Source organism: Pseudomonas sp. 2FE (genome assembly GCF_005503735.1).
Lineage (GTDB): Bacteria > Pseudomonadota > Gammaproteobacteria > Pseudomonadales > Pseudomonadaceae > Aquipseudomonas.
The window spans coordinates 1-57,671 of sequence record NZ_SCMO01000011.1 but is presented as its reverse complement, the minus strand read 5'-3'; the positions used below and the strand labels follow the sequence as shown (position 1 = coordinate 57,671).

The 57,671-nt window shown below is 61.8% G+C and carries 46 protein-coding genes and 2 pseudogenes (1 of these 48 running past the window's edge); 25 read left to right on the top strand and 23 right to left on the bottom strand.

Features of this window, described 5'->3' with window-relative positions; genetic code table 11:
• The 13 genes in view from FFS12_RS15705 to FFS12_RS15645 are tightly spaced (at most 20 nt apart) and all read left to right on the top strand, a layout consistent with a single transcriptional unit that may run on beyond the window.
• Positions 1-666, top strand: the 3' portion of a protein-coding gene (locus FFS12_RS15705; protein ID WP_137888077.1) for a glycosyltransferase. Its footprint begins 900 nt before the window's first position; 666 of the gene's 1,566 nt are visible here — the last part of the coding sequence; its start codon lies beyond the left edge, outside the window; the stop codon is at positions 664-666.
• Positions 663-1,553 carry a bifunctional 2-polyprenyl-6-hydroxyphenol methylase/3-demethylubiquinol 3-O-methyltransferase UbiG gene (locus tag FFS12_RS15700; protein WP_305955924.1) on the top strand — a complete coding sequence of 297 codons (891 nt, stop codon included), beginning with the start codon at positions 663-665 and terminating at the stop codon, positions 1,551-1,553. The genes FFS12_RS15705 and FFS12_RS15700 overlap by 4 nt, the downstream gene beginning before the upstream one ends.
• 1 nt (position 1,554) lies before the next feature.
• Entirely contained in the window at positions 1,555-2,739 is a 1,185-nt protein-coding gene (locus FFS12_RS15695; RefSeq protein ID WP_137888230.1) for an acyltransferase, read from the top strand.
• 9 nt (positions 2,740-2,748) lie between these two features.
• The gene (locus FFS12_RS15690; RefSeq protein ID WP_137888075.1) at positions 2,749-3,585 is read left to right on the top strand and encodes a bifunctional 2-polyprenyl-6-hydroxyphenol methylase/3-demethylubiquinol 3-O-methyltransferase UbiG; all 837 of its coding nucleotides are present in this window, start codon (positions 2,749-2,751) and stop codon (positions 3,583-3,585) included.
• A 20-nt stretch (positions 3,586-3,605) separates the two neighbouring features.
• The gene (locus FFS12_RS15685; protein WP_137888073.1) at positions 3,606-4,793 is read left to right on the top strand and encodes an acyltransferase; all 1,188 of its coding nucleotides are present in this window, start codon (positions 3,606-3,608) and stop codon (positions 4,791-4,793) included.
• Positions 4,790-5,704 (top strand): GDP-mannose 4,6-dehydratase, encoded by a 915-nt coding sequence (locus FFS12_RS15680; protein WP_137888071.1) that lies wholly within the window; start codon positions 4,790-4,792, stop codon positions 5,702-5,704. The genes FFS12_RS15685 and FFS12_RS15680 overlap by 4 nt, the downstream gene beginning before the upstream one ends.
• Before the next feature lie 2 nt (positions 5,705-5,706).
• Positions 5,707-6,678 (top strand): GDP-mannose 4,6-dehydratase, encoded by a 972-nt coding sequence (gmd, locus tag FFS12_RS15675; RefSeq protein ID WP_137888069.1) that lies wholly within the window; start codon positions 5,707-5,709, stop codon positions 6,676-6,678.
• A gap of 7 nt (positions 6,679-6,685) precedes the next feature.
• Entirely contained in the window at positions 6,686-8,125 is a 1,440-nt protein-coding gene (locus FFS12_RS15670; protein ID WP_137888067.1) for a mannose-1-phosphate guanylyltransferase/mannose-6-phosphate isomerase, read from the top strand.
• Positions 8,125-8,922 carry an ABC transporter permease gene (locus tag FFS12_RS15665; protein WP_137888065.1) on the top strand — a complete coding sequence of 266 codons (798 nt, stop codon included), beginning with the start codon at positions 8,125-8,127 and terminating at the stop codon, positions 8,920-8,922. The genes FFS12_RS15670 and FFS12_RS15665 overlap by 1 nt, the downstream gene beginning before the upstream one ends.
• On the top strand, positions 8,922-10,187 hold the full coding sequence (locus FFS12_RS15660; RefSeq protein WP_137888063.1) for an ABC transporter ATP-binding protein: 1,266 nt from the start codon (positions 8,922-8,924) through the stop codon (positions 10,185-10,187). The genes FFS12_RS15665 and FFS12_RS15660 overlap by 1 nt, the downstream gene beginning before the upstream one ends.
• Complete coding sequence (locus FFS12_RS15655) at positions 10,184-11,575, top strand: glycosyltransferase family 1 protein (RefSeq protein WP_137888061.1); 1,392 nt, start codon at positions 10,184-10,186, stop codon at positions 11,573-11,575. Before FFS12_RS15660 ends, FFS12_RS15655 begins: the two co-directional genes overlap by 4 nt.
• Positions 11,559-12,695, top strand: a complete 1,137-nt coding sequence (locus FFS12_RS15650; RefSeq protein ID WP_137888228.1) for a glycosyltransferase family 1 protein — start codon at positions 11,559-11,561, stop codon at positions 12,693-12,695. Before FFS12_RS15655 ends, FFS12_RS15650 begins: the two co-directional genes overlap by 17 nt.
• Positions 12,695-13,807 (top strand): glycosyltransferase family 4 protein, encoded by a 1,113-nt coding sequence (locus FFS12_RS15645; protein WP_137888059.1) that lies wholly within the window; start codon positions 12,695-12,697, stop codon positions 13,805-13,807. Before FFS12_RS15650 ends, FFS12_RS15645 begins: the two co-directional genes overlap by 1 nt.
• Positions 13,808-13,846: 39 nt before the next feature.
• Here the strand turns inward: FFS12_RS15645 and FFS12_RS15640 are convergent, their stop codons facing one another.
• The 6 genes from FFS12_RS15640 to gcl form a co-directional block, all read right to left on the bottom strand.
• Positions 13,847-14,773 (bottom strand): urea transporter, encoded by a 927-nt coding sequence (locus FFS12_RS15640; protein ID WP_137888057.1) that lies wholly within the window; start codon positions 14,771-14,773, stop codon positions 13,847-13,849.
• A gap of 135 nt (positions 14,774-14,908) precedes the next feature.
• Positions 14,909-16,324, bottom strand: a complete 1,416-nt coding sequence (gene pyk, locus FFS12_RS15635; protein ID WP_137817350.1) for a pyruvate kinase — start codon at positions 16,322-16,324, stop codon at positions 14,909-14,911.
• Positions 16,321-17,607, bottom strand: coding sequence for a glycerate kinase (locus tag FFS12_RS15630; protein ID WP_137888055.1), 1,287 nt, complete (start codon positions 17,605-17,607; stop codon positions 16,321-16,323). Before FFS12_RS15630 ends, pyk begins: the two co-directional genes overlap by 4 nt.
• 176 nt (positions 17,608-17,783) lie before the next feature.
• Positions 17,784-18,674 (bottom strand): 2-hydroxy-3-oxopropionate reductase, encoded by an 891-nt coding sequence (locus FFS12_RS15625; protein ID WP_137888053.1) that lies wholly within the window; start codon positions 18,672-18,674, stop codon positions 17,784-17,786.
• Between the two features lie 158 nt (positions 18,675-18,832).
• Entirely contained in the window at positions 18,833-19,609 is a 777-nt protein-coding gene (hyi, locus tag FFS12_RS15620) for a hydroxypyruvate isomerase (protein WP_137888051.1), read from the bottom strand.
• 136 nt (positions 19,610-19,745) lie between these two features.
• Positions 19,746-21,521: a glyoxylate carboligase gene (gene gcl, locus FFS12_RS15615; RefSeq protein WP_137888049.1), complete on the bottom strand. Its 1,776-nt coding sequence runs from the start codon at positions 21,519-21,521 to the stop codon at positions 19,746-19,748.
• Between the two features lie 373 nt (positions 21,522-21,894).
• Between gcl and FFS12_RS15610 the strand changes: the two genes are divergently transcribed.
• Positions 21,895-22,326: a heme-binding protein gene (locus FFS12_RS15610; protein ID WP_137888047.1), complete on the top strand. Its 432-nt coding sequence runs from the start codon at positions 21,895-21,897 to the stop codon at positions 22,324-22,326.
• A 123-nt stretch (positions 22,327-22,449) separates the two neighbouring features.
• On the opposite strand, the gene FFS12_RS15605 is transcribed toward FFS12_RS15610, so the two are convergent.
• A complete protein-coding gene (locus tag FFS12_RS15605; protein WP_137888045.1) occupies positions 22,450-23,091 on the bottom strand; it encodes a TetR/AcrR family transcriptional regulator in 642 nt (213 codons plus the stop codon).
• A gap of 257 nt (positions 23,092-23,348) precedes the next feature.
• Here FFS12_RS15605 and moaA point away from each other — a divergent pair, with 257 nt between their 5' ends.
• From moaA to FFS12_RS15580, 5 genes are all read left to right on the top strand, one after another.
• Positions 23,349-24,344, top strand: coding sequence for a GTP 3',8-cyclase MoaA (moaA, locus tag FFS12_RS15600; protein WP_137888043.1), 996 nt, complete (start codon positions 23,349-23,351; stop codon positions 24,342-24,344).
• 88 nt (positions 24,345-24,432) lie between these two features.
• Positions 24,433-25,254 carry an ABC transporter substrate-binding protein gene (locus tag FFS12_RS15595; protein ID WP_137888041.1) on the top strand — a complete coding sequence of 274 codons (822 nt, stop codon included), beginning with the start codon at positions 24,433-24,435 and terminating at the stop codon, positions 25,252-25,254.
• Positions 25,255-25,396: 142 nt separating this feature from the next.
• Positions 25,397-25,768, top strand: coding sequence for an MAPEG family protein (locus tag FFS12_RS15590; RefSeq protein WP_218568986.1), 372 nt, complete (start codon positions 25,397-25,399; stop codon positions 25,766-25,768).
• 18 nt (positions 25,769-25,786) lie between these two features.
• Positions 25,787-26,248: a hypothetical protein gene (locus FFS12_RS15585; RefSeq protein WP_137888038.1), complete on the top strand. Its 462-nt coding sequence runs from the start codon at positions 25,787-25,789 to the stop codon at positions 26,246-26,248.
• Positions 26,249-26,311: 63 nt separating this feature from the next.
• Positions 26,312-27,211 carry a LysR family transcriptional regulator gene (locus FFS12_RS15580; RefSeq protein ID WP_171011896.1) on the top strand — a complete coding sequence of 300 codons (900 nt, stop codon included), beginning with the start codon at positions 26,312-26,314 and terminating at the stop codon, positions 27,209-27,211.
• 382 nt (positions 27,212-27,593) lie between these two features.
• Here FFS12_RS15580 and FFS12_RS15570 read toward each other — a convergent pair whose 3' ends face one another.
• The 12 genes from FFS12_RS15570 to ccoN form a co-directional block, all read right to left on the bottom strand.
• Positions 27,594-28,142, bottom strand: a complete 549-nt coding sequence (locus tag FFS12_RS15570; RefSeq protein WP_137817284.1) for an adenine phosphoribosyltransferase — start codon at positions 28,140-28,142, stop codon at positions 27,594-27,596.
• 107 nt (positions 28,143-28,249) lie between these two features.
• Complete coding sequence (gene fnr, locus FFS12_RS15565) at positions 28,250-28,984, bottom strand: fumarate/nitrate reduction transcriptional regulator Fnr (RefSeq protein WP_137888032.1); 735 nt, start codon at positions 28,982-28,984, stop codon at positions 28,250-28,252.
• 181 nt (positions 28,985-29,165) lie between these two features.
• A complete protein-coding gene (hemN, locus tag FFS12_RS15560) occupies positions 29,166-30,548 on the bottom strand; it encodes an oxygen-independent coproporphyrinogen III oxidase (protein ID WP_137888030.1) in 1,383 nt (460 codons plus the stop codon).
• Positions 30,549-30,629: 81 nt separating this feature from the next.
• Positions 30,630-31,361, bottom strand: coding sequence for a sulfite exporter TauE/SafE family protein (locus FFS12_RS15555; RefSeq protein ID WP_137888028.1), 732 nt, complete (start codon positions 31,359-31,361; stop codon positions 30,630-30,632).
• Positions 31,354-31,581, bottom strand: coding sequence for a cbb3-type cytochrome oxidase assembly protein CcoS (ccoS, locus tag FFS12_RS15550; protein ID WP_137888026.1), 228 nt, complete (start codon positions 31,579-31,581; stop codon positions 31,354-31,356). The genes FFS12_RS15555 and ccoS overlap by 8 nt, the downstream gene beginning before the upstream one ends.
• Positions 31,582-31,617: 36 nt before the next feature.
• The gene (locus FFS12_RS15545; RefSeq protein ID WP_137888024.1) at positions 31,618-34,077 is read right to left on the bottom strand and encodes a heavy metal translocating P-type ATPase; all 2,460 of its coding nucleotides are present in this window, start codon (positions 34,075-34,077) and stop codon (positions 31,618-31,620) included.
• 51 nt (positions 34,078-34,128) lie between these two features.
• On the bottom strand, positions 34,129-34,665 hold the full coding sequence (locus tag FFS12_RS15540; protein ID WP_137888022.1) for a FixH family protein: 537 nt from the start codon (positions 34,663-34,665) through the stop codon (positions 34,129-34,131).
• Positions 34,666-34,677: 12 nt separating this feature from the next.
• Positions 34,678-36,093 carry a cytochrome c oxidase accessory protein CcoG gene (ccoG, locus tag FFS12_RS15535; protein WP_137888020.1) on the bottom strand — a complete coding sequence of 472 codons (1,416 nt, stop codon included), beginning with the start codon at positions 36,091-36,093 and terminating at the stop codon, positions 34,678-34,680.
• A gap of 196 nt (positions 36,094-36,289) precedes the next feature.
• Positions 36,290-37,273: a cytochrome-c oxidase, cbb3-type subunit III gene (ccoP, locus tag FFS12_RS15530; protein ID WP_137888018.1), complete on the bottom strand. Its 984-nt coding sequence runs from the start codon at positions 37,271-37,273 to the stop codon at positions 36,290-36,292.
• Complete coding sequence (locus tag FFS12_RS15525) at positions 37,270-37,461, bottom strand: cbb3-type cytochrome c oxidase subunit 3 (RefSeq protein ID WP_137817275.1); 192 nt, start codon at positions 37,459-37,461, stop codon at positions 37,270-37,272. Before FFS12_RS15525 ends, ccoP begins: the two co-directional genes overlap by 4 nt.
• 5 nt (positions 37,462-37,466) lie before the next feature.
• Positions 37,467-38,084: a cytochrome-c oxidase, cbb3-type subunit II gene (gene ccoO, locus FFS12_RS15520; RefSeq protein ID WP_137888016.1), complete on the bottom strand. Its 618-nt coding sequence runs from the start codon at positions 38,082-38,084 to the stop codon at positions 37,467-37,469.
• Positions 38,084-39,523, bottom strand: coding sequence for a cytochrome-c oxidase, cbb3-type subunit I (ccoN, locus tag FFS12_RS15515; RefSeq protein ID WP_137888014.1), 1,440 nt, complete (start codon positions 39,521-39,523; stop codon positions 38,084-38,086). The genes ccoO and ccoN overlap by 1 nt, the downstream gene beginning before the upstream one ends.
• Positions 39,524-40,104: 581 nt before the next feature.
• Here ccoN and FFS12_RS15510 point away from each other — a divergent pair.
• A complete protein-coding gene (locus FFS12_RS15510) occupies positions 40,105-40,812 on the top strand; it encodes an alpha/beta family hydrolase (protein WP_256657398.1) in 708 nt (235 codons plus the stop codon).
• Positions 40,813-40,897: 85 nt separating this feature from the next.
• On the opposite strand, the gene acnA is transcribed toward FFS12_RS15510, so the two are convergent.
• Complete coding sequence (gene acnA / locus FFS12_RS15505) at positions 40,898-43,588, bottom strand: aconitate hydratase AcnA (protein ID WP_137888012.1); 2,691 nt, start codon at positions 43,586-43,588, stop codon at positions 40,898-40,900.
• A gap of 169 nt (positions 43,589-43,757) precedes the next feature.
• Between acnA and rlmM the strand changes: the two genes are divergently transcribed.
• A complete protein-coding gene (gene rlmM, locus FFS12_RS15500; protein WP_137888010.1) occupies positions 43,758-44,813 on the top strand; it encodes a 23S rRNA (cytidine(2498)-2'-O)-methyltransferase RlmM in 1,056 nt (351 codons plus the stop codon).
• A gap of 261 nt (positions 44,814-45,074) precedes the next feature.
• Positions 45,075-45,200: pseudogene (locus FFS12_RS20495) on the top strand (IS1595 family transposase); the annotation flags it as partial.
• Between the two features lie 32 nt (positions 45,201-45,232).
• Here FFS12_RS20495 and FFS12_RS15495 read toward each other — a convergent pair.
• The 3 genes from FFS12_RS15495 to mfd all read right to left on the bottom strand — a co-directional run bounded on the left by FFS12_RS15495 (position 45,233) and on the right by mfd (position 52,598).
• Positions 45,233-48,553, bottom strand: coding sequence for a DEAD/DEAH box helicase (locus tag FFS12_RS15495; protein WP_137888008.1), 3,321 nt, complete (start codon positions 48,551-48,553; stop codon positions 45,233-45,235).
• 10 nt (positions 48,554-48,563) lie between these two features.
• Complete coding sequence (locus tag FFS12_RS15490) at positions 48,564-49,088, bottom strand: CsiV family protein (protein ID WP_137888006.1); 525 nt, start codon at positions 49,086-49,088, stop codon at positions 48,564-48,566.
• Positions 49,089-49,160: 72 nt separating this feature from the next.
• A complete protein-coding gene (mfd, locus tag FFS12_RS15485) occupies positions 49,161-52,598 on the bottom strand; it encodes a transcription-repair coupling factor (RefSeq protein ID WP_137888004.1) in 3,438 nt (1,145 codons plus the stop codon).
• 140 nt (positions 52,599-52,738) lie between these two features.
• Here mfd and FFS12_RS15480 point away from each other — a divergent pair, with 140 nt between their 5' ends.
• The 3 genes and pseudogenes from FFS12_RS15480 to FFS12_RS15470 form a co-directional block, all read left to right on the top strand.
• On the top strand, positions 52,739-54,205 hold the full coding sequence (locus FFS12_RS15480) for a glyceraldehyde-3-phosphate dehydrogenase (protein WP_137888002.1): 1,467 nt from the start codon (positions 52,739-52,741) through the stop codon (positions 54,203-54,205).
• Between the two features lie 1,122 nt (positions 54,206-55,327).
• On the top strand, positions 55,328-56,413 hold the full coding sequence (locus FFS12_RS15475; protein WP_171011895.1) for a DUF6531 domain-containing protein: 1,086 nt from the start codon (positions 55,328-55,330) through the stop codon (positions 56,411-56,413).
• 19 nt (positions 56,414-56,432) lie between these two features.
• A pseudogene (locus FFS12_RS15470) lies at positions 56,433-57,671 on the top strand (RHS repeat protein); the annotation flags it as partial.

Sequence of the window (57,671 nt, the reverse complement as noted above, 5' to 3'; positions counted from 1 at the left end):
GAGTGTAGCTTTGAGCTTTCAGGTGTCGTGTTCACTGCACTGTTCAACCCCTACGATGGGCGCAAGAACTGGGTCGACATGCTCACGGCTTTTTGCGCGGCATTCAAGGATGCTGCGGACGCCACGCTGGTGTTCAAACTCGGCCACCACGAGTACCAATCTGCGCTGAATGACATGCTGATGTGCATGGCGCGGATGCCCAAGTTCAAATGCCGGGTGGTGTTGCTGCAGGGGTTCCTTGAAAATGCCGAGTTCGACAGCCTGATACGCGCCAGCGCTTTTGTGGTCAACGCCTCACACGGCGAGGGGCAATGCCTGCCGTTGATGGAGTTTCTCTCCTGCGGTAAACCGGCGATCGCGCCGCGCCATTCGGCGATGCTTGACTACATCGACAGTGAAGTGGCCTTTGTTGTCGATAGCTGGCTGGACGCGACGGCTTGGTCGCATGATCCTCGCCTGGCCTATCGGACCTGCCGCCACCAGATCGACTGGGCCTCACTGGTTCGTGCCTATTGTGCGGCCTACCAGTGCGTGCGCAACGAGCCATCGCGCTACACACAGATGTCGGCTGCTGCGATCGAACGCATGCGCGGACACTGCTCCCAAGCGGTTGCCATGACGCGCTTGGAGGATTTCCTGAACCTTGACGAGGCGCTCAGCCAATGAATCAATTCGATTTATTCCGCCGCCTGGCCGGGATGGAAAGCGACCCGCGTTCCATCGAAGAGATCTGGAAGGAGACTTCCAGTCAGCCGGATTTCGTCGACTCCCGCGACTGCGGCTTGGTCGATGCAGTGCAGAGTGGCTGGTACCTGGGCGATAGTAACGAGCTGTTCAGAGGTTTTCCGATCAGCGCCGAAGACGCTGTGCTGGATGTCGGCTGCGGCGCCGGTGGCGCCACGCTGTTCTGCGCCAACCGCGGCGCACAGGTAGTATTCACCGACGTAGTCGCGGAAAAGATCGAATCGCTGCAAGCCAGGGTTGCGCAGACGCCGGCGCGCAAGGCCGCAGGTTTTGTGTCCGACAGCCTCCCGCTGCCGGTGGCGGATGCCAGCATGTCGCGGGTGATCTCCATGGAAGTGCTGGAGCACGTCGAAGACCCCGCCGCCTTTATGTGCGAACTGGTACGGGTCGGGCAGCCAGGAGCCCTGTACCTGTTGGCCGTGCCGGACCCGGTTGGCGAAAACATTCAGAAAATCATCGCTCCCCCATCCCACTTCAAGCAGCCCAATCACATCCACATTTTCGAGCGTGAAGCCTTTGCTCGCTTGGTCACCGACGCCGGGCTGGAGATTGTTCGCCGTGATGCCTACGGCTTCTATTGGACCCTCTGGATGTTCCTGTTCTGGATTTCTGCCAAGGCTGAAGGCTTCGAGCTTGACGGAGCCTCTCACGATTTCGTGAAACCACCGTATCCACCGTTGCTGAATGACTGGGCCAAGCTTTGGCACCAGGTCATCAAGATGCCAGAGGCGGCACCGATGAAGCAGGCGCTGGACCAGTTGCTGCCGAAAAGCCAGGTGATTATTGCGCGCAAGCCGGAGAATCGCTGAGATGAGTAGGCGTATCGCCGACATTGAGGTGCTGCGGGCGATCGCCGTGTTGTTCGTGGTGTTTCAGCATGCAGCGAACCTGTTCCCTTGGACATCGCCAACGCTGGAGGTGCTGTATGCCTACCTTGGAGGCATGTTCGGGGTCGATCTGTTTTTCGCCGTGTCTGGTTTCGTCATCGCCCGCGACCTGATCCCGCGCCTGCTCGGCGCGCCCGATCGGGCGACAGCCTGGAAGACCATGCTGGCGTTCTGGCTGCGGCGTATCTGGCGTATCTGGCCGTCAGCTTGGCTGTGGCTGGGCGTGATTCTGCTGGCGGTGCTGATATTCAATCGGAGCGGCGCGTTTGGCAGCTTCGAGGCCAACTTGCAGGCGACCTTTGCTGGAGTTTTCCAGTACGCCAATGTGCGGTTCGCGCAGACTTTCATGGTGCGCGAGTTCGGCGCCAGTTTCGTCTACTGGAGTCTATCGCTGGAGGAGCAGTTCTATCTGCTGTTTCCCTTCCTGATCGTGCTGTTCAGGCGGCGCTTGGTCTGGTTGCTGATAGCCATCGCGCTGGTGCAGATCTGCATACCCCGTCAGCATCTTTACCTGATGATGTTCCGCACCGATGCGCTTGCGCTAGGCATTTTGCTCGCCCTATGGAGTCGCAAGGCCTCGTGGCAGGCCGTACTGCCGGTGTTCTCCGCCTTGGGCGGGCTGGGGCGTATGTTGCTCGTGCTGGGCTGCGTCGGTGCCATGGCGCTGCTCAGCAGTCTTCTCGACCTGACCCGTTATGCTCTCGGCATCATCGCCGTGCTGTCGGCGCTATTGGTCCTGATGGCCTCCTATGACCGTGACCTACTGTTACCTCCTGGCCGACTCAAGGCGCTGCTGGTCTGGATAGGCGAACGTTCCTACGCGATCTACCTGATCCATGTACCGGCCTTCTACGCCACGCGCGAGCTGTTTTATCGCGTCTATCCCGAGCAGGTCGCCTCCGTTCAACTTACGGCCGCCTACCTGGCCTGTGCTCTGGTCATATTGCTGGTGTCGGCAGAATTGAATTTCCGCCTGCTCGAGACGCCGCTGCGTAGGCGCGGCGCCGTTGTGGCCGCACGGGTACTTGCGGCCCGCACGCCACGACAACGGCTCCGAAGCGGCTCTCCTGGGCGCCGTAGCTATTTCCTCCGCCGAACTCACTGCTAAGGTCTAGTCATGCTGGAATCCCTGAAACGGCTCATACGTCCCACCCCTGCCGAGCCGGCTCCTTTACCGGCAGAGGCGACACAAGATACCCAGGAGATACCCGACAATTCGACGCTGACGGATGCCTACTTGAGTGGCTGGTTCCGCCGTGACAGCGGCGAGCTGTTTGAGGGCTTCCCGATCAATGCCGAGGACACTGTGCTGGACATCGGCTGCGGCGATGGGCCTTTCGCCCAGTTCTGCGCGGAGCGCGGGGCGGAAGTGATCTTCGCCGACATTGACGCCGAGAAGGTTGCGGCGGTCGAGGCGATGCTGAAGCAGTCGCCGGCCCGAGCTGTGATTCCCCTGGTCACCGATGCGAATCCGATTCCGCTGCCGGCTGCGCGGGCGAACAAGATTATTGCGATGGAAGTACTCGAGCATGTGGACGATCCGGCCCAGTTCATGGCCGAACTGGTGCGGGTGGCGCGGCCCGGCGCGCAGTTCCTGATTACCGTGCCCGATCCCCTCGGCGAGAGTGTGCAGAAGAAGCTGGCACCGGCCGCCTATTTTGAACACCCGAACCACATCCGGGTATTCCAGCGCGAGGAGTTCGAACGACTGATCCTGGATGCCGGTCTGGTCATCGAGCGGCGTGCCGATTACGGTTTCTACTGGTCGATCTGGTGGTTCTTGTTCTGGGCCTGCAAGCAGGACCTCTCGCCGCCCTGGCACCCGCTGTTGGAGAGCTGGACCCACACCTGGAACATGCTGCTGTCGATGCCCGACGGCCCGCGCATCAAGAAAGCGTTGGACGAGGCGATGCCAAAGAGCCAGGCGATCATTGCCCGTAAACCTGACCTCTAACGACGTGTGAAATCTTGAAGATGAGCAGTAAGAAGAATCTTGAAATCGAATACCTGCGGGCCATTGCCATTGGTCTGACATTACTTAGTCACCTGCCGATTTTGCTGCCTTTCCATCAAACGTTTTTAAATACGCTGTTCGCGGTGTACATGCCATGGAGCGGTGTCGATCTGTTCTTCTGCATCTCAGGCTATGTAGTCAGCAAGGCATATCTCGATTTTTTCGATGAGCGCAGGGACAAAGGCGAGTTCTGGTTGGCTGCACAAAGTTTCTGGATTCGCCGGATCTACCGCCTTCTGCCCACAGCCTGGCTGTGGATTCTGATCCCGCTACTTCTCTCGATCTTTTTCAATCAATCCGGCGTTTTCGGTTCTTGGTACGACAACCTGCGCAGCCTAATTGCGGTCATGACGTTTAGCGGGAATCTGGCCAATCAATACGGCGCGACGTTGGGGCCGAACCCGGTTTACTGGAGCCTGGGGCTCGAAGAGCAGTTCTATTTTATTTTTCCGCTATTTCTTCTTTTTGTAACCAGCCCACGCTGGCGGGTAATTGTGCTGTTGGCATTAATTGCTTTCCAGTTTCTCATCGATCGAAACCCATTTGGCTCACCTGGCAGCGCGCTAGCGGCGTCATTCCGCCTGGATGCAATGATGTGGGGGGTGTTGATCTGCATGTTTTCACGCTCGCTGATCTACAAGCAGTATGAGCCGGTGTTTCTCAAGGGCTCTCCAATTCGAGTGTTGGGACTCAACTTGCTGTTGTTGTATATGCTCGGCGCAATTCCGGGACAGATGATTGCAACGCCGATAGCGGTGGGGTTGATCGCCATTGTTTCCGCTCTTCTGGTATTTATGGCCAGCTTCAATGCTGGTTATATCTTTAGCCCGCCCTTGCTTCCTAGTTTCTTGCAGTGGATGGGGTCCCGCTCCTACGGGATGTATTTGATCCATTTTCCGGCATATCACATAAGCATAGAAATATGGCAGCGCTATGCCCCTACACAGGGCCTGGAGTTCAACGGCGGACTGACTGCCGAACTACTCCTCACCGCAGCATTCTTTATCGTGGTGCTATGCGAGTTGAACTACCGCCTGATCGAACAGCCCTTGCGCAGAAAAGGCGCGGAGATCGCCCGGCGGCGCCTGCAATCAGACACTTCAGCGCCACCGCTTGACGCAAGCGCCCAGAGAGCCGCCCAGCTATGAACCGGAGTCTTTTAGTCACAGGGGCCAATGGCTTCGTGGGAAAGCATTTGGTTGCCCTTGAGGCGGCCGGGGGAATGTCGGACTGGCGGCTACAGACCACATCCGCTGGCTTTGATCTCTTGAGCCCAGACAGTATCGACGCAGCCCTGCAAGCGGGCGTGCCTGATGCGGTGATCCATCTGGCCGGCCAGACCTTCGTGCCCGAGGCTTTTCGCGACCCCGCGCACACGCTGCAGGTCAACTTGATTGGTACGTTGAACCTGCTGCAGGCACTCAAGAACAGGGGATTCAGCGGTACATTCCTGTATGTCAGTTCGGGCGATGTGTATGGCCAGGTCGGCGAGCTCGATCTACCAATCGCCGAGACGCTGGCACCGCATCCGCGCAACCCCTACGCCGTCAGCAAAGTTTCCGCCGAGCTGTTGTGCCAGCAGTGGAGCTATGCCGAGCCTTGGCGCATCATTGTGGCACGTCCGTTCAACCATATTGGCGCCGGGCAAGGGGAGTCGTTTGTCATCCCCAGCATGGCGCGCCAGATTATTCGAGTTCGCCGGGGTTTGCAGCCCGCTCTCCTGGATGTCGGCGATGTCGACGTGACGCGGGACTTCCTCGATGTCCGCGATGTGATTCAGGCCTACCTGGTTTTGCTGGAGCAAGGCCGCAATGGCGAGGTTTACAACGTCTGCTCAGGGGTGGAGCAGAGGGTGCGCGATCTGATCACGCAGATGGCCAGCCTGGCAGGAGTCGAAGTTGAGCTGGTGCAGGATGCGACCCGATTGCGCCGCGCCGAACAACGACGAGTTGTCGGATCTTCCGACAAATTACAAAAAGAGACCGGGTGGAAACCTGGCATTTCAATCACGGAAACCCTACAGAGCGTGCTCTCTGACTGGGCAGCAAGAGAACTATAAGAATGTCCAAAACTGCTTTGATTACTGGCGTGACGGGTCAGGACGGCGCTTACTTGGCCAAACTGCTGTTGGAAAAGGGCTATGAGGTTTCTGGGCTGGTCGCCAGACGCAGTAGCGATACCCGCTGGCGCTTGCGCGAGCTGGGCGTTGAGGCCGAGATTCGCTATCTCGAGGGGGACTTGGCTGACGCCTGTTCTATTCAGCGCGCGGTGATCAAGTCCAAGCCGCAAGAGATCTTCAACCTGGGAGCCCAGAGTTTTGTCGGCAGTTCCTGGGATCAGCCGGTTACCACCGGGATAGTGGATGGTCTTGGGGTCACGCATCTGCTCGAAGCGATTCGCCAGTTTTCGCCGGAAACCCGCTTCTATCAAGCCTCAACCAGCGAGATGTTCGGCTTGATCCAGGCCGAACGGCAGGACGAGAACACGCCGTTTTATCCGCGCAGCCCCTACGGCGTGGCCAAGTTGTATGGCCACTGGATCACCGTCAACTACCGCGAGAGCTTCGGCCTGCACGCGTCCAGCGGCATCCTGTTCAACCACGAGTCGCCACTGCGCGGGATCGAGTTCGTGACCCGCAAGGTCACCGATGCGGTGGCCCGGATCAAGCTGGGCAAGCAGCGTGAGTTGCGTCTCGGCAACATCGACGCCAAGCGCGACTGGGGCTTTGCCGGCGACTACGTCGAGGCCATGTGGTTGATGCTGCAGCAGGAGCAGGCGGACGACTATGTGGTGGCCACCGGCGTCACTACCACCGTACGCGACATGTGCCAGTTGGCCTTCGAGCACGTCGGGCTGAATTACCAAGATTACGTGGTGATCGATCCGCAATTCTTCCGCCCGGCCGAGGTGGAGGTGCTGCTGGGCAACCCGGCCAAGGCCGAGCGCAAGCTGGGCTGGAAGCCGCAGACCAGCCTGGGCAGCCTGATCCAGATGATGGTGGAAGCCGATCTGCGCCGTGTTGGCAAGGAGTGAAGCAGCCATGATCATTCCCGTCATTCTCTCCGGTGGCGCGGGTACCCGCTTGTGGCCGGTATCCCGCGAAGGGCATCCGAAGCCGTTCATGCGCCTGCCGGATGGCCAGTCGCTGCTACTGAAGACCTACCTGCGTGCCGCCGGGCTGATTGCCGAGGGTGGCGAGATCGTCACGGTGACCAACCGCGAGCACTATTTCGAAAGCAAGGAGCATTTCGCCGAAGCCAAACTGACTGGCCGGCGCGCGCGTTTTCTGCTGGAGCCGCAGGGGCGCAACACTGCGCCGGCGATTGCCGTGGCCGCCTTGGCCTTGGCGGCCGAGCAGGGTGAGGATGCGGTGCTGGTGGTGATGGCGGCGGATCACCTGATCCACAACCTGGCGGAGTTCAAAACAGCCACCGAGCATGCGGTAGCCTTGGCCCGTCAGGGTTATCTGGTCACTTACGGTATTCGGCCGAACGCACCGGAGACCGGTTTCGGCTACATCGAAGTCGGGGATGCACTGGATGAGCTCGGTGGGCGCCAAGTGAAACGCTTCGTTGAAAAGCCCAATAGCGTGACGGCCCAAGAGTACCTCGACAGCGGTCGCTTTCTGTGGAACTCCGGCATGTTCTGCTTTACCGCCGGTAGCCTGATCCGCGAGTTGCAGGCCCATGCTCCGGAGTTGCTCGAGCAAGCCCGCGCCTGTGTGGCACAGAGTCCGCTGCAGGACAGCGCCGCGGTGCAGGTGCAAGAGCTGCATGGCGCGAGCTTCGCTGCATTGCCGGACATTTCCATCGACTATGCGGTGATGGAGCGCTCAGCGAAGGTGGCGGTGGTGCCGGCGGCATTCGACTGGAGCGACATCGGCTCATGGGGCGCCCTATGCCAACTGGTCGAACCGGATGCCGAGCAGAATCGCGCCCAGGGCGATGCGATTTTCATCGATAGCCGCAACACCTATGTACAAAGCCAGGGACGCCTGATCGCCACCGTGGGCGTGGACAACCTGATAGTGGTGGAGACTGCCGATGCCGTGCTGGTGGCTCGTGCCGATCGGGTGCAGGAGGTGCGCCAGGTGGCCAAGCGCTTGAAGTCGGAGAACCATGAGGCCTATCGCCTGCATCGCACCGTGTCGCGCCCCTGGGGTACCTACACCGTGCTCGAGGAAGGGCCGCGGTTCAAGATCAAACGCATCGTGGTGAAACCCGGCGCCTCACTGTCGCTGCAGATGCACCATCACCGCAGCGAACACTGGATAGTCGTGCAAGGCATGGCCAAGGTGGTCAACGGTGGTGAACCGCAGCTGGTCAACAGCAACGAGTCAACCTTCATCCCGGCCGGGCACAAGCACCGCCTGGAAAACCCAGGGGTGATCGATCTGGTGATGATCGAGGTGCAGAGCGGCGAATACTTGGGCGAAGATGACATCGTGCGTTTCGAGGATCAATACGGCAGGGTTCTGTAATGGCGGTGGGCATGGCTCGCGCGGTATGGAATTACCGCGGTTTTGTTCTGGGCAGTGTCAAGCGCGAGTTCCAGACGCGTTACCGCAATTCGTTGCTCGGTGCCGCCTGGACGATTCTCAACCCGCTGTCGATGATCATCGTCTACACGGTGATTTTTTCCCAGTTGATGAAAGCCCGGCTGCCCGGCGTGGATAACAGCCTGGCCTATGGTATTTACCTGTGCGCCGGGGTTCTCGCCTGGGGCTTTTTCGCCGAGGTGATTGGCCGCAGTCAGGCGGTATTTCTCGAACACGCCAACCTGATCAAGAAGCTGAGTTTTCCGCGCATCTGTCTGCCGCTGATCGTGGTGCTGAATGCCGGGCTGAACTTCGCCATCATCCTGGCGCTGTTTCTCGGGTTTCTGCTGGTGACCCAGAACTTTCCCGGCTGGGCCGTGCTGGGGGTGATCCCGGTGCTGCTCATCCAGGTCGCCTTCTCCATCGGCCTGGGTATCATTCTCGGTGTGCTCAACGTGTTCTTTCGCGATGTCGGGCAGTTTGTCGGCATCTTCCTGCAATTCTGGTTCTGGCTCACCCCCATCGTGTATCCGCTGTCGATTCTTCCCGAAGGTATTCAACCTTTGATCGATGCGAACCCCATGGCCGCGCTGATCGCTGCTTATCAGGGTATTTTTGTCTATGGCCAATGGCCGGACTGGTCTGCACTCTGGCCGACCGCGTTGCTCGCGATGGTGCTCTGTCTGTTGGGCATGCGCCTGTTCCGCAAGCGCTCCGGTGAAATGGTGGATGAACTCTGATGGGCAGTATTCAGGTTACGCAACTGGGCAAGGCCTACAAACAATACCCCACGCGCTGGTCGCGCCTGGCCGAATGGCTCATCCCCTTCTCGGCGCCCCGGCATCAGTTGAAGTGGGTGCTGCAGGACGTCTCTTTCCTCGTCAATCCCGGTGAGGCGCTGGGCATTATCGGGATCAATGGCGCGGGCAAGAGCACGCTGCTGAAGATGATCACCGGCACCACTCAGCCAAACGCTGGGCAGATCCAGATTCAGGGCCGTGTCGCCGCGCTGCTCGAGCTGGGCATGGGCTTTCACCCGGACTTCAGTGGCCGGCAGAATGTCTTTATGGCCGGTCAGTTGCTGGGCCTGAGCATGGAAGAACTGAATGCGTTGATGCCCGAGATCGAGGCCTTTGCCGAGATCGGCGACTATATGGACCATCCGGTGCGCACCTACTCCAGTGGCATGCAGATGCGCCTGGCCTTCAGTGTGGCGACGGCGCGCCGCCCGGATGTGCTGATCGTCGATGAAGCCCTGTCGGTCGGCGATGCCTATTTCCAACACAAGAGCTTCGATCGCATCCGCGAGTTTCGCAAGGCCGGTACCACCTTGCTGATCGTCTCCCACGACCGACAGGCGATTCAGTCCCTCTGCGATCGGGCCATTTTGCTGGCCCATGGCCGGCTGGCGCTGGAGGGGGCGCCCGAAGAGGTGATGGACTTCTACAGCGCCATGCTGGCCGAAAAGGAACAGCAGACGGTCCGTCAGGAACGCTTGGACAATGGCAAGATCCGTACCATTTCTGGCACCGGCGAAGCCGGCTTCGTCGATATCGCCTTGCTCAATGCCCAGGGGCAGCGGGTCGAGGTGCTCGAAGTCGGCAGCAGCGCGACGCTGGAGGTTACGGTCGAGACCCGGGCGCCGATCAGCCGCCTGGTCCTGGGATTTATGATCAAGGACCGCATGGGGCAGGCGATCTATGGGATCAATACCCACCGCCTGCATCGCGTGCTGGAGAACCTGTCGGCCGGCGAGCGCATCGTTTACCGTTTTGCCTTCCCGGCGAACCTGGGTAAGGGCAACTACTCCATCGCCTTGTCCCTTTCACGCTTTGACTCACATCTGGACACCAACTACGAATGGCGCGACTTCGCCCTGGTGTTCCATGTGATCAACATCAATAAGCCCGACTTCGTCGGCTGTGCCTCGCTCGATGCCAACCTCAGCATCGAGCGCAATGCGCCAGCGCTTGCAAAAATTACCGAGGAAGGAAGCGTTACATGAGATTGCTGATCGAGTGCACCTATGTCTATGACCATCCTCAGGACAACTCCGGGATTCAGCGTGTGGTGCGCAATATCGTCAATAACCTTGACGGCCTAGCCGTTGAGGCTGTCTGTGTGCCGGTGATTCTGAAAAACGACAAGGTATACAGCGTTACCCAACTGAGTCCCTCCCGAGGAGGGCTGTCCGGCATCCAGACCTGGCTGTCGCGCCAGCATGACCGCCTGGGACGCTGGCGCAACCGGGTCTGGCTGTACTATGCGCAGCGTGAACGCAGTTGGCCGTTCCAGTATTCGCCGCTGCTCAGGTTTTCCCTGCGTCTGGCCTGCAAGGCTTTCAGCTTTTGTCTGGCGGTGCCGCAAAAACTGCTGGCGCACTTGTCGCTGCACTATGTGGACAAGTCACGTGCCCTTGAACTGGAGTGCCAACCGGGCGATGTGCTGGTGCTGCTGGACTCTTCCTGGCATGCCGACTTCTTTCCGGTCGCCGAGCGGTTACAGAAGGACGGCATCGGTATCGTCTCGGTGATCTATGACCTGATTCCACTGACCCACCCGCAGTTCTGCGATGAAGGTCTGGTGCGGGTCTTCGAGCAGTGGTTCGACTGGATCGCGCGCACCGCCGACGGCTTTATCGCGATCTCGCAGACCATCAGCGATCAAGTCCGCAGCGAGGTGCAGTGGCGCCTGGGTCGCGATGTGGCGGCGCGGCGTTGGTTCGATCATTTTCATCTGGGCAGCGAGCTGGACCAAGTCAATCCACGAGCGGTGGTGCGCCAAAGTGTCCAGCGGATGTGCAAAGGCCGTTCGGTCTATCTGATGGTGAGCACCATCGAACCGCGGAAAAACCACGTCTACCTGCTCAATGCTTTCGAACGCTTGTGGGACGAGGGCAGTGAGGTGGCGCTGTGTTTCGTCGGTAAAGTCGGTTGGAAGACTGAAAAGCTGATCGAGCGGGTCAAGCAGCATCCGCAATTGAACAAATGCCTGTTTATGTTCAACGATCTGAGCGACCGCGAACTGGAATATTGCTACAGCCATTCGCGCGCGCTGGTCTTTCCGTCTTACGTCGAGGGCTTCGGCCTGCCGCTGGTGGAAGCCATGCAGCGTGGTTTGCCGGCCATGGCCAGCGATATTCCGGTGTTCCGCGAAATCGGTGGTGATTCCATGGCCTATTTTGGTTTGTCGGAGCCAGAATCCCTGTGCCGACTGGTGCGAAGTTTCGAAGCTACTGGCAACTTCCCGGCGCAGACCTGTTTGAGTCAGTGGTCCTGGTTATCCTGGCAAGGTTCTGCCACCCAGTTGATCGAGCGAGTTCAACGTCATACCCAGAGGCGGCAAGAAGTACTTTGTGCTGTCAGACCCGATGTCCATATCGGTCGGCCTTAACGCCAGCATCCTGCGCGCGCCGCGTACCGGCATTGGCCACTATCTGGCTGAGCTGGTTGCGGCATTATCGGTCTCGGGTGAACTGCAAGTTAACCTGTTTACTGGTTTTGGCTGGCAGTCTGAGCTGCCAGCCGCACCCCTGCCGGGCTATTCGCGCTGGGCCGGGCTGGCCAAGCGTTGGGTGCCGAATGCCTATCGGGTGCGCCGCTGGATCGAACAGAAACGCTTCGAGGATGGATTGAGGCGTCAGCCTGTCGATCTCTATCATGAGCCCAGCCTTTGGCCGTTCGAGTTTGACGGGCCGATGGTGATGACCCTGCACGATCTGACCCATGTGCACTACCCGTACACTCAGCCGGCCGACCGTTTGGTCGAGATCGAGCGGCATGCCGCGCGTGGTGTGGAACGTGCGCAGCGCATTCTGGTCGACTCGCAGTTCATTGGCGACGAGGTCTGCCGCTATTACGGGGTGCCCGCCGAACGGGTCGTGGTGGCGCCGCTGGGTTGCGCCGCGCGCTTTCATCCGCGCACAGCCGAGCAGTTGGCGCCGCGCTTGCAGGCCCTGGACTTGCGCCCCGGAGGCTATCTGCTGTGTGTCGGTACCTTGGAGCCGCGCAAGAACCTGCAGTTGGCCCTGCGTGCCTATGAGCGCTTGCCGGCGGCGCTGCGCCAGCAGTACCCGTTGGTGATTGCCGGCATGCCGGGCTGGCGTCCCGAGCAACTGGCCGCCCCCTTGCGGCGTGCGCTGGCCGGCGGGCAAGTGCGCCTGCTGGGCTATCAGGACGATACGAGTCTCGCCGAGCTGCTCGCCGGTGCTCGCCTTTTACTCTTTCCCTCACTCTACGAAGGCTTCGGCCTGCCGGTGCTGGAGGCCATGGCCAGCGGCACGCCGGTCATCCTCAGCGGCAGTTCGGCACTACCGGAGGTGGCTGGCGAAGCCGGGTTTTATATCGATCCCCAGGACGATCGCGCTTGTGCTGAAGCCATCCGCCTGCTGATCGAGGATCAGGCGCACTGGCAACGGCTGCGCGAGGCCGGTGTGCTGCGCGCACAAGAGTTTTCCTGGGAACGCTGTGCGGCGATTACCGCGAGTGTGTACAAACAAGCCGTGGGGTGCTGATGCGCGTTTTACATTTTTTCAAAACCTATCTGCCGGAGTCGGTGGGTGGTATCGAGCAGGTGATCTACCAGCTCTGCCAGAGTGGCGTGGGGCAAGGTGTCCACAGTGAGGTACTGACCCTCAGCGCCAATCCTGAACCTCGCGAGGTGATGGTGGCCGATCACAAGGTGCACAGGGCCAAGCTGGATCTGCAGATTGCCTCGACCGGTTTTTCCTTCAGCGTACTCAAACGCTTCCGTGCCCTGGCCGCGCAGGCGGACATCATCAATTATCACTTTCCGTGGCCCTTCATGGATCTGGTGCACTTCACTTCGGGCGTGAACAAGCCGATGGTGGTCACCTATCACTCCGATATCGTCCGCCAGAAGCATCTGCTGCGCCTCTACAGCCCGCTGATGCATCGCTTCCTGCGGAGCGCTGACCGTATCGTGGCAGCTTCACCCAACTACCTTGCAACCAGTGAGGTACTCAAGCGCTACCGCAATAAAACCGTGGTGATCCCTTACGGTTTGGATCGCAACAGTTACCCCGCCCCCAGTGTGGAGTGCTCGGCAAGCTGGGAGCAGCGATTCGGACGGCGTTTCTTTCTGTTCGTCGGTGTTATGCGCTACTACAAGGGCCTGCACATCCTGCTCGAGGCCGCCACAGGCACCGGCTATCCGATCGTCATAGTCGGCGCCGGTCCGCTGGAGCAGGAACTGCGCGAGCAGGCGGCCAACCTGGGGCTGAGCCACGTGCACTTCCTGGGACGCCTGGGGGAGGAGGATAAAGTCGCCTTGCTGCAGTTATGCACTGCAATCCTGTTTCCCTCGCATTTGCGCTCGGAGGCCTTCGGTATTTCCTTGCTGGAAGGCGCGATGTACGGCAAACCGATGATCTCCAGCGAGATAGGCACCGGCACCAGTTATATCAATATCCACGGGGAAACCGGCCTGGTAGTGCCCCCCAGCAACCCGGCAGCCTTCCGCGAGGCCATGCGGACACTCTGGGACAATCCTGAGCAAGCCCGGGCAATGGGCGAGAAGGCGAGCCAGCGCTACCAGCAACTGTTTACGTCTGAGCAGATGGGCCGGCAGATGGCGCATCTGTACCGGGAGCTGCTGGGCCGCTAGCCTATGCGCGGATGAGCGCACTGGGCTGAGGCTCCTGGCTCAACCACGCGACTTGCGCCCGTGGGGAGCACAGTCGGCTGCCGGGTTGCGCAACAGCCGGCTGCCGGCCTGCACCAGCCAGCAAGCGAGGATAAAGGGTGCGGTCAGCGCGGGCAGCCCCAGGGCCGCAAAGCCCGGTTGCAGGAGCAAGGCCAGCACTATGCCGAGCAAAGGCGCCCAGGGCTGCCGGCAGTTTTGGCTCAAGGCGAGGGCGGCCAGGGCGGCGTTGTAGCCATAGAGTCCAGCCAAGGCGGTTGGCGTTGGCCAGCCCTGCAGTAACGCCAAGCCCAGTCCGGCGGTGGAGCCGAGCAGCGCCCAACAGGCGGCCCGGCGGCTGGCCACGAGCAAGCCGGCGAACAGGATCAGGCCGGCCAACGGCTGGTCGAGAAAGATCACCTGACCCACGCCGCGAGCTATCGCGGCGCAAAGGTTCAGCCCGTCGAAACTCAGTGCCGGGCTAGCAATTGCAACCGCGGGCGTCAACTGCAGGGGCGCGGCGATTACCAGCAGCAACCAGCTCAGTACGACAAAGGGCGAGGTGTAGGCGGGTAGCCATTGGCGCTGACGCGAACGCTGCAACAGCGGGTTCAGCAGCATGGCGGAAATCCCGCCGCTAGCGATGATCAACAGCGGCAGCAGTGGCGACCAGGCGAATGTGTAGCAGAGCAACAAACCCAGCAGCACGCCGTTGTAGCTGTACAGCCCGGCCTCGATAGCGTCCTCGGCATAGTGCCGCTGGCGTGCCGTCAGCGCTCCGGCGAACCCCCCGAGCAAGGCGCCGCCGAGCAACTGCGGCGCCGCCACCGCGATGGCCAGCAGAATGAGCAGCCCGCACAGCGGGTGCTGCTGCAGGAAGATCTGGCTACAGCCATTGAGCAGGGCTTTGGACTCGCACAAGGTTCGCGTGGGCAGTGATGGGCGCAGCATGGCGGCAGTCGTTGTCGGCAGTTGTTGAATAAAAAAAGAGGCGCCAGGTGAGGGAACACCGGACGCCTGGAAACTGGCAAAGCCAGATGGGATCAGCTGATCAGTTCCCTCGCCCGAAAAGGGCGAGGGGCTGGTTCAGATCAAGGTCTCGATCCGCAGTGTATTGGTCGTCCCCGGTTGGCCAAAGGGCACACCGGCGGTGATCACCACGGTATCGCCGCGCTGCGCCATGTTCTGCGCCTGGGCGATTTCCAGCGCGGTGCTGGTGACCTCCTCGACCTGGTGCAGACGCTCGTTGACCACCGAGTAGATGCCCCAGGCCACGGTCAAACGGCGGGCGGTGTGGATATTCGGCGTCAGGCTCAAGATCGGCGCCTTCGGTCGCTCGCGCGAGGCGCGCAAGCTGGAGCTGCCGGACTCGGTGTAGTTGATCAACGCCGCCACCGGCAGAATGCCGCTGATTCGACGGATCGCACAGCTGATCGCATCGGAGGCGGTAGCCTCGGCCTGCGGGCGGCTGACGTCGAGCTGGGCCTGGAAGTCCGGGCCGTTCTCCACCTGGCGGATGATCTTGCTCATCATGCTCACGGCTTCCTGCGGGTAGTCACCGGAGGCGGTTTCCGCCGACAACATCACCGCGTCGGCGCCTTCGGCCACGGCGTTGGCGACGTCGGTGACCTCGGCGCGGGTCGGCGCCGGCGAGAAACGCATGGATTCGAGCATCTGGGTGGCGACCACCACCGGCTTACCGAGTTGGCGGCAGGTGCGGATGATGTCTTTCTGGATGCGCGGCACGTTTTCCGCCGGCACTTCCACGCCCAGGTCGCCACGGGCAACCATGATGGCGTCGCAGAGCTTGGCGATGGCTTCGAGTTGCTCGACGGCCGAGGGCTTCTCGATCTTGGCCATCAGGAAGGCGCGGTCACCGATCAGCTCGCGGGCCTCGAGGATGTCTTGCGGGCGCTGGACGAACGACAGCGCGACCCAATCCACCCCGAGCTGCAGGCCGAAATCCAGGTCGCGGCGGTCCTTCGCGGTCAGCGGGCTGAGTTCCAGCACCGCCTCCGGCACGTTGACGCCTTTGCGGTCGGACAGCTCGCCCCCGGCGATCACCTGGGTATCGATGGCGTCGCCATGCTTGGCGGTCACCTGCAGGCGCAGCTTGCCGTCGTCCAGCAGCAGGTTCATCCCTGGCTGCAGGGCGGCGATGATTTCCGGATGCGGCAGGTTGGCGCGCTGCGCGGTGCCGGGTGTCGGGTCGAGGTCGAGGCGGAAGGCCTGGCCGCGCTCCAGATTGACCTTGCCCTCGGCAAAGCGGCCGACGCGCAGTTTCGGCCCTTGCAGGTCCATCAGGATGCCGATCGGATAGTTCAGCTGGCGTTCCACCTCGCGCACCCAGTTGAAGCGCTCGGCGTGGTCGGCATGTTCGCCGTGGCTGAAATTCAGGCGGAACAGGTTTACGCCGGCTTCCACCAACTGACGGATATCGTCGATGCCCTTGATGGCTGGGCCCAGGGTGGCGAGGATTTTTACTTTCTTATTCGGGGTCATTTGGCAGGGCTCTCCAGTATCAGGATGGCGCGGAAGTCGTTGACGTTGGTACGAGTCGGCCCAGTGACGATCAGTTCGTCGAGGGCGGCGAAGTAGCCATAGCCGTTGTTGTTGTCCAGTTCGTCACTGGCGCTGAGGCCCTGGCGGGCAGCGCGGGCATAACTGTCGGGGGTCATCAGGGCGCCGGCGTTGTCTTCCGAGCCGTCGATGCCATCGGTGTCGCCCGCCAGCGCGTAGACGCCGGGCAGGCCTTTGAGGCTATCGGTCAGGCTCAGCAGAAACTCCGCATTGCGCCCGCCGCGCCCGTTGCCGCGCACGGTGACGGTGGTTTCACCGCCGGAGAGGATCACGCAGGGCGGTTTGAGCGGCTGACCGTGCAAGACGATCTGCCGAGCGATACCGGCGTGGACCTTGGCCACGTCGCGGGATTCGCCTTCCAGATCGCCGAGGATCAGCGGGGTGAAACCGGCTTTCAGCGCCTTGGCGGCGGCTGCGTCCAGGGATTGCTGCGGCGTGGCGATCAGTTGGAAGTGGCTGCGGGCCAGGCATGGATCGCCGGGTTTGACCGTTTCCGAGCGTGGGTCTTGCAGCCAGGCGCGGACGTGGGCCGGAATCTCGATGGCGTAGCGGCTGAGGATCGCCAGGGCTTCGACCGAGGTGGTCGGGTCGGCGACGGTCGGGCCGGAGGCGATCACCGTGGCTTCATCGCCCGGCACATCGGAAATCGCGTAGGTGTAGACGCTGGCCGGCCAGCTGGCCTTGGCCAAGCGGCCGCCCTTGATCGCCGAGAGGTGCTTGCGCACGCAGTTCATCTCGCCGATGGTGGCGCCGGATTTCAGCAGGGCCTTGTTGATCGCCTGTTTATCTTGCAGGCTCAAACCGGCCGCCGGCAGGGCGAGCAGGGAAGAGCCGCCACCGGAGAGGAGGAAGATCACCCGGTCGCTTTCGCCGAGGTTGCTGACCAACTCCAGTACGCGTTGGGCGACTGCCAGACCGGCGGCATCCGGCACCGGGTGCGCGGCCTCGACCACTTCGATTTTCTGGCAGTTGGCGCCGTGGCCGTAGCGGGTCACCACCAGGCCGGAAATCTCGCCCTGCCATTGCGCCTCGATCACTTCGGCCATGGCCGCCGCCGCTTTCCCGGCGCCGATGACGATGACGCGACCCGTGCGGTCGGCCGGTAGATGGTCGGCCAGCACCTGACGCGGATGGGCGGCGTCGATGGCGGTGGCGAACAGTTCGCGTAGCAGGGACGTTGGATTGAAAGACGGATCGGAAGACATAGCAGGGCTCCTGACTTCTGGTTGTGCTGCTGGGCCGATTGCAGTCCGGAGCCGCCGTTGTGCTAACAGCGGTTCGGGACTGGAATCGACCAGCCTGGCAGGTAGGCCGTGACTCCGCCTGCCAGGAGGTCGAAACTTTTACTCCCCTCGCCCCGCAGGGCGAGAGGATCAAGCGCTTACTCTTTGCGGATCGAGAAGTTGGCCATGTGTTCCAGGCCTTTGATCAGCGCCGAATGGTCCCAGTTGCTGCCGCCGATGGCCGCGCAGGTGCTGAACACTTGCTGGGCGTTGGCGGTGTTGGGCAGGTTCAGGCCCAGCTCGCGGGCGCCGGCCAAGGCCAGGTTGAGGTCCTTCTGGTGCAGGCTGATGCGGAAGCCCGGGTCGAAGGTGCCTTTGATCATACGCTCGCCGTGCACTTCGAGAATCTTCGAGCCGGCGAAGCCGCCCATCAGCGCTTCCCGCACCTTGGCTGGGTCGGCACCGTTCTTCGCGGCGAACAGCAGCGCCTCGGCCACCGCCTGAATGTTCAGCGCGACGATGATCTGGTTGGCCACCTTGGCGGTCTGGCCGTCGCCGTTAGCGCCGACGTGGGTGATGTTCTTGCCCATGGCCTGGAACAGCGGCAGGGCGCGTTCGAAGGCCTGCTCGCTACCACCGACCATGATGCTCAGGGTCGCGGCCTTGGCACCCACTTCACCGCCGGACACCGGGGCGTCGAGGTAGGCGGCGCCGGTGGCCTTGATCTTCTCGGCGAAGACCTTGGTGGCGGTCGGCGAGATCGAACTCATGTCGATCACCACCTTACCTGCGCCAGCGCCTTCGGCCACGCCGTCCTTGCGGAACAGTACCTCTTCAACCTGCGGCGTATCCGGCACCATGATGATGATGAACTCGGCTTCCTGCGCCACTTCGCGCGGGTTGGCCAGGCCAATGCCGTTGGCGCCGATCAGGTCGGCCGGGGTCTTCTCGAAGTGCTCGGAGAAGAACAGGGTGTGCCCGGCTTTCTGCAGGTTCTGAGCCATGGGCTTGCCCATGATGCCGGTGCCGATAAATCCGATTTTAGCCATGAGGATTCTCCTTTGATGGCGTTGTGGAGACGCTGAAAACTTCAGCGTCTTCAGTGGTACATGGATGTGCTACCCGCCAACCATCGGTTGGCGAGAGCCGAGTCCGGGCTTGTACCGAACTCGGCATTTCTGAAAAAGTCAGGAGGACTTTTTCAGAACTAAACGAACGCTTTCAGCCAGCCGAGGCCAGCAACGGTGGTGGTAGCCGGCTTGTATTCACAGCCGATCCAGCCCTGGTAGCCGATGCGATCCAGGTGTTGGAAGAGGAAGCGGTAGTTGATCTCGCCAGTGCCCGGCTCGTTGCGGCCCGGGTTGTCGGCCAGTTGTACGTGGTTGATCACCGCCAGGTTGCCTTCTAGGGTGCGGGCCAGATCGCCTTCCATGATTTGCATGTGGTAGATGTCGTACTGCAGGAACAGATTGCTGCTGCCGACCTTCTCGCGAATGGCCAGGGCCTGCTTGGTGTTGTTCAGGTAGAAGCCGGGGATGTCGCGGGTGTTGATGGCTTCCATCACCAGCTTGATGCCGGCGGCTTGCAGCTTGTCGGCGGCGAACTTCAGGTTGTCGACGAAGGTTTGCTCGACGGTCGCGCAGTCGAGGCCTTGCGGACGAATACCGGCCAGGCAGTTGATCTGCTTATTGCCCAGCACCTTGGCATAGGCGATGGCTTGATCGACGCCGGCGCGGAACTCGGCAACGCGATCCGGGTGGCAAGCGATACCGCGCTCGCCTTTGGCCCAATCACCGGCCGGCAGGTTGAACAGCACCTGGGTCAGTTTGTTGGCATCCAGGCGCGCCTTGATTTCTTCGGCGCTGAAGTCGTAGGGGAACAGGTATTCGACGCCGCTGAAGCCCGCTTGGGCGGCGGCGTCGAAACGATCCAGGAAGTCCACTTCGGTGAACAGCATGGACAGGTTGGCAGCAAAACGGGGCATAAGAGTTCTCCTCGGTTGGCTCCCCTCTTCCGCCCTTCTTTCATGTAGAGGGGGAGAGGGGCCGGGGGAGAGGGCCTTATGAAAGGTACCCTCTCCCTAACCCTCTCCCACAAGTGGGAGAGGGGATGGTTCTGCGTCAGTCGAGCAGCGAGATCGCCGTCGGCGCATCCGCACCGGTCAGCGCCAGGTCTTCGAACTCGTTGACCGCATTGATCTCGGTGCCCATGGAGATGTTGGTCACGCGCTCTATGATGATTTCCACAATCACCGGTACCCGGTGCTGTTTCATCAGTTCCTGAGCCTGGCGCAGGGCCGGCTGGATCTCGCTCGGCTCGAGCACGCGAATCGCCTTGCAACCCAGGCCTTCTGCGACGGCCACGTGATCCACGCCATAGCCGTTCAGCTCAGGAGCATTGATGTTGTCGAACGCCAGCTGTACGCAGTAATCCATCTCGAAACCGCGCTGCGCCTGACGGATCAGGCCGAGGTAGGAGTTGTTCACCACCACGTGAATGTACGGCAGGTTGAACTGCGCGCCGACGGCCAGTTCTTCGATCATGAACTGGAAGTCGTAGTCGCCGGACAGCGCCACCACGTTGCGCGTCGGATCAGCCTTGACCACCCCCAGCGCCGCCGGAATGGTCCAGCCCAGCGGGCCGGCTTGGCCACAGTTGATCCAGTGGCGCGGCTTGTAGACGTGCAAGAACTGCGCGCCGGCAATCTGCGACAAGCCGATGGTGCTGACGTAGCAGGTGTCCTTGCCGAACACCTGGTTCATCTCTTCGTAGACGCGCTGCGGCTTGACCGGCACGTTGTCGAAGTGGGTCTTGCGCTGCAGGGTGCGCTTGCGCTGCTGGCAGGCATCCAGCCAGGCGCTGCGGTTCTTCAGTTTACCAGCGGCTTGCCACTCGCGAGCGACGGTGATGAACATGTCCAGGGCGGCGCCGGCATCGGAAACGATACCCAGATCCGGGTTGAACACGCGGCCAATTTGGGTCGGCTCGATGTCGACGTGGATAAAACGCCGACCGGCGGTGTACACGTCAACCGAACCGGTGTGGCGGTTGGCCCAACGGTTGCCGATGCCGAGTACCAGATCGGACTCCAGCATTGTGGCGTTGCCGTAGCGATGCGAGGTCTGCAGGCCAACCATGCCGACCATCAAGGCGTGGTCATCCGGGATGGAGCCCCAACCCATCAGGGTCGGTACTACCGGTACGCCGACCAGTTCAGCGAACTCAACCAGCTTGGCGCTGGCGTCGGCGTTGATCACGCCACCACCGGAAACGATCAGCGGGCGCTCGGCCTCGTTGAGCATCGCCAGGGCTTTTTCGATCTGGGTGCGGTTAGCGGCAGGCTTGGCCAGCGGCAACGGCTCGTAGGCGTCGATATCGAATTCGATCTCGGCCATCTGCACGTCGAACGGCAGATCGATCAGCACCGGGCCCGGGCGGCCGCTGCGCATTTCGTAGAAGGCCTTCTGGAACGCGTAAGGCACTTGGCCCGGCTCCATGACGGTGGTTGCCCACTTGGTCACCGGCTTAACGATGCTGGTGATGTCGACCGCCTGGAAATCTTCCTTGTGCATCCGCGCACGCGGCGCCTGGCCGGTGATGCAGAGGATTGGGATCGAGTCGGCGGAAGCACTGTAAAGGCCGGTGACCATGTCGGTGCCGGCTGGGCCGGAGGTGCCGATGCACACGCCGATGTTGCCGGCTTTGGTGCGGGTGTAACCCTCGGCCATGTGCGAGGCGCCTTCAACGTGACGGGCCAGGACGTGGTCGATGCCGCCGACTTTTTTCAGCGAGGAATACAGGGGGTTGATAGCGGCGCCGGGGATACCAAACGCGGTGTCAACGCCTTCGCGGCGCATTACGAGGACGGCAGCCTCGATTGCTCTCATTCTGGCCATGCTGTTGTGCCTCATTTGTTCTTAAATTGTATACAACTTACGGTGTTGGATTCTATTCAGCTCATGACTTTGCGGTCAAGATTTTTTCTCTGGCAAAGCGCCGCAGCGAAAAATCTTTTGAAACGGTTGTTTGAGCGGGCGCGCGGAAGGCGCCTGGGCTGTGGTCTGAAGTAATGTATACAAAATGCTTTTAGATTGTATCTGTCTATTGCGTTTTTTGTTTTCGGTGAGATATTTGCTCCGAGCTTTTGATTGTGCCCGTTCGGCTCGGCCCGCTTTTCCGGGTAGCCGTGTGCAGTGGCAGCTGTCCTGTCTGGCAGCACCGACGGGCGCGTTTCTTTCCGATTTCTCACTAGCAAAAGAAGGGTTGAACATGAGCGCTTTAACACTGGAAACCGCGACCATGATTACCAATCAGGCACTGGCGGCTGGGCGTGCCATCTCCGCTGCACCGCTGACCATTGCGGTGCTGGATGCGGGCGGCCACCTGATAACGCTGTTGCGCGAAGACGGCGCAAGCATGCTGCGACCGCAAATTGCCATCGGTAAAGCCTGGGGCGCCGTGGCGCTGGGCAAGGCCTCACGGCTGATCGCCAATGATGCGCAGCAGCGCCCAAGCTTTATCGCGGCGGTCAACACCTTGGCACAAGGCAACCTGATTCCGGCACCGGGTGGCGTGTTGATCCGCAATGCGGAAAACGCAGTGATCGGCGCCATCGGCATTACCGGCGACACCTCCGACATCGACGAACAATGCGCGATCAAAGGGGTGCAGGCGGTTGGCTTGGTCGCGGATGCGGGTTAAGTCAAAGCGGCTTTAGCTGCAGGGTGGCGATGAAGTCCCCACGAGCGGGGCATTTCCTAGCCGCAAAAAAACGCCTCTTCCAGATGGGAGAGGCGTTTTTTTTTAGCGATGCAGAAGGGTGAGCTAGCCGGCTACTTTAACTGCCGGCTTTTCGCTGCTATCGGCGATCTCGCAGCCCTTGATCACCAGGCGAATGATGGTCTCGGCGGCCGCTTCGTAATCGGCATCGTCGAGGCTGGCCTTGCCGGTGACGGTGGAGATTTGCCAGTCGAAGTCCGCGTAGGTCTGGGTTGCCGCCCAGATGCTGAACAACAGATGGTTGGGGTCGATTTTGGCCATCAAGCCCTGATCGATCCATGCCTGGATGCAACTGATGTTGTGCTTGGCTTGCCCGTTGAGCTGTGCGGTTTGTTCTGCCGACAGGTGCGGCGCGCCGTGCATGATCTCGCTGGCGAATACCTTGGAGGCGTAAGCCAGATCGCGGGAGATGCGAATCTTCGAGCGGATATAGGCCGTCAACACCTCAGCTGGCTGACCGCCTTCGTTGAACGGCGCGGAGGCCTGCAATAGCGGTTCGATGATGCTTTCCAGCACCTCGCGGTAGAGGTTCTCTTTCGACTTGAAGTAGTAATAAACGTTGGGCTTGGGCAGACCCGCCTTGGCGGCGATATCGCTGGTCTTGGTCGCGGCAAAGCCTTTGTCGGCGAACTCTTCACTGGCCGCGCGCAGAATTAACTCTTTGTTGCGCTCGCGAATGCTGGTCATTTAAAGGCTCTTGTGCTGTTTACACCCCGCAGAGAATGGCGGACGGGCGGTCGGGCATGGTAGCACCGGCCTCGCGCGAGGCTCAACCCAGCGGCCCAGTGCCTGGATCGAGGTTTGCCTGGGGTTTCCTGCACAGAGAGGCGGCAGGAAATTTTGTCGAATTTTTTGTATACGCGCTGGGGGTTTTCTGGTTATATTCCTGACCGGTCGGTCAATAACAATAACGTCTCGGCGCCTTGAGCACTAGGAGACCCGCCTTGCCCAACACCCAGTTGGTCGACCCTTTCGGTCGGCGCATCACCTACCTGCGTCTGTCGGTCACCGACCGCTGCGACTTTCGCTGCACCTACTGCATGAGCGAAGACATGGTCTTCGCCCCTCGCGAACAGATCCTCAGCCTGGAAGAGCTCTATACCGTGGCCGATGCCTTTATCGGTCTCGGGGTTAAACGCATCCGCATTACCGGCGGTGAGCCGCTGGTGCGCAAAGGGCTGCTCGGCCTGCTTGAGCGCTTGGGCGCACGGCCCGAACTGGAAGACCTGGCGATCACCAGCAACGGCTCACAGCTTTACCAGATGGCGCCGCAACTGCGCGCCGCCGGCGTCAAACGCCTGAATATCAGCCTCGACTCCCTGCGGCGCGAACGTTTCGCCGCCTTCACCCGGCGCGACAAGCTCGAGCAAGTGCTGGCCGGCATCGAAGCGGCGAGGGCGGCGGGTTTTAGCCGGATCAAACTGAACAGCGTGGTGCAGAAAGGCCGCAACGATGACGAAGTGCTCGATCTGGTCGAGTTCGCCGTCGAGCGCGGGCTGGATATCAGCTTTATCGAAGAGATGCCGCTGGGCAGCATCTCCAGCCATAAGCGCGAAGAGACCTTCTGCTCCAGTGCCGAGGTGCGCGAGCGCATCGAGCAAGGCTACGCGCTGGTGCGCAGCAGCCGCGTCACCGGCGGGCCATCGCGCTACTGGCAGGTGGTCGGGAGCGATACTCGGGTCGGTTTCATCTCCCCGCACAGCCACAACTTTTGCGCCGACTGTAACCGCGTGCGGGTGACCGCCGAGGGCAAGCTGGTGCTCTGCCTCGGCCATGAAGGCGCCCTCGATCTAAAAGCCCTGCTGCGCGCCCATCCGGGCGATAGTCAGCGCCTGCGCGAAGCCCTGCAAAATGCCCTGCAACTCAAGCCGGAGCGCCATCACTTCCAGGTTGAAGAGCAAGTGCAGGTCTTGAGGTTTATGAGCATGACCGGCGGCTAAGCCGCCTCGATAAATTCCTCGGCCACGCACGCGCGCGGCTACTTATCTCTGTTCGAGTCAATCAAAGCCACTAACCAGGAGGTTTGTTGTGAAGCCTAAGCTCGTCTGCAGTTTGTTAGCCGTTCTGCTCTCCACCAGCGCCCAGGCGCAAACTTATGTGGTTGGCGTGGAAAACCTGGCCTTCTTGCCGCACTACAGCACCGATAAGCAGGGCAACTACGAGGGGTTCGCCCGCGAAGTGCTCGACCTGTTCGCGGCCAAAAGCGATGTGCAACTGGAGTACAAAGCGCTGCCGGTCGAGCGCCTGCTACCCGCGTTGCTGCAAGGCGAGGTGGACTTCAAATACCCGGACAACCCCAACTGGTCGCAGTCGCAAAAAGCCGGCAAGGGCATGAGCTACAGCCAGGGCGTGGTCAATTACGTCGACGGCGTGCTGGTCGCCCCACAACACCAGGGCCGCGGCCTGGAACAGCTGCAACGCCTGGCGGTGGTGAATGGCTGGACGCCCTGGGGCTACCAGGAGCGCATCGCCGCGCAGCAGATCCAGCTGTTCCAGGGCGCCGACCTGCAACAGATGATCAAGCAAGCCCTGAAGAAAGACGCCGACGGCGCCTACTTCAACGTGGTAGTCGCCACCTATTATCTCGACAACATCCGCGCCCGCCCGGGCGCCCTGGTGTTCGACCCGAAACTGCCCTACACCCGCAGCACCTTTAACCTCTCGACGGTCAAACACCCCGAACTGCTTCAGCGCTTCGACCAATTCCTGGTGGAGCAGCACGCCGAAATTGCCGCGCTAAAAGCCAAATACCAAGTCGAGGCTAATCTGGATTCGGAGTTTATGGGCATGGAGCAGTGGAAGGTCGACTTCCTCAAACGGCAGAAAGCCAAAGAGGCGGCGGGCTCCTGAGAGGCGTTTGGGGATTTAGGCAACAGCGCGGGAATAGCCATAACCCCGAGAAATCATAACCATGAGCACAAGTGCTTTTACTTAACTGACCTCTGCCCCTTAGCCTCCTGACATCCCAATAAGAGATGCCAGGAGGCACACCTTGCTCTACAGCCCCTATATCGCCGCAGTTTTATCCCTACTGCTGATAGCCCTTTCCCTGAATATTTCCCGCCTGCGACTGGTCCATAAGGTCAGTTTCGGCGATGGCGGCATCAAGGAATTGACCTGGGCCATCCGAGCCCACGGCAACAGCCTGGAACAGGCGGTGGTGTTTACCCTGCTGATCTATTTCGTCGAGACGGCCGCTGAAGCCGGCGCCACAGCGGTGCTGGCGCTTGGCGCTGCATTCGTGCTCGCCCGTATCCTCTATTGCCTGGCTTTGTTCACGCGGCGCTTGCTGGTCCGGCAGCTTGCGCATGCGCTCACGCAGCTTCTGCAGATAGCCGCTGCACTGATCATCCTGGCCAACTGATTCAGCACGGAGGCGACTATGGAAAATGACGACAAGAAAATTGCGCTATTCGAAAGGGTCAACGGCTTTACCGGGCCTCTGTCGAGAACCGCTTGGCATTGGCGTACCAGAGTCATCGCCAGGCTGTTGGCGAACTATATGTTCCTGAAAAACAAAGGCGAGCGCAAAGACAGCGTTGGCGCTATAGCCGAAGAGTGGCGGCAGATGTTTGGGTTGAACCGGTTCTGGAAGATCGACCGGATCGACGACGACACCGCCTACTGCGAGATTCATTTCCCGTGCTCGCTGGAGCGCACCGGCGATGTGCAGGCCTGCTATCGGCTGATGGAGTACGACCGGGCGCTGGTGGAGAAGATCGGCGGGCAACTGGTAGTGCTGGAATCGCGGGCGGACCCTAAGGTGGCCGGGAGTTGCAAGGTGGCCATCCGCAAGCGTGATGATTTGAGGACGGACCTGATCCCGGCCCATCTTATTGAGTGACCTTGAGTCAGGCGGTTAAGCTCCCACTCGTTTATGCCTATTGGCTGGCGACAAGGAGCTGTCATGTTGCGCCTGGAAATCAAGCATTTGCGCCTGGTCGCCGCAATTGCCGAGACTGCTAATCTGACCCGAGCAGCGCAGGCGCTGTGTCTGTCGCAGCCGGCTTTGAGTAAGCAGTTGGCCGAGTTGGAGGAGCGCCTGGGCTTCGCGCTGTTTTACCGCACCAAGCGGGCGATGATCCTGACCGAACCAGGCGCTCTACTGGATACTCAGGCGAGACTGATCCTGGGGCAGGTCGCCGAGCTGGAAAGCCAGCTGCATCAATACGCCAAAGGCGATTCGGGCAAGCTGCGGATCAGCATCGACCGGGTGCATCAGGCCGACTGGCTGCCGGCGGTGATGAAGCAATTTCGTATGCGCTATCCGCAGATCGAATTGGTGCTCAAGCCAGTCCCCGATCTGCTGTGCAGCCTGCAACAGAGAGAGATCGATGTGGCGGTGATCGGCGAGGTCATCGAGGCTGCCGGTGTCGACTATGTGGCGCTGAATGAAGATGAAATGGTCGCCGTCCTGCCGCTGGATCACCCGCTGTGCCAGCAAGTCTATGTGTCGGTTGCGGATCTGGGCGGTCTGGATCTGCTGTATTACTTCGAGCTGGAGCAGTCCTATCTCTACCGTCGCCACCTCTATCCCAATCAGATCAGCCTGGGCTCGTTTCACCATATTCAGAATATCGACGCGATCATCGAACTGGTGACGGCTGGCGAGGGAGTCAGCATTCTACCCAGGCGCCTGCTCAGCGAGGCGCTATGCAGGCAGCAGCTCGCCGTGCGGCCGATAGGTGAGGGCGGCTTTGCGTTCAGATGGTATGCGGCGCTGACGCCGCAAGCGGATAAGCCTTATGTGGTGGGCTTTATAGAGTTGCTGCAGGGGGCGATCGTCGAGCAAAGGAAAGGGGAATAACGCTCGGCGTTATCCCCCTCTATATTTTCAGCCATGTAGGGTGGGTGAAACCTGCGTTGCGGGCTTCTCTGGAGACAGCCGCAACCAGCCTCCCCGGCAAACCCATCAGCAATCGCAGACTCGTTGGTTACACCTACTGGCCTTTTGCTATTAGCGCTGCTAGGTTCTTTCGCAACGTGCGAAAGGAATCACCCCGCAGGCACGGAGGCTTATCTCGTACTGTCGCGTTCGCTCTGAAGCATTGCCGCCTTTCACTTGGCAGGCTTTCGGCGGTTTCCAGCACCACGGCGAACTTGGCTTTGGCTGGCCAGTCATCTGGCAACTTCTTGTCTCCCGGCACGGCGACTGCTCCGGCCGGGCCGCGGGAAGGTAACAACCGGGATCAGCGATCGCTGAGTGCAAAGGTCGTCAGGCAGAACGTTGGGATGCCGATGTCTTGCAATCGTTGCGAGCCGCCGAGTTCCGGCAGGTCGATGATCGCGGCAGCCTCGAAGATGCTCGCGCCCAGGCGCCGAACCAGATTGGCCGCGGCCAGCAGGGTGCCGCCGGTGGCAATCAGATCATCGAACATCAATACCGAGTCGCCCTCGCACAGGCTGTCGGCATGCACTTCGAGGAAGGCTTCGCCGTACTCGGTCTGGTAGCCCTCGGCCAGCACGTCACCCGGCAGCTTGCCTTGCTTGCGAAACAGAATCAGCGGCTTGTTGAGGGCGTAGGCGATGATCGAACCGATCAGAAAGCCACGTGCGTCCATGGCGCCGACATGGCTGAACTCGGTCTCGACATAACGCTGGATAAAGCTGTCGGCGACCATTCGCAGGGCGCGAGGGGACTGGAATAACGGCGTGATGTCACGAAAGATCACCCCGGGTTTGGGGAAGTCGGGCACGGGGCGGATCAGGGATTTGATACTGAATTCGTCGAAGATCATCGTCGCAGATTCCTACGGCTGGCGGGCGTGCGGAAATTCTAGCAAGCCTGTGGTGATCAGGTGTGCCGGTTCGGCAGCCGGGGCAGTTTCGGCAGTTGGGACAGTGCTTAGCCTTCGAGGTTGCCGCCGGCCAGGGCGCACAACTCGATAGGGTCGAGGATTTGGATTTCCTTGCCCTCGGCGGCGATCAGGCCGTTCTGCTGGAAGCGGGTGAATACCCGCGACACGGTTTCCACCGCCAAGCCCAGGTAGTTGCCGATTTCGCTGCGCGACATGGCCAAACGGAACTGATGGGCCGAGAAGCCACGGGCGCGGAAACGAGCGGAGAGGTTGACCAGGAAGGTGGCGATGCGCTCGTCGGCGGTTTTCTTCGAGAGCAGCAGCATCATCTGTTGATCGTCGCGGATTTCCCGACTCATTATCCGCATCAACTGGCGGCGCAGCTGGGGCAGCTGTACGGACAGTTCGTCGAGTCTCTCGAAGGGAATTTCACAGACCGAGGTGGTTTCCAGCGCTTGCGCGGACATGGGGTAAGTCTCGCCGTCCATGCCGGACATGCCAACCAGTTCGCTGGGTAAGTGGAAGCCGGTGATCTGCTCATCACCCGCATCCGAGACGCTGAAGGTGCGCAGGGCGCCTGAGCGCACGGCGAAGACCGAGCCGAAGGCATCGCCCTGGCGGAACAGGAAGTCGCCTTTGTTCAGCGGGCGGCCGCGTTTAACGATCTCATCCAAGGCATCCATATCTTCCAGATCCATGGACAGCGGCAGGCACAGGCCGGCCAGGCTGCAATCCTTGCAATGCACTTGGGGCAGGCTGCGGGCCTTGATGTTCTCGGCCATCGAGAAAAGTCCTTACGCTAAAGCACACATGAGCTGTAAGGGTAACAGCTAGGTCGGCGCCTGACCATTTGCTCAAGTTTCCCCGTTAATGGCCGAAAGAGCCTATCGGTAGGCAAGGCGCGCACAGGTTGCGGGTAGCCTTCTTCAAGGCTGACCGGGCGTCCGTTGAGTCCGGGCGCGATCAGATCACCCGTGAAAAGCGCTGGCGGTTTTGCTCGGCCAGGTAGTGGTCGAACAGCATGCACACCGAGCGTACCAGCAGACGCCCGGCGGGGCGGATGTGGATGGCGCGGTCGCTCAGATCGAGCAAGCCGTCTGCGGCCATGTGCTGGAGTTGCGGCCAGATCGCGCCGAAGTAGGCGCGAAAGTCGAGGTTGAACTGGTTTTCGATCACGCTGAACTCCAGTTCGAACTGGCAGATCAGGTGCTGTATCACGGCGCGCCGGATCCGGTCATCGGCGTTGCAATGCAGGCCGCGCTGGGTGGCCAACTGGCCTTTTTCCAGGTCGTTCTGGTACTGCGCCAGGTCGCTGCTGTTCTGGCTGTACAGCTCGCCAATCTGGCTGATCGCCGAGACCCCAAGCCCCAGCAGGTCGCAATGGCCATGGGTGGTGTAGCCCTGGAAATTACGCTGCAGGCGGCCATCTTCCTGGGCGCTGCTCAACTCGTCGTCAGCCAGGGCGAAATGATCCATGCCGATATAGCGGTAACCGGCAGCGGTCAGTTGCTCGATGCTTTGTTGCAGCATCGCCAGCTTGTCGGCGGCTGTCGGTAGTTCGCTGTTGTTGATGCGCCGTTGCGGCAGAAAGCGCTGCGGCAGGTGGGCGTAGTTGAACACCGAGAGCCGATCAGGCTGCAGGGCGATCACCTCGGCGACGGTACGGGCGAAGCTCGCCGGGGTTTGTTTGGGCAGGCCATAGATCAGGTCGATATTCACCGAACGGAACTGCAAGGTGTGCGCGGCTTCGATGATGGCGCGGGTTTGCTCCAGGCTTTGCAGGCGATTGATGGCACGCTGCACCGCTGAATCGAAGTCCTGTACGCCGACACTGACGCGGTTAAAACCCAGCTCGCGCAGCAGACCCATGCTTGACCAGTCGGCCTCGCGCGGGTCGAGCTCGATGCCGTAGTCGCCGGAATCGTCGTCCAGCAGGCTGAAATTCTGCCGCAGCGTGCCCATCAGACGGCGTAATTGGGCATGGTTAAGAAAAGTGGGAGTGCCACCCCCCAAGTGCAGCTGTTCGATGCGCTGGCGGCGATCCAGATGACCGCCAAGGATGGCGATCTCGTGGGTTAGCCGATCCAGATAGGGCTCGCTACGGCTGCGATCCTTGGTGATGACCTTGTTGCAGGCGCAGTAGTAGCAAATGTTGGCGCAGAACGGGATGTGCAGGTACAGCGACAACGGGCGCAGGGCTCGACGGCTGCCGTGTAGGGCGTCAAGCAGCTCGGCCGGGCCGACGCCGGGATGAAACTGCAGGGCCGTCGGGTAGGAGGTGTAGCGCGGGCCGGCCTGATCGTAGCGGTGGATCAGGTCGGTGTCCCAATTGATGGTATCGAGCATGCGAGCGATCCCCGGTTTTCAGACTGTGCCGGGGAGTCTAAAGAGCGGGCGCAGAGGCCATCTTGATCTGTATCAAGTGGCTCAGTGCTGGTGCTGCTCGGCTTGCGCGCTGCTGTGGCTGTGGTCGGAGCCATGCCCCATCAACCAGGCCTGGTGGGGACCGGGTAGCGTCCATAGCCCAAAGAGAATCACCACTAGGCCGCCGGCCATGCGCACCCTGCGCTTGCGCAGCACCGCGGTCAGCCGTTCGGCGGCCATGCCGGTGGCTAGCAGTACCGGCCAGGTGCCCAGACCGAACGCCAGCATCAGCAGCGCACTGTCGAGTGCATCGCCTTGGCTGGCGGCCCACAGCAGGGTGCTGTAGACCAAGCCGCAGGGCAGCCAGCCCCAGAGTGCGCCGAGCAGCAGGGCGCGGGGCAGGCTGGAGACCGGCAGCAAGCGGCTGGCGAAGGGTTGGATAGTGCGCCAGAGTCCGCGGCCAAGGGCTTCGATGCGGGTCAGACCGCTCCACCAGCCGGCCAGATAGAGGCCCATGGCGATCAGCAGCAAGGCCGCCACCACGCGCAGTGCCAGCGCCGCCGGGCTGCTGGCGACGGCCCAGCCGGCCAGGCCGATCAACAGGCCGGCGCTGGCGTAACTGAGAATCCGGCCGAGATTGTAGGCGAGCAGCAGACGCAAACGCCGACTGCGTTGCTCGGGCGGGATGGCCAAGGTCAGCGCACCCATCAAACCGCCACACATCCCCAGGCAGTGGCCGCCGCCGAGCAGGCCGAGAATCAGCGCGGAAACCAGCAGCGGAGCGAGTTCAACCACGCGGCGGTTCCTCGTCCTTGGACTGGTTGCCTGAGGTTGTGTTGCCGCTGGCTTCGTCGATGCCGGCCTGATGCTGCGGGTCTTCGTCGTCGAACAGGATGCTGTGGGCCGGGCCATCCAGGTCGTCGTACTGACCGCTGTCGACCGCCCAGAAGAAGATATAGATGGCGATGGCGACGATCAGCAGGGCTACTGGAATCATCACGTAGAGCGCGGGCATACAGCCTCCAGGTGAGCGGGAAAGCCCACGCCCTGCTTAGGCGGGGGCGTGGCGGGCGAGGGTCGCGTGGGCACTGGCGGGCGCGGCCTTTACCTCCGGTAGACGGGTCAGGCGCAAGGCATTGAGCACCACGGTCAGCGAGCTGAGTGACATGCCGATCGCGGCCCAGGCGGGGGTGATCCAGCCGAGGGCGGCGAACGGCAACATCAAGCCATTGTACAGCCCCGCCCAGAGCAGGTTCTCGATGATTACACGGCGGGTGCGGCGGGCCAGACCGAAGGCCTGAATCAGCGCCTCCAGGCGATTGGACAGGAGTACTGCGTCGGCACTGGTTTTCGCCAGATCGGTGGCCGAACCCATGGCCACGCTGATATCGGCGGCGGCCAGCACCGGCACATCGTTGACCCCGTCACCGAGCATCAGCACCTTGCGCCCTTGCTGGTGCAACTGTTGGAGGAGCGCCAACTTGTCAGCGGGGCGCAAGCCGCCGCGGGCTTGGTCGATACCCAGCTCGGCGGCGACGCTGGCGACCATCGGTGAACTGTCGCCGGACAGCAGCAAAGTCTGCCAGCCGCGGCCCCTGCAGGCGGCGAGCAGGGCAGGCGCGTCGGCCCGCAGGCGATCATCCAGGACGAACCAGGCCAGAGGGCCCTGGCTGTCGCCGAGCAGCAGCCATTGGCCGGGCTCCTCGGGCATGCTCGGCACTGTGCAGCCACTCAGCGCGCAGACGAAAAGTGGCTGGCCGATGCGCAGACGCCGGCCGGCAACCAGGCCTTCGAGTCCGAGGCCGGGGCTGCTGGTGACCTCTTCTGCGGCTTGAGGGGCTTGGCCGAACGCCCGGGCGATGGGGTGTTCCGAGCGATTTTCCAGGGCGGCGGCCAGGGCCAGGCAGCTGTCGGCGTTCTCGGCGCCCAGCGGGCGGATAGCCCGTAGCGTCAAGCGGCCTTCGGTCAGGGTGCCGGTCTTGTCGAAAATGACCGTATCGATCTGGTTCAGGCCTTCCAGCACATGCCCGCGGGTCAGCAGTAAACCCAGCTTGTGCAAGGTGCCGGTGGCTGCCGTGAGTGCCGTGGGCGTCGCCAGGGACAGCGCGCACGGGCAGGTGGCGACCAGCATGGCCAGCACTATCCAGAACGCGCGGGACGGCTCCAGCTGCCACCAGATCAGGCCGATGACGGCGGCGAGCAGCAGGGTGGCGAGCAGGAACCATTGCGCCGCGCGGTCGGCCAGTTCGGCCAGGCGTGGCTTGTCGGCTTGCGCGCGTTCGAGCAGGCGGACGATGGCCGAGAGCCGGGTGTCGTGCCCCAGCGCCAGGACTTCGACGGTCAAAGGGCCTTCGACGTTGAGCGTGCCGGCGGTCACCGCATCGCCTTCGATGCGCGCTTGCGGCAGGTATTCGCCGGTCAGCAGCGATTCATCGACGCTCGATTGACCTTGCCGGATGCGTCCATCGGCAGGCACTACCGAGCCGGGTTGCACCAATACGCGATCACCGAGCCGCAACTCGCTGAGCAGGATGCGCTCACTCTGGCCCTGGGCATCCAGGCGTAGACAGGAGGCCGGTAGCAGGTTGACCAACTGCGCGGTCGCCGCCGCGGTGCGCTCACGGGCGCGGCGCTCCAGGTAGCGGCCGCTGAGGAGGAACAAGGCGAACATGCCGACCGCATCGAAATACAGTTCACCCTGGCCGCTGATCGCCGTCCAGATCCCGGCGAGATAGGCGCCGCCAATCGCCAGCGAGACCGAGACGTCCATGGTCAGATGACGGGTGCGCAAGTCGCGCAGGGCGCCGCGAAAGAACGGCGCGCAGCTGTAGAACACGATCGGAGTGGTCAGAAACATCGCCACCCAGCGCAGAATCTGGTGCAGTTCCGGGCTCAGGTCGATATTGAATTCCGGCCAAGTGGCCATGGTCGCCATCATCGCCTGGAACCACAGCAGCCCGGCGACCCCCAACTGGCGTAGGGCGAGACGATTTTCCGCAGCCAATTGCTCGGCCGCACGATCCGCCTGGTAGGGGTGGGCGGCATAGCCAATACTGCGCAGTTCGCCGAGCAGTTGGCTGAGGGGCAGTTGACTGTCCGCCCAGCGCACCTGCAAGCGGTGGTTGGACAGGTTCAGGCGGGCTTCGGCAACCCCCGGCAGATGGCGCAGATGATGCTCGATCAGCCAGCCACAGGCGGCGCAACTGATGCCTTCCATCAGCAGCGTGGCTTCGGCCAGCTCGCCGTCGTGCCGCACGAACGGCTGCTGTACATCGGGGCGGTCGTACAGCGCCAGCTCATCGCTGAGTTGCTGGGGCAGAGCCTGCGGGTTGGCTGAGACTTCGCTGCGGTGGCGGTAATAACTGTCCAGGCCGCCGGCGACTATCGCCTCGGCCACCGCTTGGCAGCCGGGACAGCAGAACTCTCGGGGTTCACTGAGCACGGCCGCGCAAAAGCGACTGCCGGCGGGAACCGGCAAGCCGCAGTGATAGCAGGGCAAAGGTGCGCTCATGGAGAAGCCTTCAGCTCTCGAGCTTGAGCGGGCGGGAGGTTACCGGCGCGCTCATGGACGCAGGTCTTCCGCCCCGGGGATGGGTTCGTCACCGAGCAGCATGTCACCGCCGGGGCTGAGCATTTCTTCCTCGAACAGGCGCCAGGTCTGCTCGCCTTGCTGGCCGAGCAATTCGATGAAGCGGCGACCGCTGATGGCTTCAGGCAGCTGGCCGATGTAGCGGTCTGCTTCCGTGGTGCTGCGCGTCAGTGCGATGTGCCGGTCTTTTCCCGCCTGGGTCGGGGAGATCAGGTTGAGTTCGAGCTTGTCCGGGCGGCTGTTGCCGGACAGGCGCAGGCTGACTTCGCCGGTCAATTCGTCGAGGTGGGCCTTGGCCTGTAGCTTCAGCTCTTTGGCCAGTTGTTCGCGCTCCAGCGAACGGCTGATGCCCTTGCCGGCCTCGTAATAATTGTCGCTGACCAGTGTGTCTTCGGTGTCCGCGGCAATTATCACCATATGGATGGTGAGGAGCACCGAGGTGGCCAGCATGGCGATGATGATCCAGGGCCAGAGGTGTTTGTACCAAGGACTAGCGGGTGTAGCGGGCATCTTGTCGCTCTCTTAACGAATGTGCGGGCCGATGAAGCGGCTCTTGGCTTCAACATGCGTGTCGGGTTCGTCGACGTCATCGAGGGTGAAGATCACCTCGTTGGCACTCGACGGCAACTTCTCTGGCGCGATGGACAGTTCTACCGGCAGGCTCAGGATCTCGCCGGCGGCGACCTTGAGCTCGCGCTGGCCTGCCAGTTGCAGGTCGTCCAGGCCCTTGGCATCGAGCAGGTAGGTGTGCTCGCGCTGATCCTTGTTCATGATCTTCAGGCTGTAGACGTTCTCGATTCGCCCTTCCGCGTTTTCGCGGTAGAGCACGCGATCCTTGCTGACGTCGAAGCCCACCAGCGGACGCATGACGAAGGCTGCGGCGAGCAGGCCGATCATGGCGAGCAGGGCGATGGCGTAGCCGATCAGGCGTGGCCGTAGCAGGTGAGTCTTCTGTCCGGAGAGGTTGTGCTCGGTGGTGTAGCTGATCAACCCGCGCGGGTAGTCCATCTTGTCCATGATCGAGTCGCAGGCGTCGATGCAGGCGGCGCAGCCGATACATTCGATCTGCAGGCCGTCGCGGATGTCGATGCCAGTCGGGCAGACCTGTACGCACATGGTGCAGTCGATGCAGTCGCCGAGGCCTTCGGCCTTGTAGTCGGCGCCCTTTTTACGCGGGCCGCGGTGTTCGCCTTTGCGCGGGTCGTAGGAGACGACCAGGGTGTCCTTGTCGAACATCACGCTCTGGAAGCGCGCGTAGGGGCACATGTAGATGCACACCTGCTCGCGCAAGTAGCCGGCGTTGCCGTAGGTGGCGAGGGTAAAGAAGCCGGCCCAGAAGTACGACCAGCCATCGGCCTGGCCGATGAAGAAGTCGAGGCTCAGCTCGCGAATGGGCGAGAAGTAGCCGACGAAGGTCAGCCCAGTGACGAAGCCGATCACCAGCCAGAGGCTGTGTTTGGCCAGCTTGCGCAGGAACTTGTTGGCGTTCATGGGCGCTTTGTCGAGCTTGATGCGCTGATTACGGTCGCCTTCGGTGACCTTCTCGCACCACATGAAAATCCAGGTCCAGACGCTCTGCGGGCAGGTGTAGCCGCACCAGACGCGGCCGGCGAACACGGTGATGAAGAACAGGCCGAAGGCGCTGATGATCAATAGCCCGGAGAGCAGGATAAAGTCCTGCGGCCAGAAGGTGGCGCCGAAGATGTAGAACTTGCGCTCCGGCAGGTTCCACCAGACCGCCTGATGACCCGCCCAGTTGAGCCAGACGGTGCCGAAGTACAGCAGGAGCAGGGCAGCGCCACCGAACCTGCGCAGATTGCGGAAGAAACCGGTGAAGGCGCGGGTGTAGATCTTTTCACGCGAAGCGTAGAGGTCGACGCTGTTAGCCGCCGGCTTGGCCTGCGGGGTAATGTCTCGAACGGGGATCTGCTTGCTCATCAGTGCGTACCACGGCTGTGGAAGAGAGCCTCGGCCAGTACATGCCGACAGAGGTCAAAGCGACTTGCGCGCTCTGAATTATACGCTGGGAGTGCGGCTTTAACGCTGCGACCCGAAGTCGCGTGGAGGCAGGGCGTTATGCGGGAGCTGCTTCAGAGCCAGCCCGCCAGAGCGGGCATGACTCCGAAAACAGAACTTACTCGGCCGTATCGGTAGCGGCATCGCTGCCATGCGACAAGCTGTAGACATAAGCCGCCAACAGGTGAACCTTGTCGTTGCCCTGGAGTTGTTCCTGGGCCAGCATCACGCCTTGGCGACCGTAGCGGATGGTCTGCTGCAGCTGAGCGAAGCTCGAACCGTAGATGAACGCAGCCGGGTGAGTCAGGTTCGGTGCGCCCATCGCTGGGGTGCCTTTACCTTCTGGGCCGTGGCAAGCCAGGCAGTTGGCGGCGAAGATCTTCTGGCCGGCGGCGGGGTCGGCTTTCGCGTCTTCCGGCAGCTTGCGACCGTTCAGTTCGGTCAGCACGAAGGCGGCCACATCGCGTACGCCTTGTTCGCCGATCACCTCGCCCCAGGCCGGCATCACACCCTGACGCCCGCCCAGGATGGTGGTCTTGATGGTTGCCGCCTCGCCGCCCCAGCGCCAGTCGGCGTCGGTCAGGTTGGGGAAGCCATAGGCGCCCTTGGCATCGGAGCCGTGGCAAACCGAGCAGTTGGAGGCGAACAGGCGGCCACCCATCTTCAGGGCTTGCGGGTCTTTGGCGACTTCTTCGATAGGCATGGCGGCGAACTTGGCGAAGATCGGCGCGAACTTCGCGTCAGCCTTGGCCATTTCCTTTTCCCACTCATGCACGCCGGTCCAGCCAGGCTGACCATTCGAGAACTCTTGCTGGGTCTCGTTGTTCAGGTGGCCGTAACCCGGCAGCAGACCTTTCCAGTTACCCAGGCCAGGGTAGAGCGCCAGGTAGCCGAGGGCGAAGATGATGGTGGCGACGAACAACATGAACCACCATTTCGGCAGTGGGTTGTCGTACTCCTCGATGCCGTCGAAGGAGTGGCCGACCGTCTGGTCGGTGGCTTCTTTGCGCTGGCCTTTACGCGTGGATAACAGGATCCCGGTCAGCGTGGCGATGGTGCCCAGGGTGAGTACTGTGACGTACAGACTCCAGAAGAGGGTCATTCTTTATTACTCCTAGAAGCTTGCTCTTGCTCGACGTGCTTAATGGCTTCGGGATCATCTGCGAAAGGCAGCAGTGTGGCCTCGTCAAAGTCCTTTTTACGTCTTCCGCTAAACACCCAAAGCGCCAGACCGATAAAGGCCACCATCACTACAACGGTGCCAAGACCACGAATCATCCCGATGTCCATCACAGTCACCGTTTGCTTTTGATGATGGTGCCCAGGCCCTGCAGGTAGGCCACCACGGCGTCCATTTCGGTCTTGCCTTTAACCGCAGCGCGGGCGCCGGCAATGTCTTCGTCGGTGTAAGGCACGCCCATGGAGCGCAGCACTTCCATTTTCTTGGCGGTGTCTTTGCCGTCGAGCTTGTTTTCGACCAGGAAGGGGTAGGCCGGCATGATCGACTCGGGCACTACGTTGCGCGGGTTGTACAGGTGCGCGCGCTGCCACTCATCGGAGTAGCGGCCGCCAACCCGGGCCAGGTCCGGACCGGTACGCTTGGAACCCCAGAGGAACGGGTGATCCCAGACGCTTTCGCCGGCTACCGAGTAGTGGCCATAACGCTCGGTTTCGGCGCGGAACGGGCGGATCATCTGCGAGTGGCAGCCGACACAGCCGTTGGCGATGTAAATGTCACGGCCTTCCAGTTCCAAGGCGGTGCGCGGTTTCATGCCTTCCACCGGCTTGTTGGTGACGTCCTGGAAGAACAGCGGAACGATCTGGGTCAGGCCGCCGATGCTGACGGCGATGACCATGAAGAAGGCCAGCAGGCCGATATTCTTCTCGACTACTTCGTGTACTTGGGGGTTCATCAATGAGCTCCTACAGCGATCTGAGCGGCGGCTTCAGCTTCAGCTGGCTTGGAGGCGCGCACGGTGCGGAAGGTGTTGTAGGCCATCAGCAGCATGCCGGAGGCGAAGAACGCACCACCGATTGCCCGCACGATGAAACCTGGGTGACTGGCTTGCAGCGCTTCAACAAAGGAGTAGGTGAGGGTGCCGTCTTCGTTGATGGCACGCCACATCAGGCCTTGGGTGATGCCGTTGACCCACATGGAGGCGATGTACAGCACGGTACCGATGGTGGCGAGCCAGAAATGCGCGTTGATCAAGCCAATGCTGTGCATTTGTGGGCGACCCCAGAGCTTCGGAATCATGTGGTACAGCGCGCCGATGGAGATCATCGCCACCCAGCCGAGGGCGCCAGCATGCACGTGGCCGATGGTCCAGTCGGTGTAGTGGGACAGGGCGTTGACGGTCTTGATGGCCATCATCGGGCCTTCGAAGGTCGACATGCCGTAGAACGCCAGGGAGACCACCAGGAAGCGCAGGATGGGGTCGGTGCGCAGCTTATGCCAGGCGCCAGACAGGGTCATCATGCCGTTGATCATGCCGCCCCAGCTCGGAGCCAGGAGGATGATCGACATCGCCATGCCGAGGGACTGCGCCCAGTCCGGCAGCGCGGTGTAGTGCAGGTGGTGCGGACCGGCCCAGATGTACAGGGTGATCAGCGCCCAGAAGTGCACGATCGACAGGCGATAGGAGTAGATCGGACGCTCGGCCTGCTTGGGTACGAAGTAGTACATCATGCCGAGGAAGCCGGTGGTCAGGAAGAAACCTACGGCGTTGTGGCCGTACCACCACTGAATCATAGCGTCGGTCGCGCCGGAGTACAGCGAGTAGGACTTGAATGCGGAAACCGGCATTTCCATGCTGTTGACTATGTGCAGCAGCGCGGTCACCAGGATGAAGGCGCCGAAGAACCAGTTGCCGACATAGATGTGCTTGGCCTTGCGCTTGAGGATGGTGCCGAAGAACACCACGGCATAGGTGATCCAGACGATCCCGAGGAGGATGTCGATCGGCCATTCCAGCTCGGCGTATTCCTTGGAGCTGGTGTAGCCCAGCGGCAGGCTGACGCCGGCGCCGAGGATCACCGCTTGCCAGCCCCAGAAGGTGAAGGAGGCGAGGCTGTCAGAGATCAGTCGGGCCTGACAGGTACGTTGCACCACGTAGTAAGACGTAGCGAACAGAGCACAGCCACCGAAGGCGAAGATCACCAGGTTGGTGTGTAGGGGGCGCAGGCGTCCAAAGCTCGTCCATGGCAGACCGAAGTTCAGCTCCGGAAAGACCAGTTGCGAGGCGATGAAAACGCCCATGCCCATGCCAAGGATCCCCCAGACCACCGTCATGATGGCGAACTGGCGGACCACCTTATAGTTATAAGCAGTCGGACTGATTGCTGTGCTCATTCTAAGGTTCCACGGTTTAGGGTGTTTTTTAGGGGTAAAAATCGGCGGCAAGTATGGAGAAACCAGGTAGCCATTGCAACGTCGCAAGCAGCAGCTATCGGGGTTTCAGGCATCTGAAACAAGTTATTTCAGCCTCTAAATGAGGACGTTTCTCAGGTGCTCGACTCGATAACGGATGTTGCGCAAAGAGAGGTGCTGCCTTGAGGTTATGGCAGGCGGCTAATGCGCGAAGATTAGTCCAAGTCAAACCACTGTGACGGTTGTTGGTCGGCGAGGTGCGACACTGGGTCGCAGCTCGAAACGGTGCTCCGGATAAAAGCGGGTGCATCCTGCTGAGTCCTCGGAGGTAAGCGGATTTCCTTGCTTTTGCACGCGCTCTTGTCGTCGGCGCCGGGTTGCTTGGGCGGCGTCGGGGGCACACCGCCAGCCATTGCTCCGGCTTCTGCGGCAGCCTTGAGGAGCTGCAAGATTTTGCGCGGGCGATGGCCGATAGATGGTCGCTATAGGCGGTACTGGTTGCGCGGTTCATGTAAAAGCCTCCAGTCACGGCGAAAGGCGGATTCTGCAAAAGCGAGGCAAGCATGGTGAAAGGGCAAATGCAGGGTATTGATCAGGATCAAGGTTCATCCAGTAGCACGAAGGCACACAGCAGTACGCAGACGGGCGAGTGGTTATGGAGCCGGCCGCAAGGCACGACAGAGGCCTGCCTGATTCTCGCCCACGGGGCAGGCGCGGCGATGGATAGCCCGTTTATGCAGGGTATGGCGGAGCGCCTGGCGGCGCGTGGCGTGGCGGTGCTGCGCTTTGAGTTCGCCTATATGGCCGCGCGGCGTGCGGATGGGCGCAAGCGGCCGCCCAATCCGCAGGCGCAATTGCTGGACACCTGGCGCCAGGTCTATGCGCAGGTGCGCCAGGAGTTCAGCGGGCCTGTGGCGATCGGCGGCAAGTCGATGGGTGGACGGATGGCGAGCATGCTGGCCGACGAGCTGGGAGCGGCTGCGCTGGTTTGCCTCGGCTATCCGTTCCACGCCATCGGCAAGGCGGACAAACCGCGGGTGGCGCATCTGGCCGATCTGCAGACGCCCACGCTGATGGTGCAGGGCGAGCGCGACGCCATGGGCGATCGCCAAGCTGTGGCCGGTTACAGTCTGTCGGCGGCGATTCAACTGCATTGGCTGGTGACCGGAGATCATGACCTGAAACCGCTCAAGGCCTCGGGGCTGACCCATGAGCAACACCTGGATGATGCGGCGGATGCGGTGGCGTTTTTTTTGCGGAATAGCCCCTAACTAGATTTGAACGGCTCCACATTTTTAGCACGGTAAAAACGACGGGCTGCCCCCTGCAGCCCGCCCGTCACCACGGCTTCTGCGATTAACCGGCGATCAATTGCCGCAGCACGTAATGCAGAATGCCGCCGGCCTTGAAGTACTCGACCTCGTTGAGGGTGTCGATGCGGCACAGCACTTCGAAGTTTTCGCGGGTGCCATCCTCACGGCTGACTTCCACCATGAGGTTCATCAGCGGGTGCAGCTCGACGCCATCCAGCCCGTAGATGCCGAGCTTTTCCTTGCCGGTCAGTTGCAGGGTTTTGCGATCCTGCCCCGCCTTGAACTGCAACGGCAACACGCCCATGCCCACCAAGTTGGAGCGATGGATACGCTCGAAACTTTCGGCGATCACCGCCTTCACACCGAGCAGGTTGGTGCCCTTGGCCGCCCAGTCGCGGGATGAGCCGGTGCCGTACTCCTTGCCGGCGACCACCACCAGCGGGGTGCCTTCCTCTTGGTAACGCATGGAGGCGTCGTAGATCGCCAGCTTCTCGCCGCTCGGCACGTGCAGGGTGTTGCCGCCTTCCTCGCCGCCGAGCATTTCATTGCGGATGCGGATGTTGGCGAAGGTGCCGCGCATCATCACCTCATGGTTGCCGCGCCGTGAGCCGTAGGAGTTGAAGTCCTGCGGTTCCACGCCGTGCTCACGCAGGTAGCGCCCGGCAGGGCTGTCCGCCTTGATAGTGCCGGCCGGCGAGATGTGGTCGGTGGTCACCGAATCGCCGAGCAGGGCGAGGATCCGCGCCTGGTGGATGTCGCCGATGTGCGGTGGCGCGTCGGCGATATCCTCGAAGAACGGTGGGTGCTGGATATAGGTGGAGTCGGCCTGCCAGGCGTAGGTAGCCGCTGTTGGTACCTGGATCGCCTGCCATTTCTCGTCACCGGCGAAGACCTCGGCGTACTCCTTGTGGAACATGCGGGTGTCGACGTTCAGGATGGCCTCGGCGATTTCCTGCTGGCTGGGCCAGATATCGCGCAGGTACACCGGTTTGCCGTCATGGCCTTGACCGAGCGAGTCTTCGCTGAGGTTGATCCGCACCGTACCGGCAAGGGCGTAGGCCACCACCAGCGGCGGGGAGGCCAGCCAGTTGGTTTTCACCAGCGGATGCACGCGGCCTTCGAAGTTACGGTTGCCGGAGAGTACCGAGGCGACGGTCAGGTCGGCCTGCTGGATGGCCTTCTCGATGGGCTCGAGCAACGGCCCCGAGTTACCGATGCAGGTGGTGCAGCCATAGCCGACCAGATCGAAGCCAAGGGCATCCAGATACTGGGTCAGTCCCGCCGCCTTGAAGTACTCGGTGACCACCTTGGAACCGGGGGCCAATGAGCTTTTCACCCAAGGTCTGCGTTGCAGGCCTTTCTCTATGGCTTTTTTCGCCAGCAGGCCGGCGGCCATCATCACGCTGGGGTTGGAGGTGTTGGTGCAGGAGGTGATGGCGGCAATCACCACCGCGCCGTTCTGCAGCCGGTGGGTTTGGCCGTCGTCCTGATAGTCGATGCCGTTACCGACATCTTTGCTGCCGGCGGGTTTGAGCTGCAAGCCGATGAACTCATCGAAGGCCTGTTTGACGTGGGGCAGCGAGACGCGATCCTGCGGGCGTTTCGGCCCGGCCAGGCTGGCCTCGACAGTGCTTATATCCAGTTCCAGGGCGTCGGTGAATGCCGGTTCCTGGCCTGGCAGGCGCCACAGGCCCTGGGCTTTGCTGTAGGCCTCGACCAGGGCCACGGTTTGCTCCGGGCGGCCGGACAGGCGCAGATAGCCGAGGGTGATCTCGTCCACCGGGAAGAAACCACAGGTCGCGCCGTATTCCGGCGCCATGTTGGCGATGGTGGCGCGGTCGGCCAGCGGCAGTGTGGCCAGGCCGTCGCCATAGAATTCGACGAATTTGCCGACCACCCCCTTCTTGCGCAGCATCTGGGTGACGGTGAGCACCAGGTCGGTGGCGGTGATGCCTTCTTTCAGTTGGCCACTGAGTTTGAAGCCGATCACCTCGGGAATCAGCATCGACACCGGCTGGCCGAGCATCGCGGCTTCCGCTTCGATGCCGCCGACGCCCCAGCCGAGAATGCCGAGGCCGTTGATCATGGTGGTGTGCGAGTCGGTGCCGACCAGGGTGTCGGGGAAGGCGTAGGTCTTGCCGTCTTCCTCCTTGGTCCAGACCGTGCGGCCGAGGTACTCCAGGTTGACCTGGTGGCAAATGCCGGTGCCCGGCGGCACCACGCTGAAGTTGTCGAAGGCATGCTGGCCCCAGCGCAGGAAGGCGTAGCGCTCGCCGTTGCGCTGCATCTCGATCTCGACGTTCTGCTCGAAGGCCGAGGCGCTGGCGAATTTGTCGACCATCACCGAATGGTCGATGACCAGGTCGACGGGGGAGAGTGGGTTGATCTTCTGCGGGTCGCCACCGGCCTTGGCCATGGCGGCACGCATGGCGGCCAGATCGACGACGGCCGGCACGCCGGTGAAGTCCTGCATCAAGACGCGGGCCGGCCGGTACTGGATTTCGCGCTCCGAGTTGCGGGTCTTCAGCCAGGCCGCCAGGGCCTTGAAGTCATCGCCGCTGACGGTTTTGTCGTCCTCCCAGCGCAGCAGGTTTTCCAGCAGGACTTTCAGCGACATCGGCAGTTTGTCGAGATTGCCGAGCGTTTTCGCGGCTTCCGGCAGGCTGTAATAGAGGTAGGTGTGGCCGCCGACTTCGAGGCTGCGGCGGCAGTTCAAGCTATTCAGGGACGGCATTGCGCATCTCCTCGTCGCCCACAGGGGCGGGCCTGGCTGAGCGGAGCTGTTGTTTGACGCTAGGTCTTCAAGCTAGCCCTGCGCGGGCGGTCTCGCCATCTAACTGGACTGCCGGGCGGCGCCTGGGTTCCCAACTCCGCTATCATGCGCCGCTTGAGGAGAATCGCTAATGAACTGTTTGTTGTTGCACTGCCGCCCCGGTTTTGAAAATGAGGTGTGTGCGGAGATCGCCGAGCACGCCGCGCGCCTGGAGGTGGCGGGTTACGCCAAGGCCAAGCCGAACAGCGCCTGCGCCGAATTCATCTGCACCGAGGCCGATGGCGCCGAGCGGCTGATGCGAGGGCAGCGCTTCGCCCAACTGATTTTTCCGCGGCAGTGGGCGCGTGGGGTGTTTATCGACCTGCCGGAAACCGACCGGATCAGCGTGCTGCTCAAGCATCTGGCGGATTTTCCCACGTGCGGCAGCCTGTGGCTGGAAGTGCTGGATACCAACGACGGCAAAGAACTGTCGAATTTCTGCAAGAAGTTCGAGGCGCCACTGCGCAATGCGCTGAAGAAGGCCGGCAAGCTGGTCGAGGATGTGACCAAGCCGCGCCTGCTGCTGACCTTCAAAAGCGGCCGCGAGGTGTTTTTCGGCCTGGCCGAGGCGAACAACTCCGCCCTTTGGCCGATGGGTATCCCGCGTTTGAAGTTCCCGCGTGAGGCACCGAGCCGTTCGACCCTCAAGCTGGAAGAGGCTTGGCACCAGTTCATCCCGCGGGACGAGTGGGACGTGCGCCTGGCCCCGGCCATGACCTCGGTCGATCTGGGCGCTGCGCCTGGTGGTTGGACCTGGCAGCTGGTCAACCGGCACATGAAGGTGACCGCGGTGGACAACGGACCTATGGCGCAAAGCCTGATGGATTCCGGCTTGGTCGAGCACCTCAAGGCCGATGGCTTCCTGTTCAAACCGCGCAAGCCGGTGGACTGGATGGTCTGTGACATAGTCGAGAAGCCCGCGCGCAACGCCGCGCTGCTGGAAACCTGGATCGGTGAAGGGCTGTGCCGCGAGGCGGTGGTCAACCTCAAACTACCGATGAAACAGCGTTACGCCGAAGTGCGGCGCCTGCTCGAACGCATCGAGGACGGCTTCGTCGCGCGCGGCATCAAGGTCGCCATCGGCTGCAAGCAGCTCTATCACGACCGCGAAGAAGTGACCTGCCACCTGCGGCGCTTGGGCAAGTAGTGCAACTCATCTGACTGCGGCATCAATCTCTTATCTGATTACGCACCAAGACCAGTCACCTCACAGATCCACTGCTATGGCTTCTGTGTGGATAACCAGTGGCGGCGCTGATATGTCACGCAATCGAATCCAGTTCCAGCCCGGTCTGGTGAGCGGCCAGGGAGGCGCGGGCGCGGTGCGGAGCATAGGGTTCCCTTTATCGCTGTTGTGCAGACGAGTACGGAGGGGCATCCGCCGTACCTGCAGCATCAGGCCTTCCAGCTCAAGCACGCCCCAGGCTATCTGGCCGAGTTCGAATATCGCTTCAATCGCGGCTTCGATCTCGGCTCGATGATAGAGCGCTTCAGTTATGTCGCTTCGCGGACGCCAGCCTACAGAGCTAGGTAAACGAATTAATCAGACGGGCCACTGGTCCGCAGTTATCCCACCGGCAGCGGCGCGAAGAGTGCGTCGATGTCGCTTGGCTGCAGTTGCCAGTCACCTTTGCCGTTGCTTTCCAGTACGCCGGCGGCGAGGGCGGCTTTTTTCTGTTGCAGTTGCTGGATTTTTTCCTCGACGGTGCCCCGGGCGATCAGCTTGTAGACGAACACCGGCTTGTCCTGGCCGATACGGTAGGCGCGGTCGGTGGCTTGGTTTTCCGCGGCCGGGTTCCACCAGGGGTCGTAGTGGATCACGGTGTCGGCGGCGGTCAGGTTGAGGCCGGTGCCGCCGGCTTTCAGGCTGATCAGGAACAGCGGTACCGCGCCGCTCTGGAACTGCTGTACCGGGGTGCGGCGGTCCGTGGTTTCGCCGGTGATCTGCACATAGGCGATGTCGCGGCGCTGCAGCTCTTCTTCGATCAGCGCCAGCATCGAGGTGAACTGCGAGAACAGCAGCACGCGGCGGCCTTCGGCGAGTAGCTCCTCGAGCATTTCCAGCAGGCTGTCGAGCTTGCCGGAACTGCCGCTGCGGGGCTTTTGCGGGTTGACGGCGCTTTTCACCAGACGCAGGTCGCAGCAGACCTGGCGCAGTTTCAGCAGGGCTTCGAGGATGACGATCTGGCTGCGGGCCAGACCCTTGCGGTCGATTTCCTCGCGGACCTTCTTGTCCATCGCCAGACGCACGGTTTCGTAGAGGTCGCGTTGCGCTTCGCTGAGTTCGACCCAGTGGACGATTTCGCTCTTGGCCGGCAGTTCCTTGGCCACCTGGTCTTTCTTGCGCCGCAGCAGGAAGGGTTTGATCCGCGCATTGAGGTGGGCGAGGCGGGCACTGTCGCCGTGTTTTTCGATAGGCGTGCGGTAGTCGCGGGTGAAGCCTTTGCTGTCGCCGAGCCAGCCGGGCATGAGGAAGTGGTACAGCGACCAGAGTTCGCCCAGGTGGTTTTCCAAGGGCGTGCCGGACAGGCACAGGCGCTGCCGGGCGTCGAGCTGGCACGCGGCCTGGGCGGCTTTGCTGGCGGGGTTCTTGATGTATTGCGCCTCGTCGAGGATCAGCAGGTGCAGGGGCTGCGCTTTCAGCCGTTCGAGGTCGCGAGGCAGCAGCGCATAGGTGGTCAGTAGCAGGTCGAAGTCGGCCAGTCTAGCGAAGTCCTTCTGCCGCCCCGGGCCGTGCAGGGCGAGCACGCGCAGGTCCGGGGCGAAGCGCGCGGCTTCGTCCTGCCAGTTGGGGATCAGGCTGGTCGGCATCACCGCCAGAGCCGGGCGGTCGAGGCGCCCGGCGTGTTTTTCCGTGAGCAGATGCGCCAGGGTCTGCAGGGTCTTGCCCAGGCCCATGTCGTCACCGAGGATGCCGCCGGCTTCCAACTCGCGCAGGGTTTGCATCCAGCCGAGGCCTTCGAGCTGGTAGGGCCGCAGTTCGGCCTGCAGGCCCGGCGGAGCGCTGGCGGCGACGCTCTGGCAGTCGCGTAGGCGGTGGGCGAATTCACGCAGGCGTTCGCCGCCTTGCCATTCCAGATCCAGGGCGTCCAGCGCGCTCAGGCGGGCGGCGTCCGGGGCGCTCAGGCGCAGGGTAGGGCTCAGCGGCTGGTCGCGCAGATACAGCTCGCCGAGGGTGGCGAGAATCGACTTGAGGCGGCCAAGGGGCAGCACCACCTGTAGCGGCCGGCCGTCTTCCTGGCGCACGCTGTCGAGCTTGAGGTGCAGCAATTCGTCGTCGCTGCGCAGTTGCAGGGTGCTCGCGCTGAGCAATTGCGGGTTTTGCCGGATCAGTTTCAGCAGCACCGGCAGCAGGCTGATGCGTTGGCCATCGACCAGGATGCCCAGGGCCAGATCGAACCATTCGCGTTCTGGCGACTCGTCCAGTTCGGCATACCAGGCGTCCACCGGGGTCAGGTCGAAGACAAAGCCGGGCTTGATCTCGATCTGCCAACCCTGCTTGCGCAGTTGCGGCAGCCCCTGTTGGGCGAAGTCGAGCCAGTCTGCTTCGCTGGCCAGGTCGAACATTTCCGCCGAGTCTTTGGGCAGGGCCTGGCTTTGCCGCAGGGCAGGGCGCATGCCAAGCCGTTCCAACTGCTGGCGCAGCGCGCGCTCGGCCTTGGGCTGGCGGGCGATGCTGAGGATTTCCGCGCGGTCGACGCTGCGAATCCGCTCGCCAGCGGCCACCTTCTTGCCGTGAACGCGGGCGCCGGCATAGACAAAACTCAGGCCGGCACGATGCTGATATTCGCTGCTTATACGCCCGGTGCGCGGTTGATAACCGCTGAACAGGTGGCTGCCGAGGCTCAGGTGTGGCACCGGTAGCAGATCGTCGAGCAGTCGCTCCTGCGGTGCGCAGGGGAGCGGAACCTGGGGCGCCAGCTCGTGCAGCGACAGGCTGAACAGTTCGACCTCGGTGGCGCTGACGCTCGGTGCCTGACTCAGATGGCTGGCCAGGCGCGCGGGCAGGTCATGCTGCAGCGGGCCGATCTGGCCGGTTTCGAGATCCAGGTAGTGCAGCGGCTCGACCGCCGTGAGTACCTCCAGGTTGGTTCCCCCGTCGACTTTCCAGGTCGGGCAATAATCGCCGTTCCTCATGCTTTGCCAGGTGAAGTGTGCCTGGCGCGGTTCGCCGCTGCGCAGGGGTCGGTCGTCTTCGAGGTCGAGGAACAGCCGGCCAGTTTCCAGCAGCCGGGCGAGGATTTCACCGCCGCTGGCGCCATTCAGGTCGAGTCGGTTGTCGTAGCGGTAGCTGTTGTCCTTGCTGCTGTAAGCCAGACGGGCGATGCGCAGATCCAGCGGCAGTAGGAAGCGTGGCTCGCGTTGGATCGCCTCGCGCAACGAGGAGTACGGCTTGATCTCCGCCAGGCTGCCGTCCTTGCGCAGGCGCACCTTGTACAGCTCGATCAGCAGGTCGGGAACCAGCTGGTAATACAGGCGTGACAGTTCGCCCGGCGGGTAGGCGTTGGCGTCGGGGCGGTCGGCCTTAGGCAGCTGTTGCAGCCAGCTCTGCAGTGAGCCGGACAGCTTGGGCGTGGCAGGCGCAGTCGCCGTCTGACTGGGCGACTGCTGTAGCAGATGCAGCAACACCGCGACGCAGTGCTTGCAGTTGTAGCCGACCGGGCAACTGCAGCGGCCGATCAACGGCGCGCCCGGGGTGCCGAGGAGTATCTGCTGCTCGTAGCGCTGCGTACCCGAGCCGCGGCAGTTGGCCCTGATCAGGTTGTCCTCGCAGGCGAGAATCACCACCCGCTTCTGCTGCGCATACTCCTGGCCACGGGTCAGCGCGCCGCGGTCGAACTCGTCGGTCCAGGCGTGTTGCCTCAGCTGTTCAAGGGTAGAGCGCATCGGCCAAGTCTTACAGGGGGGATACTTTGATCAGCAGGCCGAGGCTGCCGTGGTCGAGGAAGGTCAGTTCGCCGGTCTTCAGGCGGGTGCCTTGCTTGAGGCGTTCGCTGCCGCTGAGCAGGCCGTCGGCGTCGAACTGATTGATCCAGAAATCGCTTTCCAGGTCGACAAAGCGCATCTGTTTCAGGCTTAGCGTGCCTTCCACCGGAAAGTGGCCGAACTGCTGCTGGCCGCTCGACAGGGCGATTTTCGTCGGGGCTTCGCCGACGTTCTGCTGCCAGGCCTGATGCAGCAATACCTGATAGCCATTGGCGGCGGTGAGCTTGGCCGCCTCGGCGTTCAGGGCTGTGCCGCGCTCACTGCCCGCGGCTAGTGCTTGGGCGTCGGCGGCCCAGTCATCCGGAGCGGTCTGGCTGGCCGGAATCGGTTCGCCAGCCTGGCGGAAAAGGATCAGCTCGACCTGATACAGGCCGTCGGCGAAGGCAGTCGGGGCGATGAGGGTCAGCAACAAGGCGAGGCAATGGAGGGCACGCATGAATCAGTCCTTTTTATGTAGGGCAATTCGCCTAGAGGCGTCGTGAGCGAGCGCAACAGCTTCTAGGTGGATTTACGGGGTCAGGCGCTCGAAGAGCGCCTCGAGTGTATTGAAGCGCTCTTCTGGGCGCTCCATCGGCACCTGGAATTTAAACTGCGTGGCGCCTTCGAACTTGTAACGCTTCGGTTGGCCCTGGATTAATTTGATCAGTACCAATGGATCGACCTGGGTGTCGGCGGCAAATTCTATCCGTCCACCCTGGGGGCCGGCATCGAGCTTCTTGATCCCGAGTTGCTCGGCCTGCAATTTCAGCAGGGTCAGGCGCACCAGGTTTTTGGTCGGCTCCGGCAGCAGGCCGAAGCGGTCGATCATCTCGACTTGCAGCTCCTTCAGGCTGTCCTCATCGGCAGCCGAGGCGATGCGTTTGTAGAGGATCAGGCGGCTATGCACATCAGGCAGATAGGCGTCGGGAATCAACGCCGGTACGCGCAGGTTGATTTCCGGCCCGCCGCCGAGCGGTTGCTCCAGATTGGGTTGCTCGCCTTTGCGAATGGCCTTCACCGCGCGCTCGAGCATTTCCATATAGAGGGTGAAGCCGACCGCTTGAATCTGTCCGCTCTGGCCGTCACCGAGCAGTTCGCCGGCGCCGCGGATTTCCAGGTCGTTGGTCGCCAGCAGAAAACCGGCGCCGAGATCCTGGGTGTTGGCGATGGCTTCCAGGCGTTTTTCCGCGTCCGGGGTCATCTGTTTGCGTGGTGGCGTCAGCAGGTAGGCATAGGCCTGGTGGTGGCTACGGCCAACCCGGCCGCGTAGCTGGTGCAGCTGCGCCAGGCCGAACTTGTCGGCGCGCTCGATGATGATGGTGTTGGCGCTTGGCACGTCGATGCCGGTCTCGATGATGGTCGAGGCGATCAGCACGTTGAAGCGCTTGTGGTAGAAGTCGCTCATCACCCGTTCCAGATCGCGTTCGTGCATCTGCCCGTGGCCGATGCCGATGCGCGCCTCGGGCACCAGTTCGGCGAGGTCGGCGGCGCATTTCTCGATGGTTTTTACATCGTTGTGCAGGTAGTAGACCTGGCCGCCGCGCAGCAACTCACGCAGCAGGGCTTCTTTGATGATCGGCTTCTGCTGTTCCATGACGAAGGTGCGCACCGACAACCGCCGCGCGGGCGGGGTGGCGATGATCGACAGGTCGCGCATGCCCGATACGGCCATGTTTAGCGTGCGCGGAATCGGCGTGGCGGTGAGGGTGAGGATGTCGACTTCGCTGCGCAGGGCCTTGAGCTGTTCCTTTTGGCGTACACCGAACCGGTGTTCTTCGTCGATGATGACCAGGCCGAGGTTTTTGATCTTTACATCGTCCTGCAGCAGCTTGTGGGTGCCGATGACGATGTCGATCTTGCCTTCGGCCAATTGCTGTACGGCTGCATCGACCTCCTTGTTCGACTTGAAGCGGCTCATCACTTCGACCGTTACCGGCCAGTCGGCGAAGCGGTCGCAGAAGCTGTTGTAGTGCTGCTGGGCGAGCAGGGTGGTCGGCACCAGAATCGCCACCTGCTTGCCGCTGTGCACGGCAATAAAGGCGGCGCGCATGGCCACTTCGGTCTTGCCGAAGCCGACATCGCCGCAGACCAGGCGATCCATGGGTTTCGCCGCCAGCATGTCGGCCATCACCGCGTCGATGGTGGTCTGCTGGTCCGGGGTTTCCTCGAAGGGGAAGCCGGCGCTGAAGGTGGCGTAGTCGGCCAGCGGGTCTTTAAAGGCGTAGCCTTCGCGGGCGGCGCGGCGGGCGTAGATATCCAGCAGCTCGGCGGCCACATCGCGCACTTGTTCGGCGGCCTTGCGCTTGGCCTTCTGCCAGGTTTCCGAACCGAGGCGGTGCAAGGGCGCCAGGGCGTCATCGCTGCCGGTGTAGCGGGCGATCAGGTGCAGGCTGGCGACCGGCACATACAGCTTGGCCTCATCGGCGTAGGCCAGCATGAGGAATTCAGCGGTCTGGTTGTCGACTTCCAGGGTGGCCAGGCCCAGGTAGCGGCCGACGCCATGGTCGATATGCACCACCGGTGCGCCTTCGCGCAGCTCGGTGAGGTTCTTGATCACCGCATCGCCGCTATCGCTGCGTTTTTCCCGGCGCCGGCGTTGCATCACCCGTTGGCCGAACAGCGGGCTTTCGGCGATCAGCGCTACGGCGGGTTGCTCGAGCAGTAGGCCGTCGTCCAGCGGGGCAATGCAGATCGCCAGGCGTTCGGAGCTGCCGATGAAGTCCAGCCAGCCGTCGACCGCCTGAGGGCGCAGGTGCAGGCGCGCTAGCAGCTCCAGCAAGACTTCGCGGCGCCCGGCAGACTCGGCGGTGAACAGCACGCGGCCGGGGAACTCGTCGAGGAAGCGCTCCAGCGCCGCCAAGGGTTGGTTGGCCTTGGCCTGGATCGCCAGCTCCGGCAAGTCGCGCGCGGGGAAGCGCTCGCGGCCGACGCCGGCGTCCACATCCTGTTGGCTGACGACCACGCGTGGCCAGTTCTTCAGCCGGGCGAAGCAGTCTTCGACCGGCAGGAACAGTTCAGTGGGTGGTAGCAGTGGGCGCTCAGGGTCGACGCGGCGCTCTTCGTAGCGATTACGCACGTCGTTCCAGAAATGCTCGCTGGCTTGCTCGATACCCGGCAGGGAAAACACCTGGGTGTCCGTCGGCAAGTAGTCGAAGAGGGTAGCGCTTTCCTCGAAGAACAGCGGCAGGTAGTACTCGATGCCCGCCGGGGTGATGCCGCTGTTGAGATCCTGATAGATGGGGCAGCGGCGGAAATCGACGTCGAAGCGCTCGCGAAAACGGGCGCGAAAGCCGGTCACGGCTTCTTTATTCAGCGGGAATTCGCGTGCTGGCAGCAGGCGGATGGAGTCGACCTTGTCGATCGAGCGCTGGGTTTCCGGATCAAAAGTCCGCAGCGTTTCGATCTCGTCATCGAACAAGTCGATGCGGTACGGCAGCGGATTGCCCATCGGGAACAGGTCGATCAGCGCGCCGCGCACGGCAAACTCACCGTGTTCATACACGGTGTCCACGCAGCGATAGCCGGTGGCCTCCAGGCGGGTGCGCATCTGCTCGACATCGAGTTTCTGGCCGACATCCAGCACCAGGCTGCTGCCGAGCAGAAAACGCGTCGGCGCCAGGCGGTGCAGGGCGGTGGTGATCGGCACGACCAATATGCCGTGGGTCAGCTCCGGCAGGCGGTAGAGGCTGGCGATGCGCTGCGAAATGATGTCCTGATGCGGCGAGAACAAGTCATAGGGCAGGGTTTCCCAGTCCGGGAAGTGCAGGACCGGCAGCTCGGGCGCGAAGAAACGCAGCTCCTGCTCCAGGCGTTCGGCGCTCTGGCTGTCGGCGGTCAGCAGCAGGGTGAAGCGCTTGGCCGCGCTGGCGGCCTCAGCAATAGCTAAGCTGAGCGCGGCGCCGGGCAAGTTGCCCCAGTGTTGTTTGCCCGAAGCGGCAGGTAGAGTGGGTAGATGCAATACGGACACGAGTGGTCGTGGCTCCGGTCGAGGATTGACCGGGCGGATTGTAACTATCGAAGCGATCTGCTGTCAGTGTTTCGTCCGCTGCAGATTGCCCCCAGTTGCGGGGGCCGTCATAATGTAGCCCCTTTTTTCAGCCCCTACATATGTCGAAGGTACTGCCCGTGACTCAGAAGCCTGACCAGTGTCTTGGTGAATGGATCGAACGTGAAGCGCTCGCCGAGGCGATGATTCCGCTGATCGGTCAGCTCTACCGCAATAACAATGTGGTGAGTTCGATCTATGGCCGCAGCCTGATCAACCGTTCGGTGATAGCGATCCTCAAAGCGCACCGTTTTGCCCGTCACCGCCAAGCTGACGAAAGCGAATTGTCGGTGCATGAGACTTTCGCCATTCTCAAAGAGATGAGCGCGCTCAAGCTGGGCGCCGCTTCCGTCGACCTGGGCAAGATGGTCGTCAAGTACAAAGCCGAAGCCAATGGCCGCAGCATCGAACAGTTCGTCCGTGACGAGTTGGCCGAGGTGGTTGGCAAGCAAAATGGCGCGCCGCGCAAAGGCACCGATGTGGTGCTCTACGGTTTCGGTCGGATCGGCCGCCTGCTGGCGCGGATCCTGATCGAGAAAACCGGTGGTGGCGACGGCCTGCGCCTGCGCGCCATCGTCGTCCGTAAAGGCGCGACCAATGACCTGGTCAAGCGCGCCAGCCTGCTACGGCGTGACTCGGTGCATGGTCCGTTCGATGGCACCATCACCGTCGATGAAGCCAACAACACCCTGACGGCCAACGGCAACCTGATTCAGGTGATCTATGCCAAAGAGCCGAAGGAAGTGGACTACACCCAATACGGCATCGAGAACGCGCTGCTGGTCGATAACACCGGCGTCTGGCGGGATGCCGAGGGTCTGGGTCAGCACCTGGCCTGCCCGGGTATTGATCGCGTGGTGCTGACTGCGCCAGGCAAAGGCCAGCTGAAGAACATCGTGCACGGCATCAACCATGGCGAGATCACTGCGGACGACAAGATCATTTCCGCGGCTTCCTGCACCACCAACGCCATAGTGCCGGTGCTGAAAGCGGTGAATGACAAGTTCGGCATCATCAATGGCCACGTGGAAACCGTTCACTCCTACACCAACGACCAGAACCTGATCGACAACTTCCACAAGGGCGATCGTCGCGGCCGTAGCGCTCCGCTGAACATGGTGATCACCGAGACCGGAGCCGCCACCGCGGCGGCCAAGGCGCTGCCGGAACTGGCGGGCAAGCTGACCGGTAACGCGATTCGCGTACCGACGCCGAACGTGTCGATGGCCATCCTCAACCTGAACCTGGAGAAGGCCACCACCCGCGAAGAAATGAACGAGTACCTGCGCTACATGGCGCTGCACTCGGATCTGCACAAGCAGATCGACTTCGTTAATTCGCAGGAAGTGGTTTCCACTGACTTCGTCGGCTCGCGTCACGCCGGCGTGGTCGATGCCGAAGCCACCATCTGCAACGACAACCGCGTTGTGCTGTACGTGTGGTACGACAACGAGTTCGGTTACAGCTGCCAGGTCGTGCGGGTGATGGAAGACATGGCCGGGGTCAACCCGCCAGCCTTCCCGCACTAAGCGCTCGAAGTCAGGCAAACAACAAAACGGGAGCTTCGGCTCCCGTTTTGCATTTCTGCGGTCGACAATTTCGCCTTATCCGGCTGAGCCTTCTGGCGCTCCCTCTATCCATGGGCGAGCGCCTGCGTTTCGACTGCCCGGCGTCGTTCTAACGGCGAACATGCCCTGCTTTTGTAGGAGCGGATTTATCCGCGATGCGATCCGCCGCCGAGCATCGCGGATAAATCCGCTTACAGGTTCGTGCAGCCGAGACCCTCGCGGCGTAATCGGCTTCGAGCGAAAGGCGCCCGGCGTGCCGAGCCTGTGTTGGGCGCTTTAGTCGCGGGTCAGGTGCTCGGTAATGGCCACTGCCGCTCTTCTTCAAAAGTACGCTGCATGCCTTGGGATGACAGTGACCAAGTAGAATCGTATTATCCGCGACCACTGCGACGAGCTGAGCCGGCAGCTCGGTCAGAGCACTACCCATCGCTGACTTCAAAGGGAATTGAAGATGCCTAGCGCTGTTCATTTATTAAATCGGCTCGCCAGAAGCCGTGCTTACTCCACGACGATTATCGAATCTACACGCCTCCGCATTTACCGCTACGGTAGTTCGTGGCGCCTCTGATCTCCAAAACTTATATCCAGTCAAAGCCAGGCTTTTAACTTAGCCATTGGAGATTGTTTTAAATGAGACGGTACACCGCTTTATCTGCAGCGCTATCTTTATGCCTCCTGATATCTGCCTCAATAAAAGCCGAAGAGTATTACTGGGAATACAATCACGTCACAATGCAGGGAAGAAAGTTTCCCAGCCCATGGGCCGCATGCCAGGCTGCGGCTGCAATGCCTTGGCCTCCTAACCCTGTTGGGGTTAGCGAAACGCTTTGCATGACTCTATATCCAAAAGAACATATGAGAATGTGCGGAGGCTCCGCCACAAACAGTTCTTCATGTATAACAAGAGGAGTTGTAGGGCGAAGAGGCGATTCGTGCCCTCAAGATAAAGTCTATAACCCTATAAGCGGCGAATGCGCGAACGACCCTGACAAAGGCGCCCCTGGCAATTGTTCGGGTTCAGCAAACGGTGGAGGCAATGGCCCCGGCGGCGGTAAAGGCTCTTCCCGCAAAGGGCCTGATCCCGTGACGGGCAACCCGATCAACTTCGCCGTGGGCAATAAATACCAGGAAGAACGGGATTATGCCGGTAACCAGTTGGGGTTTTCCCGTGCCTATAACAGCCTGGATGGACTCTGGCGCCACAGTTATTCGGTCAGTTTGCGACTGACGCCTTATGCCGTCGCCTTGGTGCAAGCGGACGGTCGCGAAGTCTTCTTCAAAGTCAGTGGCACCAGCATCAGCGCCCCGGCGGCCGAACTGGGCAAACTGGAAAAGACCGGGACCACCTGGGTGTACCGCTCGCCCGACAACGAGGTCTTGCGCTTTGACGATAAAGGCCGGCTGACGCGCTGGGAGTTCCCGCAGGGATACCAGCAACTGGTATACAGCGCGGCGGGGGTGAGCGTGACCGACTACCTGGGCCACAACCTCAGCTTCACCGTGCGGGCGGATGGCCAGCCGGCCAGCCTGCACGTGTCCGACCTGCACGTGGCCTACGGCTACAACGCCAACAACCGCCTGAGTCAGGTGACCCGTACGCGTGGCAACCAGAGCGAAACCCGCCAGTACCACTACGAAGACACACGTGATCCGAAGTTGCTGACCGGCATCACCGACGAGCGCGGCGTGCGCTACGCCACCTGGACGTTTGACGACAAGGGCCGCGCTGTTTCCAGCGAACACGCCGGCGGCGCGGAACACACACAAGTTGCATACAACGCGGATGGCTCCAGCACCGTGACCAATGAGTTAGGTAAGGCCACCATCTACCGCTTCGTCAGCATCGGTGGGATCAAACGGGTCAGCGCCATCGAAGGCGAGCCTTCGGCCAACTGCCCCAACAGCAACTCGACCTTCACCTACGACGCCCGTGGCCTGCTCAAGACCAAGACCGACAACAAAGGCTTCGTCACCACTTACGATTACAACGAGCGCGGCCTGGAGGTTGCCCGAACCGAAGCCGTTGGCACGCCGCAGGCCCGTACCATCAGCACCGCCTGGCACCCGACACTGTTCCTACCGGTGACTGTCACCGAACCGAGGCGGATCACCAGCTACAGCTACGACGCCCAAGGCCGGCAGCTCAGCCAGACTCAGACCGATCGCTGATTTCAGAAGGACCTGAAACATGAATAAGACTCTGCACCGCGCGAGCCTGCTCGCGCTCGCCCTGACCAGCGCATTGAGCTGGCCCTCCACCCAAGCCGTCGAGCGCAGCTGGAGCTACAGCTACACCAGCCAGGGCCTGATCGAAACGGCCGACGGCCCGCGTACCGACGTCCAGGACATCACCCGCTACGCCTATGACGGGCAGGGGCATCTGACCAGCGTCACCAACGCCCTCGGCCATCTCACCCAGCTGTCGAACTACGACGCCGACGGCCATCCACAGAGCATCACCGACGCCAACAACGTCAGCACCAGCCTCACCTACGCCCCGCAGGGCTGGCTGGCCTCGGTCAGCACGGCCGGCAGCACCACATCCTTCGAGCACGACGCCGTGGGCCAGATCACCAAGGTCACCCGCGGTGACGGTAGCTGGCTGACCTACAGCTGGGACGATGCGCGCCGCCTCACCGCCATCAGCAATAACCTCGGCGAAACCGTCGAATACGATCTGGACGCCATGGGCAACCGTACCGCGCAACGGATCAAGGACGGCTCCAACAACCTCACCCAACAGCAGCAGTGGGCCTACGACGAACTGGGCCGCCTGCTCCGTTCGGTCGGCGCCGCCGGGCAGACCAGTCGCGTCCAGTACGACCTCAACGACAACCCCACCGCCCTGACCAATCCCAAGCAGAACAGTCACGTCCGCGCCTACGATGCCCTCGACCGTCTGGTCGCCAGCTCCGATCCGCTGAACGGGGTCACCGCCCTGGCCTATGACGCCCAGGACCACCTGACCCAGGTCAGCGACCCGCGCGGCGTCACCACTCGCTACGTCTACGACGGCCTCGGCAACCTGACTCAACTGAGCAGCCCGGACAGCGGCACCACGACCTATGCCCACGATGCCGCCGGCAATGTGATCAAAAAGACCGATGCCCGTGGCCTGGTCACCCTTTATAAGTACGACGCCCTCAATCGCCTCACCGCGCGCACTTATCCGGCCAAGCCCGCGCTGAACGTCACCTACGCCTATGACATGACCACCGGCGGCAACTCCGGCATCGGCCGGCTCACGGCCCTCAAAGACTCCGGCGGCCTGATCGGCTACAGCTACGACGCGCGCGGTAACCTGACGCAGCAGATCCGCTCATTGACGGTCGCCACGCTGCCCAAGGATGAAAGCCTCAAGTACGCCTACGACGCTGCCAACCAACTGACCGGCATCGGCTACCCCGGCGGCTTCAGCGTCACTTAC

Bases quoted from the DNA above. Each gene is read 5' to 3' on its own strand.
- FFS12_RS15700 (WP_305955924.1), top strand. From the start codon at position 663: ATGAATCAATTCGATTTATTCCGCCGCCTGGCCGGGATGGAAAGCGAC.
- FFS12_RS15695 (WP_137888230.1), top strand. From the start codon at position 1,555: ATGAGTAGGCGTATCGCCGACATTGAGGTGCTGCGGGCGATCGCCGTG.
- FFS12_RS15690 (WP_137888075.1), top strand. From the start codon at position 2,749: ATGCTGGAATCCCTGAAACGGCTCATACGTCCCACCCCTGCCGAGCCG.
- FFS12_RS15685 (WP_137888073.1), top strand. From the start codon at position 3,606: ATGAGCAGTAAGAAGAATCTTGAAATCGAATACCTGCGGGCCATTGCC.
- FFS12_RS15680 (WP_137888071.1), top strand. From the start codon at position 4,790: ATGAACCGGAGTCTTTTAGTCACAGGGGCCAATGGCTTCGTGGGAAAG.
- gmd (WP_137888069.1), top strand. From the start codon at position 5,707: ATGTCCAAAACTGCTTTGATTACTGGCGTGACGGGTCAGGACGGCGCT.
- FFS12_RS15670 (WP_137888067.1), top strand. From the start codon at position 6,686: ATGATCATTCCCGTCATTCTCTCCGGTGGCGCGGGTACCCGCTTGTGG.
- FFS12_RS15665 (WP_137888065.1), top strand. From the start codon at position 8,125: ATGGCGGTGGGCATGGCTCGCGCGGTATGGAATTACCGCGGTTTTGTT.
- FFS12_RS15660 (WP_137888063.1), top strand. From the start codon at position 8,922: ATGGGCAGTATTCAGGTTACGCAACTGGGCAAGGCCTACAAACAATAC.
- FFS12_RS15655 (WP_137888061.1), top strand. From the start codon at position 10,184: ATGAGATTGCTGATCGAGTGCACCTATGTCTATGACCATCCTCAGGAC.
- FFS12_RS15645 (WP_137888059.1), top strand. From the start codon at position 12,695: ATGCGCGTTTTACATTTTTTCAAAACCTATCTGCCGGAGTCGGTGGGT.
- FFS12_RS15640 (WP_137888057.1), bottom strand. From the start codon at position 14,773: ATGCTGCGCCCATCACTGCCCACGCGAACCTTGTGCGAGTCCAAAGCC.
- pyk (WP_137817350.1), bottom strand. From the start codon at position 16,324: ATGACCCCGAATAAGAAAGTAAAAATCCTCGCCACCCTGGGCCCAGCC.
- FFS12_RS15630 (WP_137888055.1), bottom strand. From the start codon at position 17,607: ATGTCTTCCGATCCGTCTTTCAATCCAACGTCCCTGCTACGCGAACTG.
- FFS12_RS15625 (WP_137888053.1), bottom strand. From the start codon at position 18,674: ATGGCTAAAATCGGATTTATCGGCACCGGCATCATGGGCAAGCCCATG.
- hyi (WP_137888051.1), bottom strand. From the start codon at position 19,609: ATGCCCCGTTTTGCTGCCAACCTGTCCATGCTGTTCACCGAAGTGGAC.
- gcl (WP_137888049.1), bottom strand. From the start codon at position 21,521: ATGGCCAGAATGAGAGCAATCGAGGCTGCCGTCCTCGTAATGCGCCGC.
- FFS12_RS15610 (WP_137888047.1), top strand. From the start codon at position 21,895: ATGAGCGCTTTAACACTGGAAACCGCGACCATGATTACCAATCAGGCA.
- FFS12_RS15605 (WP_137888045.1), bottom strand. From the start codon at position 23,091: ATGACCAGCATTCGCGAGCGCAACAAAGAGTTAATTCTGCGCGCGGCC.
- FFS12_RS15585 (WP_137888038.1), top strand. From the start codon at position 25,787: ATGGAAAATGACGACAAGAAAATTGCGCTATTCGAAAGGGTCAACGGC.
- FFS12_RS15580 (WP_171011896.1), top strand. From the start codon at position 26,312: ATGTTGCGCCTGGAAATCAAGCATTTGCGCCTGGTCGCCGCAATTGCC.
- FFS12_RS15570 (WP_137817284.1), bottom strand. From the start codon at position 28,142: ATGATCTTCGACGAATTCAGTATCAAATCCCTGATCCGCCCCGTGCCC.
- fnr (WP_137888032.1), bottom strand. From the start codon at position 28,984: ATGGCCGAGAACATCAAGGCCCGCAGCCTGCCCCAAGTGCATTGCAAG.
- hemN (WP_137888030.1), bottom strand. From the start codon at position 30,548: ATGCTCGATACCATCAATTGGGACACCGACCTGATCCACCGCTACGAT.
- ccoS (WP_137888026.1), bottom strand. From the start codon at position 31,581: ATGCCCGCGCTCTACGTGATGATTCCAGTAGCCCTGCTGATCGTCGCC.
- FFS12_RS15545 (WP_137888024.1), bottom strand. From the start codon at position 34,077: ATGAGCGCACCTTTGCCCTGCTATCACTGCGGCTTGCCGGTTCCCGCC.
- FFS12_RS15540 (WP_137888022.1), bottom strand. From the start codon at position 34,665: ATGCCCGCTACACCCGCTAGTCCTTGGTACAAACACCTCTGGCCCTGG.
- ccoG (WP_137888020.1), bottom strand. From the start codon at position 36,093: ATGAGCAAGCAGATCCCCGTTCGAGACATTACCCCGCAGGCCAAGCCG.
- ccoP (WP_137888018.1), bottom strand. From the start codon at position 37,273: ATGACCCTCTTCTGGAGTCTGTACGTCACAGTACTCACCCTGGGCACC.
- FFS12_RS15525 (WP_137817275.1), bottom strand. From the start codon at position 37,461: ATGGACATCGGGATGATTCGTGGTCTTGGCACCGTTGTAGTGATGGTG.
- ccoO (WP_137888016.1), bottom strand. From the start codon at position 38,084: ATGAACCCCCAAGTACACGAAGTAGTCGAGAAGAATATCGGCCTGCTG.
- ccoN (WP_137888014.1), bottom strand. From the start codon at position 39,523: ATGAGCACAGCAATCAGTCCGACTGCTTATAACTATAAGGTGGTCCGC.
- FFS12_RS15510 (WP_256657398.1), top strand. From the start codon at position 40,105: ATGGTGAAAGGGCAAATGCAGGGTATTGATCAGGATCAAGGTTCATCC.
- acnA (WP_137888012.1), bottom strand. From the start codon at position 43,588: ATGCCGTCCCTGAATAGCTTGAACTGCCGCCGCAGCCTCGAAGTCGGC.
- rlmM (WP_137888010.1), top strand. From the start codon at position 43,758: ATGAACTGTTTGTTGTTGCACTGCCGCCCCGGTTTTGAAAATGAGGTG.
- FFS12_RS15495 (WP_137888008.1), bottom strand. From the start codon at position 48,553: ATGCGCTCTACCCTTGAACAGCTGAGGCAACACGCCTGGACCGACGAG.
- FFS12_RS15490 (WP_137888006.1), bottom strand. From the start codon at position 49,088: ATGCGTGCCCTCCATTGCCTCGCCTTGTTGCTGACCCTCATCGCCCCG.
- FFS12_RS15480 (WP_137888002.1), top strand. From the start codon at position 52,739: ATGTCGAAGGTACTGCCCGTGACTCAGAAGCCTGACCAGTGTCTTGGT.